The sequence below is a fragment of the Enterococcus gilvus ATCC BAA-350 genome (genome assembly GCF_000407545.1).
GTDB lineage: Bacteria > Bacillota > Bacilli > Lactobacillales > Enterococcaceae > Enterococcus_A > Enterococcus_A gilvus.
This window is the reverse complement of the sequence record NZ_ASWH01000001.1, coordinates 2502585-2560255: the sequence shown is the minus strand read 5'-3', so window position 1 is coordinate 2560255 and position 57671 is coordinate 2502585. Positions and strand designations below refer to the sequence as shown.

Sequence of the window (57671 nt, the reverse complement as noted above, 5' to 3'; positions counted from 1 at the left end):
GAAAAAGGATGGGGATGAGCAAAAGATCGTCCCAGCCGATACCTATACGATCGATAATCACAGCTCCTTCCCAGTGACGATCCAGGCGACAGACCTGACAGAGCTGAACAATCCAGGAAATATCCAACTGCTGACAGGTCCTGAGGAAGGAAATAAAAAAGACCTGCTGCTCCATTTGACTGAAGGAAATACCTCGTTGGGCGTATTGACGAAAAAACTGCAGGACGCGCCGCTGACCTTTAAAGAGCTGGCTGGACAGTCATCCACAAGCTTTGGCTTTTCCGGCAGTTATTACGGGGATCGTCACCAAGCGCAGCAGGTCCAATACCGTCTGACATTAACAGCGGAACGAAAGGAATAAACATGGAAGAAAAAAAACGCAAAAGAAAAGGACTGCTGATCCTGCTTTTACTTATTTTGATAGCGGCAGGAATCGGTGCCTATTTCTATACACGACAAACAGCCAGACCCGTCTCGATAGTGAGTGGAGAGTTTTTACCAGAGGGCAAAGATGCCGCGAAGATCAGTGAAAAAGAACTGAAAAAAATGGCGCAGCAAAAGGTAGATCGCAGCAAGTTCAACATGGTGATCGCCCCAGACGCGACCTTTGAGAAAAGTGACCAGCCGGGGGAATTGATCATCCAAAACCCTGCCCACAATGCCTATCCTGTAAATGTCGAAATCACACGAACAGACAATGGGGAGCTGATCTATACTTCGGGGGCGATCAAGCCAGGCTATGAGGTCAAAGAAGCGCAGCTTGAAAAGCCGCTTGCTAAAGGGGATTATCCGGCGACAGCGAAGTTTTCGTTATACGACGACAAAACCAAAGAAAAAAAAGGGGAAGTCGCTGCCAAGATCACGATTCACGTCAAGAATTAACCAAGACTGCCTTGCTGGATCGATGAGAAAGACACCAAAAAAGTAGAATTAATTTTTTTCACAGCGAAAAAATTTAATGAAATAGATAAGAAGAGGAGAATAAAGATGAAAAAAATTTTAAGCGGGTTACTATTGAGCGGTTTGTTATTCGGAGGAATTGCTGTACATGCAGCGGATGTCAATGGCGATGATTCTGCATCGATCACAGTAAACGGTTCGTTAGGTCAAGACAATACCGATGAAAATTCACCAAATACCGATGAAGGATCAAAGGATTGGATCAACGTGACCCTTGATACAGCCAATATTTTCTATACGACGAAAGCTTCTGAGCACAAGACCATCACTTCCCCAAGCTATACGATCACCAACAATTCTGGGCGTGCAGTAAAAGTCTCAGCAAGCAGCTTTACCGTGGACAGCGGAAATCTTACGAACGTAGATGCCTTGAAAATTAGCGGGAATGATTACGCAGGCGCGGAACAATCCGTGAATTTGAAAAGTTTTGCGGCAGGAGATTTCTTAACGCTTGCCAACACGAATGGAAAATTAAACGTGACGAATGACGCGGCGGATACCTATGCAAAATCAACGACGTATACTTACTCAGGGACGACAAAGGATGCGTACTACAAAACAAAAGCAGAACAAACCAAGCATACTTTGACACTTGCATTTGAAGCCCTAGGAAAAGATGGTCAAGCCGTTCAGCCTGCGCGTTAATTCAAGTAAGGAGACGGTCTCATGGAAAACGAGATTCACATTGAAGGCTATCTAGGCTCTGCGGAACAGCAGCCTTCTGAGTCAGCAGGAAAAGAGTCCGAACATAAAACTGCGCAGGTCACGAATGTTCAGGTCACACGGGCGTATCCGCAAACGGGAGAAAGTCAGAACCATTATTTGATGTTCTCCGGTCTTTGCTTGTTGCTGCTGTTGTTAGTGGTCAAACCGAAGAGAACGACAAAAAGTTAACTGATAGAGACAGGGGATACGCAGTGATCCCCTGTCTATTTTTGGTTTCTTTGGCCGTGCTTGATGATCCATTCCTGCGGGCTGCTTGAAGGCGTCTTTTTCCATTTGCGGATAAGTGCGTCTGCTTTTTCCGGTGCTTCTTTGTACAAGTCATTCAAATTATTGCCGACACTTTTTTGAACAAACTTCTCGGGATCGTCCTTCAAGTTAGTCAAAATCGTACTATAGCGGTCAAAGTCTTCGAGGGCGACCGTCAATTTTTGCGACCAGGGGAGGCGAATCCGAACCCCTTCACTAGCAAGACGGCGGACGTGTACATTCGGATCGCGGCTCCACAAAATCAGTTCCTCCATCACCTCTTGCGGGTGTGCCTTTAGTAACGACCGGATCGCATACTCTCCCGTAAACCGCTTCGTTAATTCCTTTAAAAAAGCCAATGAGGCCTCCCACGCGTCATTTCCATGACGTTCGACGTAGCGCCCGATCGGCCACAGCCACCAGCCAAAGCTGAACATCCCTGTCGATTGCTCTAATTCCGGTCCGAGGAGCGGATAAAAGGCTTGGATCGTTTCGGCATAGTCTCGCTTTAGGGCAATTTCTAACCCGTCAACGATACAATCGAAACGAGCAAAGAGTTCTTTATCCTCCAAATGACCCATAACGGCTGTCAGAAAAGCCTCCTTATCAAAGTCCGGCATGACGCTGTACAGTTTTTCCGAAAGGGTCAATACATAGGAATCATCGTAATAATCTTTATGCTTCACGTGTATACGCCTCCAATCTATGAGTTTATTTGATGATACCATAAACGAGCTGAAGGCTTCAGGACAGCATAAAGAATGATTCTGGTAAAGAGGGGACAAGTGAAACAAAAATCATTCGTGCATTTTCATGCTTTTTTCAGCAAAAAGTGGTATTTTAGACAGGATGATTTTTTTAGGAGGCAAAAAAGGAAATGAGTATTGAAATTGTATCGAAAGTTCTTTCGATCATCCTGTTGAATTTGGTATTAAGTGGCGACAATGCAGTCGTGATCGCATTGGCAACTAGAAAGCTGCCTGCAAGTGCACAAAATAAAGCCATCGTGATCGGAACTGCGGGTGCGATCGTATTGCGTATCCTGTTGATGTTGATCGCGGTTGAATTATTATTGGTCCCTTACGTCAAGATCGTTGGCGCGGGGTTGTTGTTTTATATCGCCTATGACTTATTGAAATCGAACGGAGAAGAGGCCGATGTCAAAAGTGAAACGACACTGCCCTCTGCGGTTCGTACCATCATCATTGCAGACCTCGTGATGAGTCTCGACAATGTACTGGCGATCGCTGGCGTGGCTGACGGGCACTTTGGCTTGGCTGTGCTTGGGTTGATCATTAGTATTCCCATCGTTATTTTCGGGAGTCAGGTCATATTGAAGCTGATGGATCGGTTCCCTTGGCTGATCTGGATCGGCGCACTCCTGATCGCTTACACAGCGGGATCGATGCTGGTGGAAGATACTTTTATTCATCACCTGCTGCGGGGGGTAAGTAATGGACATCTCGTCTCACTCGCTTCGTGCGTGTTATTGATCGGGATGTATGTTCTATTTAATCGCAAGAAATCGGAATAGAAGTAGTGAAGTCGCAGCAGAAAAGGCTGCGGCTTTTTTTCAGCAAATTTTTTATTAAAAATAAAAATGGGGTGACAGGCGCGAGGGGAAACGACTCCTTGAGAACTGAGAACGATTCTCTTTTGAAAGCCTTGCGACGGTATTTTGCCTTCGTTATACTGTAGCTAGTGATTGTAACTGCTTACACAAAGTTTACGGCTATGATCAAGAGATCCACGAGAAAATTGGACAACGAGTGTAATCGGAGGTGGAACAATGTTTAGACGATGACTATGAGTGAACCAAAACTTAGAGGTTCTAAGCACGTCAGCTGAATATTTTTCCTCCTCGGATAAACAGAATAGATAAGTATCCAGGAGCAGGCCTTTTTTTGGTGTGCTCTTTTCTATTGGAGGAAAACAGATGAATGGCACAGTATTGCATGCTTCAATGTGAGGGTATGAGCAACAAGCGATTCGTAAAAAGATTTCTAAAAATGGGAAGGAATGGATTAAAAAATGGAATTAAAAACGAGTTTACCAGAGATTTTTGATGAGTTTGGCGAAGCGAGAAGACAAGGCTTTTTAGCTGTCAAGGAGATCAAAGAACAGGGCAAGCCCGTCGTTGGGGTCTATTGTACCTTTATGCCGGAGGAATTAGTGCTTGCAGGCGGAGCGATCCAGATCAGTCTGTGTTCGACTTCGGATGAGACGATCCCTGATGCCGAGGAAGATCTGCCGCGGAATCTTTGCCCGCTGATCAAATCCAGCTACGGCTTCGGAAAAACCGATAAATGCCCGTATTTCTACTTTTCTGATCTAGTGGTGGGGGAAACGACCTGTGATGGGAAGAAAAAAATGTATGAATATATGGAAGAATTCAAGGACACGTATTTGATGCAGCTTCCGCATATGAGAGACACCGAGGAAAGTAAAAAATTGTGGTACAGCGAAATGGTTCGCTTCAAAGAAAAATTGGAAGATTTCTTAGGTGTGGAGATCACCGATGAGAAGATTCGCGAAGCCATCCTATTAAAAAACCGCGAACGAAAAGCAAAACAAAATTTCTATCGTCTAGGTCAGCTGAATCCGCCTGCGATCACCGGTCAGGAAATTTTCAAGGTCATGTATGGCTCGCAATACAAATTTGATAAAGAAGAAGTCATCGAGATGCTGGAGGAAACCACGGCTAAGGTGAAGGCAGAGTATGAAGCCGGCAAGCGTTTGGAGAAGAAACCAAGAATCTTAGTGACAGGTTCTCCGATGGGCGGCGTGACAGAAAAAGTCATTCGCGCGATCGAAGAAAACGGCGGCTTGGTGGTTGCGTATGAAAACTGTACCGTGGCGAAGGCCGTGGAACGGCTGGTGGATGAGAAGGAGGAAGACGTGTACCAAGCATTGACCGATAAATACATCAATATCGGCTGTGCCTGTATGTCCAACAATCAGCCGCGGAAAGAGCTGTTAGGCCAGATGATCGACGACTATCAAGTGGATGGGGTGATCGACATGGTCCTGCAAAATTGTATTCCATTCTCTGTCGAATCGCTGAAGATCAAACGCTTCTTGAATGAAGAAAAACAAACACCGTATATGTATTTAGAAACCGACTATTCCACATCAGATATCGAGCAGATCAATACCCGCGTGACTGCGTTTATCGAAATGTTAGAGGAAGAGGCTGTATGTACACAATAGGATTAGATTCGGGCTCCACCACTACAAAAGGGGTGCTCTTCTGCGACGAAGAAATGATCGACAAATACTTGATCCCAACCGCTGGGAACCCCAAAGGCGCCATGACGGCGGTGGTTGATTATTTCAAGAAGAGCTATGTGCTGCATGAGTTGAAGCTGGTTACGACGGGGTATGGAAGAAAGCTGTTGCCGGCGGACTTAGTGATCACAGAGATCACTTGCCACGGGAAAGGGGCGGATTACTTATCTCCGGGGGTCAAGCAGGTCATCGACATCGGCGGACAGGACTGTAAGACGATTCAGCTCAATGGAAAAGGCAACGTGATCGAATTCAGTATGAACGATCGCTGCGCCGCAGGGACAGGGCGCTTCGTTGAGGTCATGATGCGAACACTGGGAGAAGACATCGCAGACCTGGACCGCTTTGTTCAAGAGGCCGAACCAGTCACTATCAATAGTATGTGTACGGTCTTCGCGGAATCAGAGGTCATCAGCTTAATTTCAAAAGGCGAAGCCCGTGAAGATATTGCGCTAGGGGTACTGCATTCCATCGCACAGAGGATCAGCAGCCAATACTCGAAATTACGGCCGACTCGTGGGGAGGAGGTCCTCTTCACAGGCGGTCTATCAAAAAGCGCGACCTTTGTGACGGTCTTAGAGCAGTATGTGGCGGCACCGGTGAAAAGAGACCCATTGTCTCAATTTGCCGGAGCGATCGGCGCGGCACAGATCGGGATAAAAAAATTAAGATAGCAAAAAGAATGCTGCTAATGCGGCATCCTTTTTAATTGTCTAAAGGCGATACTGAGTGCTGGAAGATAGAGGAAAAACAGCGACAGGCGCTGCCAAAAGCCGCGAGTGGTGGCGAGCAGGCTGCCGATCAGTGGCAAATAGTAGGCGGCGAACAAGATCAGCGCCACGATCGAGCCAATCAGACACACGGAATAAAAGAGAGAAACGGCCCTTTGACGCTTCACACTTGCTTGATAGGCCAACAACAACGGCACAAACATCATGGCCACCATCGCTAAGCCGGAAAAGGCGGCATGGAGAAAATAGGCAGGGCTGAAGAAGCTGGCGGATTCACTGATATGCACCAGGCCAGTCAAGAGGCAATCACCAAAGCCGTAAAAGGCGATGGCACCAGCTAATATCTGTGCCAATTGCTTCGATTCAGAACGAAAGAAGGCATAGACGCCAACGCTCGACAATATGAACAGTGTCCCTGTGACCACTGACCCATGATCAAAATACGATTGCACGGGGCTGATCGGCTCTCCCAGTTGGCTGATGATCATGGTCATCTGGTCAAATCCCGGATAGAATCTGCCTAAATAATAAGGCAGCGAAAAATCCCCGACGACCGCAAGGATCAAAAACAAAGGGGAAAGTTTCTTTAGAATAGTCATTAGCGACTCCTTACGAAAGTTTTCTCTATGATACTTTATTTTGATTGAAAATTCGAGAAATAAGGGAACGGAGGGGGAGTGAGTGGTTTCTTTCTGGATTGACTGCATAGTCATTGACTCGCGAGTCAAAAGAGCGTATTCTCTCGGTATAAGGTATGATGCACTGTCAAACAGAAGAAATAGGAGTGAGCAGGATGGGCGAACCAGTCGTAGTATTAACAAAGGTAGAAAAGCGTTTCGGCAAATTTCAGGCATTAAAGGACGTGACTTTTACGGTGAACAAAGGAGAGGTCGTTGGCTTCATCGGACCTAATGGTGCCGGCAAATCGACGACGATCCGAATCCTGTTAGGCATGTTGAAGCGAACGGGCGGGGAAGCAACGATCTTCGGAAAAGATGTGTGGAAAGAGGATACACAGATCCATAAAGATATTTCCTATGTCCCAGGGGATGTTTTTCTATGGCCGAATTTAACAGGCGGCGAGATCATTGATCTGCTGTTGCGTCTGAATAATCAAACCCGCACCGAAAAAACAGAGGCGCTGATCGAGAAGTTTCAACTCGACCCGAAGAAAAAAGCCCGTACCTATTCAAAGGGAAACCGGCAAAAGATCGCGTTGGTGGCGGCATTGTCACAGGAGGCGTCCCTGTACATCTTTGACGAACCCACGTCTGGATTAGATCCCTTGAATGAGAAAACATTTCAAGAAGAAGTGCTGGCATTGAAAGAAGCAGGAAAGAGCATCTTACTTTCCAGTCATATTTTATCGGAAGTCGAGAAGATGTGTGATCGGATCGCAATCATTCGTGAAGGGACGATCATCGAGACAGGCGATTTAGCGTCGATGCGCCATTTGACCCGTATGGAACTCAAGGTCGAGACGGCATCTGCTCTCGACGGGATCGAGCATGTCGCCGGTGTCCACAAAAGCCATTTTTCAGATACGGAACATAAAGAAGCGACCTTGTCGGTGGATCGGGAGCAGCTGACCGCGATCATGGCTTTCTTGGCGGAAAAGCAGATCCTTAATCTAACGGCCACGCCGCCAACGTTGGAGGACCTGTTCATGCGCTACTATGAAAAACAAGGGGCTGATTCTCATGCATAACGGTGTTAAAACTATGACCTTGCTGCGGGCGAATATGAAGCAAAACCGCCTCAAGCATCTGATCTGGCTCGTGATCCTCGTCGGCTTGTTCGCCTCGGCAGCATTGAAGTTCAACGTCTTGTTCGGTACCCAGACAGACATTGATGCGATCGTCAATACATTGAAAACACCGGCGATGGTCTCCCTCTTTGGTGAATTTTCCGCAACGAAGCCTTATACGACGGCCAATGTGTTCGCCTCAGAGATGCTGGTCTTTATGGGAATGTTCATGGTGTTTATGACGATTTCACTGGCAATCTCCAACACTCGGGCGGAGGAGGACTCAGGACTATTGGAAATGGTCCGCTCCCGTACCGTTGGACGCTTGGCACCGATCTATGCAACTGTCTGGGAGATTTTGCTGATCAATGGGCTGATGGGAATCTTATATACGGGGAGCTTGATCGCTGCTGATTTGAATGGCGCGACGCTGGAGGGGGATCTCCTGATGGGGGCTAGTCTCGCCAGTATTGGGATCATGTTTGGCTTCATCAGTCTTCTGATGGCCCAGCTAGCGAATGATTCCCGCAGTGCCAGCTTCATGAGTTATGGCTTGTACGGCTTCTTCTATCTCCTCCGTATGATGACAGATGTGACGAATCCTGATTGGACCTGGCTGTCACCTGTCGGTTGGATTCAAAAAACAGCGATCTATAGCGAGAATCATTGGCTGCCGGTCATCCTGACATTGGCCTTTGGCGTGATCTGCTTGGCGCTGGCGATCAAACTCGTCGAAAGCCGTGATATTGGCAGCGGGATCTTGGCCGCCCGCGATGGCAAAGCAACAGCAGGCCGCTTATTATCTTCTCCTCTTGGGCTGATTTTAGCTGTCGAGCGCAACAGTATTTTGGGCTGGATCTTTGGCGGCTTCGTTTTGGGGGCAGCGTATGGCTCGATCTTTCGTACGATCGGTGACATCATCGGCAGCAACCCCACTTATCGAAAAATTCTTGGAGTGACGCAGATCAATGAAGCCAACCGAGAGCTGATCTTGAACTATTTGAATATGCTGGGGCTGTTCTTTGTCGCGATCGCCGCGATCAGCGGTCTTTTGATCGTGTTTCGGTTGAAGTCAGATGAAAAAAAGGGCTATTTAGACATTCTCCATTCAAAGAGCGTGTCAAAAACTCGTTTGGCCTTGAGCTATTTTGGCGTGGGAACGGTGGTAAGCATATTGGTATTTACTGGAACACTGGCTGGCGCCTTCTTCATCGGCAATAGTACCCTCGATGATCCGCTTGCGACCGCTTATTTTTGGCAGACGATGCTGGGGTTCTTGCCGGCTACGTTGTTCTTTGTCGGGATCGGGAGCTTCTTCGCGGGCGCATTGCCTAAATGGACCAGTGTGCTCTGGCTCTATTTAGGTGCTAGTGTACTGGTAAAAATGTTTGGTCCGCTGCTGAATCTGTCAGAAGACACCGGCAATCTCTCGCCTCTTGGCTGGGTCGGAAAAGTCCCGGCAGAGAAGGCCGACCTGAAAATCATGGTCTTTTTGCTGGCAGCCTTTCTAGTTTTGACGATTCTTGGCACCATCGGCTACAATAAGCGAGACTTGGAGTGATAAGATGAAGGAAGTAGTAAAAGATCCCAAGAAGGAAAAAAAGATCCTTGAAACAAGTACGAAATTATTTGGGCAGTATGGCTATCGTGAGACAAAGACGGATCAAATCGCGGAGGAAGCGGGGGTATCAAAGGGGCTTTTGTTTCATTATTATGGCAATAAAGGTGCGCTGTACCAAGCGACTTACGTGTACGCCTCCGAATTTTTCTATCAACGCATCGACTATTCGGTTTGGACACAAGCCTCGGACCTGTTGGAGATGGTCGTCGATGCGACAAAATATAAGATCGAGCTTCAGCTAACGTATCCTCATGAGTTTGATTTTTTGATGAAGGCTTACGCGGAAATGCCTCTGCTGCCGGAGTCACTCAAAGAAGCCATGACCGCACGACTCAATGCAGATGTCCATCATAACTTGACCTTGACCGACGAAGTCATCAGCAAGCTGCCTTTGCGTCCAGATGTTCAAGAAAGTGATGTCTTAGAAACGATCTACGCAGTTTTAACGAGTGAGACCACCAAGATTCAGCAAGAGCTGGCGCAGCATCCCGAATGGAAAACCATCGAAGATCTGATGCCGGTGATCGATCGCATGAAACGAAAACTAAAAATCCTCGAATATGGGTTTATTGAGCATTAAAAAAACTGCGGCCTCTTACGAAGTCGCAGTTTTTTGCTTCAAAAATCGGAAAAAATGGTCATCAGGAACATTCCTTCTTCCGCCAGCGCCCCGAAGAAAAGAATCAGACTGTCCACAAACAAAACACTCATATTGGTACCGAACATCACGGCCAATCGTTCTAATTTATCATCGATTTTTTTCTCTTTAAAATACACCAGAAAAAGATAAACATTGGCTAATGCAAGAACAATAGTTGAAAGAATGATGGCGATCTTCATACGTGTACCCCTTCACTTGATTAAACGTAATCGTTTTTATACACCTATTATACGATTAAAATTGGAGAATAAAAGCAAAGAATAAAGAAATAAGTCTTTTCTTCAAATTTAAAGATAGTTTTAATGTTCGCGGAAGTTTTTTGCGTATAATTTATATGAACTGACTTTCAAGGTTGGCTCAGCTATACTAAATTTAAGCGTTTATAAAAGGAGATGAGGTCAATGAACTTCGCGACATCTGATTTTGCGTACTACGAACGAACGATCAAGATCATGTACCAAAATTACTATTGGAAACGGCTGACGATGAGCGGCGTGGCGCTAGCAATCATTCTGGCGTACAGTGCTATTTTTCAAGATAATTTGTTGTTGAACGTATTCCTGATGGCGCTGATTGCAGGGATAGGGGTGTATCTATTCTTAGAAAAGCAAAAATTCTCAGAGGTGTACCAAGCTTTTCTTGAAGAAAATCAGCCAGAAGTAACGGTCCACAAGATTCAAGAAGAAGAGTACAGCTACAATGTGATGGACGATGACGAAAAGGTGCGGATCAATAAAAAAGGGGTACGCAACCTGCCCTCCAATAACAAGCAGTATACGATGATGGTGGGGTTCTCAAAGACCTTTTTCTCTCGAGAACCCTTGCAGATCGTGTACTATGATATGCTTGATCTTACATATGAAGAAAAATTCCGGTTGAAGCGTAACGGGTACAGCTCGATGCCGCGCTTTTTACGTCGTTTTTCTTTCGGAAATTTGAAAGCCAGTGTGGGAAATGCGGTCAGCTTTATTTTTGGGAACCTGTTTCTTCTCTTTATCTTGTTTCGACTGCTGCGCTATGTCTGGTCGTTTTTACGAATGTTTTTCTAAGTGAATCAGCAGAAAAAACACGCGGGAAATCTCCTGCGTGTTTTTTGTTATTTAAAAATTTGGCAGCAACTACTCATTTGATTTAAAAATTTGACTAATTTTGAATATAATTCTTTGTTGAAGGGGTAGTGTTTCCTCCAGTTGTAAAGTATCCTATTTCTATAGAAACAGATCGGGTAATTAAAAATGAGAGCGTTTCCTACAATCGGGAGGTAGAGGACTATGACAACCAAGCCATTAAATCAGCGCCAGCTATTTCAAATGAAAAGTGACAATCTAACAAAACGAGTACGGAGCTTTTACGAGGAGACGCGGGACAGCTCCGTCGTTTTTGAGTACATGCTGGCAATAGTGGTTCGTGACTCATTGGTTGTCGGGAACTTTCATGAGTTATTTAAAGAGCTGATCGCCGAGTTGCTGATGGAGGTGGAACCGACGGCAATGGTGCGCCGCTGGTGTTCTTTATTTGAAGTGTTTTGTCAGCCAGAGGAATGGAAACAAATCGTTGCGCGACTTTTTAAAAATCATTCAGAGTACGAAGCGCATTGTCAGAAGATCCGATTGTATAAAACCTATGTAGAGACTAAAACGACTCCTGACGAGGAGATGGCGGGGCAGCAATTTAAGCTTGTCTCGATTTTTGAAGACATTCAAGGCAAGGAGCACACCTGGAGCTTGAGCGATGCCGATCCAACTATTTCTGATGAGAAAGCGGAGGCGATGCTGGGCTTATTGACGCATTTGACGATTTTTGAGAAGGATGGCGTCCGTCGTTTTGCTAAATTAGAGAAGTCAGACGTTGTGAATTGTACCCGCCGTGAGCTTGTTAAAAAAGAAAAAAAGCAGAAAAAACAAGAGGAACCGTCGACGAAGGCTGAGGAACAAAAGGTACAAGCAGATAGAGATAGGAAGAAGGAAGAACCGGCCGGGAAGGATCAAAAAGAGGGCTCTTCACCGGAAACGAAAGAGATGATTTCAGCAACTAGCGATGCTTCTAGTGCGCATGGTGAGGTGGAGCGAACCTCGAAATCACAAGCAGCACAACCGAAGCAGAAGGTGGGGAAAAGTGAGCGGGAACAGAAAAAAAAGAAAACACTATTGAGGAATCTTGGGTGGGGAAAGAAAAAGGAGCGTAAGAAGGACCGGCGAAAGTAGCAGCGGCTAAAAAGGCGGAAGCCAGCGAATACACATAAACAGGCAATGATTTTTCTTCTGTAAACATGGTAAACTAGCTGTGAAAGCGATTTACTAAATGGACAAGGAGGGAAAATAGTGATCAAAACAATTATTGTCGGTCCGCGGGGGAAGATGGGACGATTGATCACGGAGATCGCCGCGTCAGAGGAAGAGGTGTGCTTGATTGCAGGCGTCGGGCCAAAGAATCGAGACTACATCGGAAAAGATTTAGGACAAGCAGCGATGCTGGGTCGGGATCTCGGTGTGCCCGTTGTGGATAATTTAGCGGCTGTCATTGAGGACTGTGACGTGATCATCGACTTTTCCACAAAAGAAATGGGACTAGAGACACTGAGCTTGGCGAAAACGTACAAGAAAGCGCTGGTTTGTGGAACAACCGGATTTTCGCCAGAGGAAAAAGAAGTGTTTTACCAAGCAAGTAAGGAAATTCCAGTGCTTTATGCGGCAAACACCTCCAAGCTGATGAACGTTATGAATAAGCTGCTGCAGCTTGCCACAATGGCGATCGGCAAAGAAACAGATATCGAAATTTTAGAGATGCACGACCGTTGGAAGAAGGATGCCCCCAGCGGCACTTCAAAGGAAATGGGGGAATTGATCGCCCATGAATTAGGCGTTGATTTTTCTGAGCTGGCCGTGTATGGTCGCGAAGGAACAGGCGAACGGCAGCCGGGTTCGATCGGGTATCATTCTATCCGAATGGGGGATACGCCCAGCAGCCATACTGTTTTTTTCGGAGGCTTAGGCGAACGATTGGAGATCAGCCACCATTCGACGGATTGGCGCGGGTTTGCGAAAGGCGCCTGTGATTGCGCGATCTTCTTGGCAAAACAGCCGCCGGGGTATTATGCAGTTTCAGATGTGTTGGAATTATAGAAAATAAACGTTATTTTTTGCGAGCCTTTTTCTTAGAAAAAGGCTTTTTCGACGTATCTTCTTTTCAAACTTTGAATTATCCTTAAATAGTTATTTTACTTCTTTTCTATAAGTTTATTAATTGACTTCTCATTTTCTAAATGCTAAATTGAGAACAATTCTTAAAGGAGGTCAGGACTCATGACAAACAACATCGCGCAAAAAAACAATCCCACAGTTCAATCAGCATGTTGTTGTATGGTGCAAAAAAGCAGCATACTCATTTGTCATGTCTATTAACTGTTCTGAACTCGTTTAAAAAAGTGGGAAACCAATAACTTTTAACGATCTCAAGAGGTGCAGCTTTAATAGCTTGCACCTCTTTTTTGCGATTCCGACTTTTACCAGATTATGTAGTTCGAGTAATAGTTTATTGATTGAAGGAACCAGTATTACGAGCTGTTTAGTCGGATCGTATGCGAAGCGACAATAAAAATCTTTTTCCGTTCTTTGGAAAAAGATGTTCATTTAGTTGAGCTAGCTGTCAGTTCCGCTTTTCGCAGTGATAATAAATTGAAATCTATTTTTATGAATAGAAAACCAACGGATCGCACTGTTTAGCGGAATGATAGGCGTACGAAAATAGAGTTATTTTTCAGGTCTTTTGAAAAATGACCTCCTTAAATCTAAGCTAGCGGCGATTCCGACTTTTACCAGATTATGTAGTTCGAGTAATAGTTTATTGATTGAAGGAACCAGTATTACGAGCTGTTTAGTCGGATCGTATGCGAAGCGACAATAAAATCTTTTTCCGTTCTTTGGAAAAAGCTGTTCATTTAGTTGAGCTAGCTGTCAGTTCCGCTTTTCGCAGTAGAAAAGAAATCTAAATTAACTAAAAATAAATTCAACGTCTCAAAGACACCACCAGAAAAATAGACAGGGGGAACCAACATGTGTTGTTGCTTAACAGATGAGGGCCAAAAACTTACAAAACACAGGAGGAAATAATATGCATTTATCAACCAAATTGATTCATGGCGGTATCAGCGAAGATCCATTGACAGGGGCGGTCAGTGTCCCGATTTATCAGACGTCGACGTATCGGCAAAAAAAATTGGGACAGCCGGGAGAGTTTGAGTATTCTCGTTCTGGAAACCCAACGCGGATGGCTTTGGAAGAATTGATCGCGGAACTTGAAGGTGGCGTGAAGGGATTTGCCTTTGGGTCAGGTCTTGCTGCGATCCATGCGACATTGTCACTTTTCCAGCCGGGAGACCATTTGATTTTAGGCGACGATGTATATGGCGGGACATTCCGTTTATTGGAGAAGGTGTTCAAACCGTTAGGATTAACCTATACGATGGTGGACAGCCGTGATTTGACGCAACTAGAAGCGGCGTTGACAGCAGAGACCAAAGCTCTGCTGCTAGAAACACCTAGTAACCCGCTCTTGAAAATCATCGATTTGGAAAAAAGTGCAAAGTGGGCAAAGAGCCATGACTTATTAACAATTGTGGATAATACCTTCGCAACCCCGTATTTACAGCAGCCATTGGCATTAGGCGCAGACATTGTTTTGCACAGCGGGACAAAATATCTAGGGGGGCACAGTGATCTGGTCGCTGGTTTGGCAACAACGAACGATGCCGCACTTGCTGAAAAAATTGGCTTCTACCAGAACGCGATCGGTGGTGTCTTAGGGCCGCAGGACAGTTGGCTGTTGCAGCGGGGGATCAAAACGTTAGGCGTTCGGATGGAGGCGCATCAAAAAAATGCGGCGATCATCGCTGAAGAATTGGTCAAGCATCCTGCTGTAGCGACTGTTTATTATCCAGGTCTTTCTGAGCATCCGGGTCATGAGATCGCCGCGAAACAAATGCGCGGGTTTGGCGGGATGGTCGCGTTTGAGCTAGTGGATGAAAGCAGCGTTGCCGCATTTGTCGAATCACTGGAAGTGATCACCTTGGCAGAAAGTTTGGGCGGAGTAGAGAGCTTGATCGAAGTTCCTGCCGTTATGACCCATGCCTCGATTCCAAAAGAACAACGGGAAGCTTCTGGGATCAAGGATGGATTGATCCGCCTATCTGTGGGGATCGAAGACATAGAAGATTTAAAAAATGATATATACCAAGCCTTAGAAGGGAACGAATAACATGAAAAAATCAATGATCGCACTCATTAGTGTATTAGCTGTAGGTATCCTTTTCTTAGCGGGATGCCAACAAAAAGAGGACAGCAATGCAAGTTCAGAAAAAGTATTGCGTGTTGGGACGGAAGGTACGTATTCACCGTTTTCTTACCGTGATGATAACGACAAGCTGACTGGATATGACGTGGATGTCGCCAAAGCTGTAGCAAAGAAAATCGGGTACAAAGTAACATTTGTGGAAGCACCATGGGACTCCATGCTGGCTGCATTTGATGCGAAAAAATCAGATGTGATCTTCAACCAAGTGTCCATCACGCCAGAACGGGAAGAAAAATACTTGTTCAGCACGCCGTATTCTGTTTCTCATCCGGCGCTGATCGTGAACAAGGACAACAACGAGATCAAAGATTTCTCTGATTTGAAGGGCAAAACCTCCGCGCAATCCTTAACGAGCAACTATGCGCAAATGGCAGAAGATCTGGGTGCGGATATCTCCAGCGTCGATGGCTTCAGTAAAGCAGTCGAGTTGGTAGGGGACAAACGTGCAGATGCAACATTGAACGATGACGTGACCTATTACGATTACCTAAATCAAAAACCGGATGCACCGATCAAGATCGTGAAAACGTCTGATGAATCCACAAAGGTTGCAGCGATGTTCCATAAAGGGGACGAAAAGCTGGCAGAGAAAGTGGACAAAGCCATCAAGGAGTTGGAAGCGGACGGCACGTTGACGAAGTTGTCAGAACAGTATTTCAAGAAAGATATTTCTAAGTAAGGGGCCTATAAAATGGAACGAACGATAGATATTATTCAAAGCTCAGCGCTGCCGCTTTTTTGGGCACTGCTAAAAATGACGATTCCTCTGACCTTGATTTCTTTTGCATTAGGGATGGTCTTGGCGCTGGTCACTGCCTTAGCCCGAATTTCAAAAAGTCGGATTCTAAACGGGATCTTCTTTCTCTATGTTTGGATCTTCCGCGGGACACCGCTTTTGGTCCAACTGTTTATCGTCTTTTTTGGACTTCCGTCAGTGGGGATTCAAATGGATGCATGGACAGCCGCAATCTTGACTTTTTCACTAAATACCGGCGCGTATGCTTCTGAAAACATTCGTTCCGCTTTATTAGCGATTCCCCAAGGTCAGTACGAATCTGCTGCTTCACTAGGGATGAGCCGATGGCAGATTCTGTACCGCATCATTGCGCCGCAAGCCTTTAAAATCGCGTTGCCGCCATTGTCCAATAACTTTGTCAGTTTGGTGAAGGACACGTCGCTGGCCGCAAGTATCACGATCGTTGAGATCTTCATGACGGCGCAGCGGATCGCGGCGCGAACGTATGAACCGTTGTTGCTCTACAGCATGGTCGCAGTCTATTACTTGATCTTTTGTACCTTCTTGAATTATCTGCAATCCGTGCTTGAAAAACGGATGGTCTATTAGGAGGAAATCGCATGTTAACCATTGAAAAATTAAACAAAAGCTTTGAGGAGACACACGTCCTAAAAGAGATCGACCTGACGTTTCAACCTGGCGAGACGACCGTCATTTTAGGTCCCTCTGGTTCAGGAAAAAGCACGCTGCTGCGTTCGATCGATCTCCTAGAGACACCAGACAGCGGCAGGATCACGATCAATCAAGATGACCTTTCGTTTCCTCGGAATCTATCCTTCCGCCAGCTAAAGGAATACCGCGGACATTTCAGTATTGTTTTTCAAGCCTACAATCTTTTTCCTCATTTAACGGTGATTCAAAACGTTATGGAGGGACCGACGCAGGTCAAGAAGATCCCAAAAACGCAGGCACGAGAACAAGCAGAGCAGCTTTTGACAAAAGTAGGTTTACTGGATAAAGCGGCAGAGCGCCCGAACCAATTATCCGGTGGACAAATGCAGCGGGTAGCCATTGCACGGGCACTGGCGATGGAGCCTGAGTTTATGCTGTATGATGAACCTACTAGCGCTCTAGATCCAGAATTGGCACAGGAAGTACTGCAGGTGATCAAAGATTTGGCCGAATCAGGCAATGGGCAGATCGTTGTGACCCACCACCTGGAATTCGCCCGTAAAGTCGCCGACCGGATCGTTTTCCTTGAAGACGGACGAGTGACCTTCGACGGCCCTACACAAGCCTTTTTTGAGAGTGAGAATCCGCGAATACAACGCTATCTGCAACAGTTTTTGTAGAAAAAATTAGGACTAACCAATCGTCTTTTACGTGACAATTGGTTAGTCTTTTTTTGTTTTGAGGAATGAAACACTCAAATAAATTAAATACTTCATCAAAATTGAATAAATTAAATTTCATTAAATTCATTTATTTTGTTGAAATTAAATTTCTTTAGTGATAAGCTATTTTTGAAAAAGGAAGGATGGAGGTTTAAACGTAAAAAAAATCAAAATTCTAAATTTCTATTGGAGGGAAAGAAATGAGAAGCGTAATACTGGTTGGGCATGGTGATGGTTGCTTAGGTATGAAGCAATCTGCAGAATCTATTTTAGGTGAACAATCAAATTTAACAGCCATCTCTTTAGGCATGAGTGAAGGTATGGAGAGTTATGTGAGCAGACTGGAAAAAACTATTTCTGAACAAGAACAATTTGGCTTTAATGAATGGCTGATACTGAGTGACATAAAGGGAGGAACCCCTAGTAATGTTGCTACGTTGGTTGCTAAAAATTCTTCAATTATTCATGTAGTTTCTGGTTATCATTTGGCGATGATCTTAACTGCATGTACAAATGAAACGATTTTACCTGATGATTTGATTCAAGAAACAACTCAAATGATTCAGAAAATTATTTAACATAGGAGGAATAACAAATGAGTATTGCTTTAACTAGAATTGATGAACGGTTGATCCATGGACAGGTAGCTTATTCTTGGTCCGTTGCGTATCAAGTGGACGAGATTGTTGTGGTAGATGATCAAATCGTCAATGATGAGATGCAGAAAATGTTATTAGAAATGGCGGTACCAGAAGGAAGGGCGTTTAAGCTTCTATCAATAATGGAAGCGGTTGATTACTTGAAAGAAAATAACTCTACCAAAACCTTTTTGGTTGTTAAAACACCACAAGTAATCTTAGATTTAGTCAAATCTGGTGTCGCATTGGAGAGTATCAATGTCGGAGGTATGTATTTTAAAGCTGAAAAAGAAGAAATTACAAAGACGGTATATGTAAGTGAAGACGAAAAAATCATTTTCCGTGAATTGGGTACAAAGGGTGTCCAATTGGATTTGAGGACAGCTCCAGGGGACAAATCAATTGATTTATTGACAAAAATTTAATGACGGATAGATTGGGAGGGGTAAAAAATGAGTTTGATGGAAACTCTGTTATTAAGTATATTTGTAGCGATACTCATTACAGAAAATTATGGGTACGGCTATTGGATGATTAGTCGTCCTATTTTCGCAGGACCGCTAATTGGATTGATTTTAGGTGACTTATCCACTGGATTAACAGTAGGTGCTAGCGTTGAATTGATGTTTATGGGCGTGTTACCAATCGGCGGATCAGTACCACCTAATGCTCAGATTGCTGGGATTATCGGAACGATTTATGCGATTCAATCGAATTCTCCAGCTCTTGGTATTTCTTTGGCATTACCGATCGGTATTTTGGCACAGTTCTTGATTATGCTCGCATGGAATTTTAACATTTATCTCGTGCATAAATCAGATAAGGTCATCAAAGCAGGAAATACAAAAAAATTAGAACGATTGCATTTAACTGGAATTTTAGTGTTCTTCTTGGTATTTTTCCTTGCATCTTTTCTAGCCATTCAGTTTGGCAGCGGGTTTGTTAAAAATATTAATGACGCCTTACCAACTTGGGTATCTGGTGGTCTTCAGATTGCTTCTGGATTGCTACCTGCGATCGGGATGGCAATGTTGCTAAAAATGATGGATTTTAAAAAATTTTGGCCGTTCTTTTTGATTGGATTTATTTTATCAGTGTATCTTGAACTAAATGTGTTAGCTGTTTCTTTATTAGGATTAGGAATTGCTGCTGGTATTTCAACGATTGCCCGCAATAAAACGACATCTGATACTTTGACTTCTCAACAGTCAAATGAACAAGAGGGAAGCTTGATTGATAAAAAAGATCTTCATCGCGTATTTCTTCGCTCCTTTTTCTCGATGGCAACTATCAACTATGAACGTTATATTAGTTTGGGATTTGGGTACTCAATGATACCCGCACTAAAGAAACTCTATACAAATGAGGCAGAGTATATTTCAGCACTAGAGCGCCACAATGAGTTCTTTAACTGTCATCCTTATACAACGAATATCGTATTGGGCGTCTCTGTAGCGTTGGAAGAGCAACGGGCGTTAGGAAAAAGTATTACTGATGAAACTATCGCCTCAACGAAAACCGCTTTGATGGGACCATTATCCGGTATCGGCGATTCGGTTTTCAAGGCGACGTTTATGACGATTTTTGCAGCTATCGGAGCTGGACTAGCGCTTAATGGAAATATTTTAGGCCCTATCGTATTTATCGTACCTAATGTGTTGCTAAATATCGCGACGCGCTATTTTGGTGTTGTGTGGGGTTATAAATTAGGCGTCAAATTGATTGCAAAAATGAAAAATTCCGACTTGATCCAGAAATTTGTTCAAGGGGCTACAATCGTTGGTATGATGGTAACAGGATCAATGGTCGTGAATTTTGTCAAAATTCAATTAACAGCACAATGGATGAGTGCTGGAAAACAGATTAAATTACAAGAATTAATGGATCAAATATTTCCGAGTCTTCTTCCATTAATCATTACATTGGTCTTTTATACAGCCTTGATCAAGAAAAAGAAAGCTATTTACTACTTGATGATTGCTTGTTTCGTGATTGGGCTGTGCGGAAAATTTTTAGGAATCTTGTAATGGGGGAAAATATCTTGAGAAAATCAGAAGTATTGGCATCGATCAAGGGCGGTTTAGTAGTTTCATGTCAAGCTAGAAAAGGTTGGCCAATGTATGGCGAAGATATTATGGCTGCTTTTGCTAAAGCTGCCGAACAAGGCGGTGCGGTGGCAATTCGTGCAACTGAACCAGAAAATATTAGGGCTATCAAGAAAGTTATTGACTTACCAATCATGGGTATTTATAAACAATGGTACGAAGGCTATGAGGTTTATATTACACCGACTTTTGAAAGTGCTGCGGCTGTTGCAGAGGCTGGGGCATCAATCATTGCAATAGATGGAACAAAAAGGACGCGGCCTAACGGTGAGAAGCTAGATGAGATCTGTGCAAGAATACATGAATCGTATCCCGAGGTATTGATCATGGCTGATTGTGATACTCTCGAAAACGGAAAGTACGCTGAAATGTGTGGTGCAGATATTGTTTCTACTACTTTAGCGGGGTATACTGAGGAAACGAAGACAGAAAATGAGTTTAATCCAAATTTGATCAGTGAAATGAAAAAAGAGCTGAAGGTGCCTATTGTTGCAGAGGGACATATTGCAACAATAAATGAATTGATTGCTGCTTATGAACATGGAGCGTATTCTGTAGTTGTAGGAACGGCTATCACAAGACCAGAAATAATTACAGAGCGTTTTGTTGAAGGGTTGAGCGTTTTTCATCAGACAACATCGGTTTAGAGGCAGAGTTGATTTGAAAAGGCTGCTTTGTACAGATGTAAATTTGCTACACTCATAAGGAAAGCGAAGGGTTAATATACATTAGGAGGAACTACCAGTGAGCTTGATTCAACAATTAAAGTCACAAGACAATTTTACGGAAACTGAAAGAAAGATTGCAGACTATACACTTGATAATTTAAAAAAAATCTCTCGTATGAATATCAAGGAGTATGCTTTGGCGGCTAAAGCCAGCGAAGCGAGCGTTGTTCGTTTTTGTAAGCAGCTAGGAATCAAAGGTTTTCGCGATTTCAAATTAGAATTGAATCAAGAACTCACTTTAAGTGAAAAATCAGATAAATTCAACATTGTTCGAAAAGAACACGTAGGGGAGTTATCTGTTCAAGATATATTTTTTAATACGTTGGAATTGGATAGATTGGCTGTAGAGCAATTGGTCAATACGTTAGATTTGAAACAAGTAGAGCTTCTTGTAGAAAAAATTCAGTTAAGTGAACGAGTCGTTACTTACGGAGCGGGCGCTTCCTCGATGGTAGCTGAAGACTTGACACATAAATTTACAAAGCTTGGAATCAACACTTTTTTTAATCGCGATTTTCACTATATGTTGTCACTTATTTTAAATATGACTAAAGGAGATATTTTCATAGCTATTTCCACCACGGGTGAGACAAAAGAAGTGCTTGAATTAACCAAAATAGCAAAAGAACGAGGCGCGTATGCCGTCGCGATTACGACTTTACAAAAGTCTTCTTTATCTAAAATGGCAGATGCGTCATTATACACACCCGTACTTGAAGAATATTTTCGTGTAGCGAATATGGCGACCCGGATCTCGCAATTAGCGGTGATTGATGTCCTTTATATGAGTCTTTATGAACAAATGGGGGATCAAATTGTCGATAAGTATTATGAATTGCGTGATTACGTTAAGCGATTTCGTAAATAATAAACATTAAAACAAGAGGGGACGTACCAGCAAGCGCTGATACGTCCCCTCTATTTTATCGTAACCTATTTATTATTTTCACCGTATGCACTCTTTATTGCTATTTACTGCTTATGCACCTGTGCTTCGCCTTTTGGTTCTTGTACCTTCACTAGAATCAATTTCGTGATTTCCATCAAGAGGACCGCAGAAGCGGCTAGCGCTAAGGCAATTCCGATTTCCTTTAGCGCAAAGGCTGTAGGGATCGCAAAGACTTCACGCAGACCAGGCAATAAGGTCAGACTGAACAATGCGGCACAGACGACGATGGCAAGTAAGACCATCTTGTTTGAGAGAAATCCAACTTGAAAGGCCGTTTGTGTATTCGACCGAGCCGCAAAGGTTTGCAGCGTACGGCTGAGAATCAATGTCGAGAAGGCCATTGCGACACCCATTTCAGGAGACTGTTGATTTCCTAACCATTGCGCGATGATCACTGCTAGAGCGATCAAAATTCCACGGTAGGTAACGGAGATCAGGGTCTTGCCGGTAAAGATACCGCTGTCTGGATCTCGTGGCTGACGTTTCATGATGGTCGGCTCGGCTTTTTCCATGCCTAAAGCGATCGCAGGCAGTGAGTCGTTCACAAGGTTGATAAAGAGCAATTGCAGAGCCGTGAAGGGGTTCGCCCAACCAATCACCAGCGCAAAGATGATGGCGATGATGGCACCCAAGTTTCCGGCAAACAAGTAAGCAACGGCTTTTTTGATATTATCAAACACATTCCGTCCTACTTCGACGGCTTTGATGATGGAAGCGAAGTTGTCGTCGGTCAAGACCATGGCCGCGGCGTCTTTGGCGACATCGGTCCCGGTTCCCATCGCGATCCCAATATCCGCCTGCTTCAGAGCGGGGGCATCATTGACCCCGTCACCGGTCATAGCAGAAATTTTTCCTTTGTCTTGCCACGCGCGTACGATCCGAATTTTATTTTCGGGGGAGACGCGGGCGTAAACGGTGACTTGTTCCAAGCGTTCTGTTAGTTCGGCTTCAGATAACTGATCCAATTCGGCACCAGTCAGCGCAAGATCGCCTTGCTGGAAGATCCCGATTTCCTTGGCGATCGCCACAGCAGTCGTCTTGTGGTCGCCGGTGATCATGACCGTTTGGATACCCGCAGAGTTTGCGTCTGCTACTGCTTGGAAGACTTCTTCCCGCGGAGGATCGATCATTGCTAATAAGCCGACGAGGACAAGCTCTTCTTCGTCCTCTAATGACAGGTCGTCTGTTGCAAGTTCTTTATAGGCAAAGGCTAAAACACGCAGTGCCCGTTCAGAAAAGGCTTCGTTTTGTTTTTGGAAACGAGCTTTGACCTCTGGTGTGAAAGCCACGACTTGTCCATCTAGCAGAACCTTTGAACTGCGTTCGAAGACGATGTCTGGTCCACCTTTTGTGACCATGGTTTTTTTCTGGTCAATGGTGTGGAGCGTCGACATCAGCTTGCGGTCAGAATCAAATGGCAGCTCGGCTTCTCGTGGGTATTTTTTCCGCAGTTCCCGATAAGATTGGTTTTGTTTTTCACTGTAATCAATCAAAGCAATCTCAGTCGGGTCGCCTAATTTTGTGCCGTCTTCACTGATGGTCGCATCGTTTGCCAGTACGCTGATCTCGATCAGCCGCTGTTCATCCGCTTCCCATTGTTTTGGATCCTTCGAAAACTCGCCGCTTTGTCCATCAGCCAAGAAATGGTCCACGACCGTCATTTTGTTTTGGGTCAGGGTACCTGTTTTGTCGGTACAAATAATACTGGTCGATCCCAAAGTTTCCACAGCAGGTAGCTTCCGAATGATGGCGTGCTGCTTCGCCATTTTTTTCGTTCCTAGAGAAAGAACGATCGTGACGATCGACTGCAGGGCTTCTGGAATGGCGGCAACCGCGACGGCAACCGCGAACATAAAGGCATTGACGATGTCTTGCGTCATATCCGTTGAACCATCTAGGAAAACCCGCATTAGCTGAACGCCTAAGATCACTACGGATAGAACCAAAATCGCGAGACTTAATTTTTTACTGAAGCGATCCAACCCACGCTGAAGGGGTGTTTTTTGTTCGGTCGTGGATTCCAATAGGCCCGCTACTTGACCGATCTCCGTGTCGCCGCCAGTCGCGGTGACTAGGAACTTTCCTCGACCGTAAGTAACGATCGTGCCGCTGAAGACCATATTGATCCGATCACCAATAGGAACATCGCTGGTTAACAGCGTAAGCTCCTTTTCAGCCGGTGTCGATTCTCCCGTCAACATTCCTTCATCTACTTTCAAGGAACCCTCTTCCAGCAAACGCCCATCCGCCGGCACATAGTCGCCAGCTTCTAAGATCACGATATCGCCGGTGACGATGTCTTTTGCTGGGATGCTCTGTTCCTGTCCGCCGCGAAGAACGCTGGCATCTGGCGCAGAAAGTTTTTTCAACGCGTCCAATGAGCCCTCCGCCTTCTTCGTCTGGATGACACTTACGAACGAGTTCAGCAGCAGGACGGCGAAGATCACGATGGATTCCACATGGGCGCCCATGATCATTTGAACGACTGCTACGATCAGCAAGACGATCACCATGGCGTCCTTAAAGGTTTCTAAAAAGAGTGTTAGAGATGATTTTTTCTTTGCTTCTTTTAACTGGTTAGGGCCGTTTTCTTGCAGCCGCTGTTGTGCTTCGGCTGGGCTCAATCCCTCGGTCGACGAGTGGAAATCCGTCAGCAGTTCCTCTGTTTCTTGTTGATACGCGTGTTTTGTCAATGTAGGTCCTCCAATAATTTTTATTTGCCTTGATTAGGTGTATTTGGCAGTTGATAAGTAATAGGTGCGTAGGGTTAATCCACTTAATAGCGGCTAGCTCATCCTTTTTCTAGAACCGTGAAAAATGAATCTATCTTCGCTGCGCATACGATTCCACTAACGTACTGAAGTACGAAGTGGAACTCACAGCTAGCTCTCAGGGCTAAGAATTCATTTTTTCAAAGAGCGAAAAAATGACCTTATTTTCGTACGCCTATCATTTTTCTAATCACGCGAATCTTCTCTAAAATTATGTTGATAAATTCTTAAAAGAATTTATCGGGACTTTCGAAGATATATCATTCTACTAACCTGCTGAAGCAGGAAGTAGAACTGACAAAGCGTGAAGAAAAACTGACAGCTAGCTCTGACTAAGGGGATCCTTTTTCTAGAACCGTGAAAAATGAATCTATCTTCGCTGCGCATACGATTCCACTAACGTACTGAAGTACGAAGTGGAACTCGCAAAAAAAGAGACCCAAGGCAAGTGTTTAAACTTGTCTTAGGTCTCACCATTTCATACGATACCAGAAAACCATCGCTGGTTAACTTACTGTTGATATCACAACAACAACGTTGCCGGTTACTCCCCTAAGGAGTTATTAATATGTTTAAATCCTAACGGAAATCAATTTCAATTGCAAGATTTATGCTGTCTTGTCTGGATCGCGCATGGAGCGAAGCAGAGGCTGGCCTTGGTGTAGGCACTTTTCCATAGATATTTATTTTTTATTAAGCGGTTAGTTGCCAGCGACGATCGTTTTGATCGTGCTTTCGTCCAAGCCTTTTAAAACGTGGATCAGCATTTCTCGAGCGGCATCAAAATCAGCGATGCTGAACATTGTTTGGTGGGTATGGATATAGCGTCCGCAAACACCGATCACGGTACTTGGAATGCCTTCATTCGCAGTATGCGCAGCACCGGCATCAGTTCCGCCTTTAGAAACAAAGTATTGGTAAGGGATGTTGTGAGTTTCGGCGGTATCCAATAAATATTCCCGTAAGCGTGGCAGCAGGATCATGCCGGGATCTTGGATACGCAAGAGCGTGCCTTCCCCTAAATGTCCGAAGGTGCCATTGGATGTCACTAAATCATCCGCCGCAGAGCAGTCCACCGCGAAGAATAGATCGGGTTGGAATTTTGTCACAGCAGGTTTTGCCCCGCGCAAGCCAACTTCTTCTTGGACGTTGGCGCCAGCGATCAAGGTATAATCCAATGTTTCTTTTTGTAGAGCTTCCAAAGCTTCCAGCACAACAGTACAGCCATAACGGTTGTCCCAAGCTTTACTGATAATATTTTTGCCATTTGCAGTCTTGACTGTTTCGGTTTGCGGAACGATCGTATCGCCTGGCAAAACACCGTAAGCCAAGGCTTCGTCTTTTGATTCAAAGCCGGCATCAAATAAAATATCTTCGACTTTGACTTGACCTTGTCCGCTGGTTCCCCGTAATAAATGCGGCGGCACAGAAGAAGAGATACATGGATAATTGCCTTTAGCAGTTTTTAAGGTAAAGCGTTGAGCAGAAACCACATAAGGATTCCAGCCGCCTAATGGCACGACTTTAAATAATCCCCGAGGCGTGATCTCTGTCAGCATGAAGCCGACTTCGTCCATATGCGCTGCCACCATTACACGTGGTTTGCTTTCATCCGCTTGGCGCAGACCGAAAATACCGCCCAAACCATCTTGCTGCACATCATCCACCAAGGGTGTGATAGCGTCACGCATGTAACTGCGAATATCTTCCTCAAAGCCGCTGGTTCCCTGCAGCTCGGTTAATTCTTTGATTCGTTGAAATGTTTTTTCTTCCATCAATGGTCCTCCTCAAAAGTTAAAATCCGTTCTCATTATAAGCCTTTGGTACCTGAAAATAAATCAATTCAAAATCCAAGAATTGCTGATTTACACGTTCGTTCTCGTCGCCAAAGGTCTTTTGCGTGATTTCCGCCAAGGCTTCTGTAGAGAAATCATCCGCAAAATAGTCTTGGAAAAATTCACGGCTGACGGTTTCGCGACTAGTATAGGAAAAGCGTTTTGTTCGGTAGGAAAGGTTGCGCGCGGACAAAAAGTCCTTATAGCGTTCGTTTAACAACAGGTCTGGATTCGACTCCTCATAAGGTGAGAAAAGCAGGTCCTCGTCCTTTACTACTCGCAATAGCAAACACCAGCCTCGGCTGAGTTGGCAAAAGGCGAGCAGCTCTTCCTTTGTTTGCAGTGCTGGATTCATGGCAGAAAAGGCCACGTCGTAACGCTGTTTATTGGTCGCGAGAAAAGCCTCTTGCGTTTGCTTGATCAAGCGAACGTTCGCGTCGGCTTTTGCCTTGGCGATCTTCAGCATTTCCCTAGAAAGGTCTACGAGGTCATAGTGCGCCGCGTATTTTTGCAGGGAAGGCAGATAACGACCTGATCCACCAGCAAGATCCAAAAAGCTCTGGCAGGGAAGGATGTTTTCCTCTAGTAAAAAATCCCGCAGCTCTTCGGCGATCGGAAATATGGATTCTTGTTGAATTACTTCATACTCTTCGGCAAATTCATCCCAAAATACTTCGAGCTCGTTTAAATAATCAGACATAAGAACCTTCTTTCTAAGAAACGATTGTATCCAGTATACACTGTTAAAAAATGAATGAACATTTGAACGAACCAAAAACATCTCCAGCCGCTTCTTCAGCAGAAAACGGCGGAGATGTCAGGCGTGCAGATTTACAACACTTTCTGTTGCTCGCGTTTGGCGATCATTGGTAAGATCATCCCTAGCAGGATCAAGACGATCGGTGTCACGATATTGGAGACGAGCTGGAACATCCAAGAACTAGGATCGGCTGCATAATCGACTTTCGGCAGCATCCCTAAGATACAGGCGAGGATGGTAAAGCCAAAGCACCAGAAACCAACGGCGAAACCAAGCTTCGGATTTTTGATAAATTTGTATTCCGAATGAAATTTTTTGTATTGCGCGTTCAGCATCATGTAGGCGAAGAAGACCCAGATGTAACGCATCGGCATCACGATGGAATTGAGATTGGTCAACCACTGTACCAAGATACTCATACTCTTGATCCCGAAGATCGGTAGGATAATGATGATGCTCACCAGAATCCCCGTCAGCAAGTAGCCGTTGACCAACGTTCCTTTCTGATTGCGTTTGCGAAGCCATTGTGGAACATACTCAGGGTCAGCATCTGAAAGGAGGATCTTCAACGGCGCGTCGATCGAGAAGGCCAAGGCGGAGGATTGCACCGCGGTTTGAGCCAAGCCATAAATGATCATCAGAAGATTGCCGACGCCTAGATGATTTCCTAAAATTTGGAAGGCGCTGTAAGCACCATTGGCCATCAAATCATCTGGAATGTTGTTGCTGTCAAAAAGCATCCCCATCGCGACGGAGCCAAGGACAGCACTCAGGCCGATCATAGTGGCCATAAAAATCATCGCTTTTGGAAAGTTTTTTGTCGGACGGTCAATGGAATTGACATACGGCGAGATCTTTTCCGCACCGCCGACCGCGAAGACCAGCATGGAGATCGTCGCGAAATAATTCAAGTTGAAGTTTGGGATGTAGGTCTGAACATCCCCCATATTTGGCGTGGCGACTTTGAACGCCGGATCGATAAAAGGAACGACCATCGCCAACAGGATGAACAAAATAGACATGATCAGCATCCCGGAGCCGGCGACACTTCCAATGACCTTCAGCGTCGTCAAGCCTTTGGTAGAAAGAAAGAGGAAGATCAGAAAAATGATCAATGAAATAATGGCGACGACTTGCACACTCATATTCGTGGCAACATCCCCATTTCGTTTGAAGACCCAGCCAAGAGCGATCAGTACCGATTGCGGCTTTTGAGCCAAATAGGTGATATGCACGACCCAATAGGTCCAGGCAGCATAATAGGCCACCTTCCGTTTGCCGGTGGTTTCCTTGACCCAGGAGCTGACCCCGCCGGAGCTGGTTTTAAAGGTAGAGCCCAATTGTCCAACGATCAAGGCGTACGGAACAAAATAGAGCAGCATGATCAATATCCAAGAAACCACGACAGAGATGCCCTGCTGCGCGTAATTATTGACCACATTCCCAAAGCCCCAAACCATACTGAAAGCGATCATGGAAACAGTGAACCATCGAATTTTCTTATCAGCCATTATTTTTCTTCCCTTCCCATAAAAAGTAACAATTAACAATACAATATGTAAAGCGCTTTCATCTATGTTATTAAGTATAAAGAAAGATCACTTAAAAATAGCTGATTTTATAGAATTCTAATGACGAATTTTTTTCTTCCTCATTTTCATGTCATTTTTGTCTTTTTGCAGAAAAATGATAGAATAGCTTTTGATAGAAAGACGATTTGAAAAGGGAGTGAATAGATTGGAGATCAAACAAAGTGACAGGGACACCTTGCTCCCGCTATTGGATCGAGTTTTTGAGCAGCAGCACGAAGGCGTATTTGCCGATCGATTGCCAGAGGACAAGGAGCAGGAAATCGCCTTTGGTGCATGGGCGGCAGGCAGGCTGACGGGCGGGATCGTCGGGAAACGGCAATACGACACCCTGCATATTTCGTTGTTGGGTGTTGAAGAAGGCCAGCAGAAATCAGGTATGGGGTCAAAATTGATCCAAGCGATGGAAGCGTGGGCGGTGGAGGAAGACGTGAAGACCCTCACGCTGACCACCAAAGCCTATCAAGCACTGGGCTTCTATTTGAAGCACGGCTATGAGGTCTTTGGAGAGTTGGCAGATGTACCGATGATGGGAACGACAAAATATTATTTGGCCAAAAAAATAAACAGGTGAGGGCGGAGACCCTCATCTGTTTATTGTTAAAAGTAATAATATTGAACTACTAAGATAGCGATCAAGACTAAAATTCCCGGTAAATAATTAGAGACACGGATTTTTGTCAGCTTCATGACATTCAAGCCGATCGCTAGGATCATCAATCCGCCGATCGCGCTGATCTCGTTCATCAAGCTGTCTAATAATTCCTTCGGCAAGTAGCGAACGATCACACTGGCAAAAATCGTGATCGCCCCTTGATAGAGCAGCACGGGAAAAGCGGAGAATAGGACGCCGATCCCCAAAGAAGCCGTGAGCATGATCGACATGAAGCCATCCATCACCGCTTTTGTGAAGAGGGTCTGGTGGCTGCCGGTAACACCGCTCTCAATCGCCCCGATGATCCCCATCGATCCGATCACGTAGATCAACGTCGCAGTAACGAAGCCCTCCGCGAAATTACTGTTGCCGCGAGCAAAGCGATTTTCCAAAAATAACCCTAAACGAGTCATGGAGTCTTCGATTTTTAAAAATTCTCCGATCATTCCTCCGAGACAAATACTGATAATGATCACGATAAAGGAACTCGCTTGCATCGACATTTGGATCGCCAAAGCGACGACGCCCAAGGAAATCCCCTTTGTGACAGTATCTTTCGTCTGTTCAGTGATATTTCGCAGGACGATGCCCGAAAAACTTCCTGCGATGATAGCGAGACAATTCACTATTGACCCCAACAACATAGTATTCACCCATTTCTATGATTTCGATTAAAAAAATATGAAAGCATGTTTAGAAATCATCTTACCACGAGCGCGCTTCTTTTTGAATAGGCAGAAAAAAAGACTGTGTCTTCGTTGGAGACACAGTCTTGAAGCGAATAAGGATCTAATTAAACCGCTTTTTCTCGTTCCCGTTTTGCCAAGGCAGGCATAATGAAGCCTAGACCGATCAGCACGGCGATCCCGACAATGTTGATGATCAGTTCATGCCAAAAGAGGCGTGAACCGTAAGGCGCATCCTGGGGCAAAACACCAAATAAGGTGGCGATGATCGTGACCACTAAGCACCAGCCGCCGACGAAGACGGCCATTCGATCGTTTTTAATGAAGACATACTCCGATTGGAACTTGCGGCTGTCTAAGCGAATCCGAATGAAGGCATAGAAGATCCAGCAAGTCACACCTGGGGAGATGATCCCGTTAAGATTCAACAGCCAGTTGAAGATGTCATTCATCTCAGGCAAGAAGACGCCTAATAACAAAATGAAGGCACTCAAGGCAGTCGTTAAAATGTAGCCATTGATCGGCAGGCCTTCATCGTTTAATTTCGTCAGTTTTTTCGGCATGAATTGTTTTCCCGTATCCGAGATGAGCATCCGAGTCATGGCGTCCAATAAGACAGCCAGCAAGGCGCACATATAAATGATTTGTGTCACCGCAAAGACGTACATCAGCGTATTTCCTAAATGAAAGAATTCACCCAAGCGCTGAAACGCATAATAGGAACCGTTCATCTTCAGATTTCCCGGTAAATGATGGGCATTGAAGAAAACACCCAAGGAGAAGGACCCGAAGACGGTCAAGAAGATCGTCATGACCGTCAGCATGATCATGGCCTTCGGAAATTCCTTTTGCGGCTTTTTCATGCGTGTGACAAAGGGGGCCACCAGCTCAGCGCCGTTGATGGCATAGATCAGTAGGCCGATCGTCGTCAAATAATGAAGATCAAATTTAGGGATGAGTGCCCCTAGATTCATCGGCTGTGTTTCAATGTGACCGTTCGGCATAAATAGAGACGCAAAGGTCATAAAGACGAACAAGAGCGCCATGATGAACATCGCACCACCACCTAATGTACTCAATACTTCCAATGATTTTTTGAAGTGGCGCTGCAAGAAAATAAAGGCTAAAAAGACACAGAAGGTCAGTAGCGCAAACATGGAATTGGACATTTTGTCCTCCATGGAATCATTGCCGTTGACCAGCCAGCCAAAGCCGACCACGACCGCATTGGCCGTATCGACGACATAGGGGATCGACGCTGCCCAATACGTCCAAGCCGTGAAATATCCCAAACGATCGCCGCTGGTTCCCCGTACCCACGAGGTCAGCCCGCCGCCTTCATGATTGAAGACCGATCCTAATTGACCTACCATCAATGAGTAAGGAATGACATATAATAGCAATAAAATAATCCAAGAGGTGATGACTCCCAGCCCTTGATTGGCAAAGTTATAAATAATATCATCAAATCCGATGACAGTAACAAACGACATCATGGCAAGCACTGGCCATGAGATAAAGCTTTTCTTTTCCTCGATCATGTAACATGCTCTCCTTTAGATAAAATTATTTCAGCAGAGCAGTCCATGACGGCGGCTTGTTTCGATAGGTCACGATGATCCCCTTTCTGTTCGCAAAATACGATCTATCATCCCACAAAAGAGGGAAATAAGCGAGTAAAAACTGCTTTTTTAGTAGTTTAGCACAGATTCGTTTCTAGGATAGAAGTTGTCTGATCAAAGGCTCTTTCTGTTCAATCCTGATCATATTGGCTATACTGGACCTAGAAGAAAAGGAGGGCGTTTCAATGAATGAATTTTTAGCCGAAGAAGAAATGGAAAAATCGGAAGAAAAAAATCCGATGATGTTAAAATTATTGAAGCAACGTACGATTTTGATTTATGGTGAGATCACCCAAGACTTGGCAAAAGCCGTGACAGAACAGTTGCTGTATCTGTCTGCGATCAATGATGAGCCCATCACGATGTTCATCAACAGCCAAGGAGGACATGTAGAATCTGGCGACACGATTCATGATGTGATCCGTTTCATCAAACCAAAAGTAAAAATGATCGGGACCGGCTGGGTAGCCAGTGCAGGAATCACGATTTATTTGGCTGCGGATAAAAAAGACCGCTACAGCTTGCCGAATACACGCTACATGATCCATCAGCCAGCAGGCGGCGTCCAAGGGCAATCGACAGAGATCCAAATCGAAGCCAAAGAGATCTTGCGTATGCGCAAACGCGTAAACAAACTGATCGCCAAAGCGACAGGCCAAACATTGGAAAAGATCGAAAAGGACACCGATCGTAATTTCTGGCTTTCTGCGGAAGAAGCAAAGGACTACGGCATCGTTGGAAAAATCGTCGAATCCGATTCAGCTGTAAAATAATCAATGAGTAAACAGAGATGGGAAAACCCCGTCTCTTTTTTTGCTTTTAAATAGAGAAAATCGGTTATTTTTGAAGAAAAATGGATAGACAAGAAAAAGTGAATCTGATAAGGTTAGAAGAAAAATAAAATTTGATGTGAAAATTTTAAGGAGGAAGAGGTTTTGGGAGCAAAATTAAAAGAGTTACTAGGATTGCCTTCATTGCGCGATGCTCAATTAATGAGTGGGCAAAATTGTTTGAACCAAACAGTCACATCGCTGTCTTTTTTAGATATTTCAGATATGGACGACTACCTGCCAGTATTTGAGACCAACGAGTACCACTCAGGCGAGCTGGCCCTGACTTCTTTTTTCAACATCAAAGACGACGTGGCGAAGCAATGTGAGACGATCCAACAGCTGCACAAAATGGGCGGCTTAGGGATCATTCTCTATTATGTGGGGATCGTGATCCCAAGACTGTCCTCTGAGGTCATCAACAGGGCGGAGGACTTGGACTTCGTCATTATCCAAATGCCTAAAAATCAAAACCAGATTCGTTACAGTGAAGTGATCGTAGAGGCGACAGCCGCGATACTGAAGGAACGAACGACCGAGAATATCGTGAATGAAGTGCTGGAAAAGGCCTCGCTGCTGCCAGAGCATCTGCGCAATGTAGAAGTAACGCTGAAGCTGCTCTCTGATTTTTTGCGGATCAACATTTTATTGATGAATCCTGATAACGAAAGGATTCATCAGGTCAAATGGCCGCGGAACTCTTCAACAGATCTGGAGCGGCTGGTGAGGCGCGTTGCCCTAGAGGACGGCGATCAAGTCTCAAAAGATGAATTCTCGATTTTTTACAAGGAGCTCTACCACAAGGAAAATGGATTGCTGCGTTTTTATTTGTTGAAGGAGCACGAGCTGTTAACAGAATTTGAGTGCGGTCAATCTGTCGAGCTGTTGCAGGTCGCGATGAACTTATGGGGGAAAAAACACGGAGAGATCAGTGAATATGCCTTGATACGGGCGATTTTGAATGATGAAAGCGAAAAAATGTATCGCTTGGCGAATCATTTGAAGATCGACGTCAAGGGGATCGGATTGATGTGGCTGCTGCAACTGAATGATCTGAGGGAAGAGAAGGCCTTGAAGCAGGACATCCTGTCCTATGCATCTAAATTTTATGGAACGTGCGTCGCCCAATTGATAGACGATCAATTGATCGTGCTGCTGGGAGATTACTGCCACAATGATTCTGAGTTGGAATTGGGCGGCGTGTATGTCGAGAACAGCCCGTACCAAGAGATGATCGACAGCATCGTTTTGTGCCCGCGACTGCGGAATACAGCAGATGTTCGTGCCACCTACCAGCTAGTCAATCGAGTGGGGCTGCAACTGCCGAAGCTGTTTCACGGGAAAAAGAGCTTTTCAATCAGTGAGATCCGGCAAGTTGCTTATGCGAGTAAGCTGATCCAGGCAGGCGAAGCTGAGATCGAAGAAACCTTGAATGTGCTTGGTCCGATCATGGACAGCAAAGAACAGCTAACGACCCTGTGCAGCTTTTTACTGGATGCAGGAGCAGACTTCCAAGTGTGCAGTGAGCAATTGTTTATCCACAAGAATACGGTGAAATACCGAATCAAAAAAATCAGTGAAGCGTTAGGCTATAACGTCATGCGCTTTTCCGAGAGCTACGAATGTTATGTCGCTTGTCTGACACTGCGGCTGATTGGTTTATAAAAAAGAAGCGGCTCGATCGTTGATCGAAACGCTTCTTTTTTTATAGTAAAGCTACTAGCGCACGGACATCGGCTTCTTCGGTCGCCCAGCTCGTTGCGAAACGAATCACGGTGTGGCTGTCGTCGTAGGCTTCCCAGAAACTGAAAGCGACAGACTTCTTCAGCTCTTCCATTTGCTTGTTTTCCAAAATGATGAATTGTTGATTCGTAGGAGAGTCCAAGTAGAAGCGGTACTGCTTTTCAGCCAATCCTTGTTTCAGCAGCATCGCCATGGCGATCGCGTGTTCACTGATCTTGAAATACAATTGATCCGTGAAGAGCGTATCGAATTGCAGCCCCAGCAGGCGTCCTTTGGCCAACAGCGCACCTTGCTGTTTCATGTGGGCGACAAAGTATTCCGGCAAATTATTTTTCGTGAAGACGATGGCCTCGCCTAAAAGAGCACCGACTTTGGTTCCGCCGATATAGAAGACGTCGCAGTATTCTGCGATCAGCGGCAAGGTCAAATCAGACGCCGGACTAGCAAGTCCGTAGCCTAAACGAGCGCCGTCTAAAAAGAGCGGGATGTTGTATTCACGGCAAACCCCAGAGATAGCTGCCAATTCGTCCTTTGAGTACAACGTGCCATACTCGGTTGGGTGGGAGAGATAGACCATGCCAGGGAAAACCATGAATTCCCGATTGTCATCTCTCCAAAAGTTTTCAAGCAAGGTGCGGATTTGCGCTGCGGATATTTTCCCGTCAGTCTGGGGAAGACTCAGCACCTTGTGGCCTGTAAATTCGATCGCGCCTGTCTCATGTGTCGTGATATGACCGGTCTCTGCCGCGATGACGCCTTCAATTTTTTTCAGTAAAGAGGCGATGACTAAGGCATTGGTCATCGTTCCACCAGCGATAAATTGGACATCGGCTTCAGGGCAAAGACAGGCCTGTCGGATTTTCTCCACCGCAGAGGCAGAGTATTTGTCCCGCCCATACCCGCTTAATTTTTCATTGTTCGTCTCGATCATTCGCTGCAAGATCTGTTCATGGGCACCCTCTAGATAATCACTTTCAAAATTTAACATAAAAACTCCTTTCGGCTTCTCGTAGTCTCTTTCATTGTATCAGAATCTTTGGCTGCGAAAACAAAAAAACGTATGGACGTCGCTCGTCCATACGCGTTAGGAGCCCGTCGCTTAAAGCTCGAGAGTCTCACCGACTGCCATGACTTTACCGACATTCTCCGGCAATAGCTTGACGAAGGCTTCGGGGGCTTGTTTGATGACTGGGAATGTATTGTAGTGGATCGGTACGACTTGCTTGGCTTTCAATCGTTTCGCTGCACTCGCCGCTTCGTGAGGGCCCATCGTGAAATTATCGCCGATCGGCAAGAAGGCCACGTCGATATCAAAGGCGTCACCAAATAGTGCCATGTCGCCAAAATTCGAGGTGTCGCCGGCATGATAGATCGTTTTTCCTTCTGCCTGTACAATAAATCCCGCGGGTTCCCCCATGTAGAGGGTCTGACCGTCCACCTCATAGCCTGAGCTATGTTGGGCGTGGACCATCTTGACGCGGCCAAAGGGAAAATCAAATTTCCCGCCAATATTCATTCCGTGGGTCTTTTTCACCCCGTTCTTTTCAGCAAACGTACAGATCTCCACGATACTGATGATGGTGGCCTCGTTGCGCTTTGCGATCGGCACCATGTCGCCGATGTGATCGCTGTGTCCGTGGGTAACCAAGATCCAATCGGCTGTTACATCCTCTGCGTCTAAGTCGGTCAATGAATTTCCTGTGATAAACGGATCAAACAATAATTTTTGTCCATCCTCCATAACGATGGATAAGACAGAGTGACCATGATACGTGAGTTTCATTCTGCTTCCTCCTCTTTATACCTCTCCATTATAACGAAGTCCCTCTATTATAAGTAAGCTTTTGCTTTCCAATGAAATCGTTTAAACTAGAAGAAAAGCGACTATGGAGGGAAACGTATGAAGCTGACAATGGATTCGAAGGTACAGGCGCAGGGCGTATCACTGGCCTATAGTGTGATCACATTTAAAAACGAGGCCTATAATGAACAGGTGTGGCAGGAATTGCTCACGCCGTTGATCCAGACGATCGAAGCCGAGGATTCGACGGATACGATCAAGGAAGATCCGCAGATCATTGCTGCAAAGAAGGTCTATCGACAGTTAGGAAAAGACCCCGCCCGCTCCAGACCGTCCTCTGACAGCTTGTGGCGACGAGTCGTTCAGCAAAAGGGCTTGTATCAAATCAACGGATTGGTAGATGTAAACAATTATTTTTCTTTAAAATGGAAGGTGCCCTTTGGTTCGTACGATCTTGATAAGGTCACAGAGCCGATCTGCTTAACAGTAGGACCCGCGGAGGCACGCTATGCAGGGATCGGAAATAAATCCGTGAATATCGAAAATTTACTGGTACTGACGGATGAAGAAGGCCCCTTTGGCAGTCCGACAGCAGACGCGACCCGAGGAATGATCCGTGAGGAGACGACACGGGCGTTGGTGGTAGGCTACCAGTTTGGCGGGGAAGCGGTCGTTGACCAAGCAGAGGTGAAAAAAGTTTTAGAAACGGTGTTGACGGATTGCCAAGTGCTGGAACAAGGGTGTATCTAAAAAAACGTCTGGAAGCAAAGAGTAACTGTATCCGAAGAAAAAGGCGCGTGACAAGCTGTTTGCCACGCGCCTTTTTCTTATTCCCAATTTTTGCAGACATCGACCCATTGCGTGAACTGTGTGTAGTTTTCCAGATCTGGGATCGTCAATTCAATGGCGTTGTTCGCACTGCCGCATGCGGGATAGACACTGTCGAAGCGCTTCAAGGATTCGTCCAGATACACGCGGATGCCTGGATTGATCCCGAAAGGACAAACACCGCCGACAGGATGCCCGATCGTTGCTTCTACTTCTTCCGCCTTCAGCATCAAGGCCCGTTCGCCGAACATCGCCTTGTACTTTGCATTGTCGATCTTCGCGTCGCCAGCCGTGACGATCAGAAGACTGTCTCCTGCCTTTTTCAATTTAAAAGACAAGGTTTTGGCGATACGTTCAGGGGCGCAGTCCAGCGCCTGTGCCGCCAGCTCGACGGTTGCGCTGGAGACTGGGAATTCTTGGATGCGATCAGCTATTCCATAATGAGAAAAATACGCTTTTACCGTTTCAACAGACATTCAGTTTCCTCCTTAAAAGCCAATTGATACTGTTTATTTTGTTAATTATTAATGATACACGCTTTACCGAACACAGTAAATCATATTTTGGTAGAATAAAAGAAGAGCTTTCACGGAGGAATGGATATGAAAGAAGATAAAAAGAAATTATTAGCTAAAATTGCTTATATGTATTATGAACAAGAATTAACACAAGCACAGATCGCTAAAGAGCTGGCGATCTACCGGACGACCGTCAGCCGCATGCTGAGTCAGGCAAAAGCAGAAGGCATCGTGGAGATCAAGATCAACCATTTTGACGCGAGCTTGTTCGAGCTTGAGGAGCAACTGAAGCAGACCTTTGGCTTAACTGCGGTGGAGCTGGTTCCGACAGATAACGATGCCAGTGAAGAAGCCAAAGAGGAAGCACTGGCGGAAGCCGCGGGTGCTTGGATTCGCCGGCAGCTAACGGATGAGCTGGTGGTCGGTCTGTCTTGGGGCGCTAGTGTCGGCAGAGCGGTCAATGCCATTGATCCCAAGCAGCTGTCCAATGTCTCGGTCGTTCCAGTGGTGGGCGGCCCCAGTCATATCAATTCACGCTACCATGTGAATACCCTTGTCTACGAATTGGCCCGAAAGTTAAACGGGCACAGTCTGTTTGTCAATGCGACAGTGATCCAAGAAACCAAGGAACTCGCGGAGGGGATCGTTCATTCAAAATACTTTCATGAGTTGCGAGACTACTGGAAACGTCTGGATCTGGTGATCGTCGGTGTCGGCGGTCCTCTGAGCTATCAAAAGAGTCAATGGCGAGATTTGCTGTCTGCTGAAGATTTTGAAGAGCTGAAATTAAGAGAAGCGGTGGGGGATTGCTGCTGCCGGTTTTATGATAGCGATGGGAAGCTTTTGAATGGTTCCTTGAATCAGCGAACCATCGGCATTTCCTTAGAGACATTGGCTGATGTGCCGCAGTCTGTCGGGATCGCCCGAGGGGTCACGAAGGCCCGCTCGATCGTGCCGCTGCTGAAAAAAGGGTCCCTTAAAACGCTGATCACCGATCAAGAGACGGCTCAGGAAATTTTACGACTAAATCAACGAAAGTAGTTTTTTTAAAAAAAGTGCACATTTGTGCGATCATTAAGGAATATTTTTCAGCGAAGGGCGTGGTAGAACGCTTTTCGCTTTTTTTGTCGAGAGAAGGCAGAAAAATCGTCAGCGAGATGCTATGCTTGTCCTATAGAAAAAACAAAGGAGCGTTCTCAACATGGAATTTATGCTAGATACAGCCAATCTTGCTGCAATAAAAGAATTTGCCGACTTTTTACCAATTGCGGGTGTGACGTCGAATCCCTCGATCGTCAAAAAAGAAGGGAAGATCGATTTCTTCCAGCATATGAAAGATATTCGGGGCATCATCGGGGATCATCGTTCACTGCACGTGCAGGTCGTCGCGACAGATTACGAGGGAATCATCAAGGATGCTGAAACGATTTTAGCGAATATCGATCAAAAGGTCTTCATCAAGGTCCCTGTAAATGAGCCTGGGTTGAAGGCGATCAAAGAGCTGAAACGGCGCGGAGTCAACGTCACCGCCACGGCTATCTATACGAAATTTCAAGCCTACTTGGCAATTGCGGCCGGTGCGGATTACATCGCCCCTTACTTCAATCGCATGGAAAATCTGAATATTGATCCTCGGGAAGCGATAGTCGAAATGGCGGAAGAGATCGCCCGGACAGATAGCGATACAAAAATTTTAGCAGCCAGCTTCAAAAATGTTGGGCAAGTCAACGCAGCTCTAGAAAATGGCAGTCAGGCAGCGACAATGGGAGTGGATATTATCCAGCAAGCCTTCGCAATGCCGTCTATCGCACAAGCGGTGACTGATTTTACAGGAGATTGGGAAGCCATCTTTGGTGAAGGAACCACGATCGCTGATTTATAATTCAATGATTTCGGACTGTAGACCCACAGGTGTCTGCAGTCTTTTTTTGGTGGGCGTGATCGGTGAAGGAAGGTCCAAGCCTTTTTCTTCAATAAGGGCCTCAGTGGGTGGTAAGCTAAAGAAGAGGTGAGAAAGATGCAGGAGATCCAAAAAGAATGGGCACAGTGGAAATATTTCGTTATGGCGCGTTCACAAAAAGAGTACCTTGCCTTGCGTCAGCTTTTTTCCGGTAATCACTGGTCAGAGGAAAAGACGGAAGAATTTTATCAGCATTTGGAACGGGTGAAAAAGATGCCTGTTGACTTGAAAGCACAAAGAAATGCGTATGAACACGTCTGGGGTTATTTCAAGAAGACCGCCACACCAGAGGAAAGAGCACAGTTTTTTCTTTTGCTGGAGCAGATGACCGAAACAGAAGACCACGCATTGCCCTACTTAAAAAAATTAGCTGAAACGTATCAATCAGCGTATCTTTTAGACGGGCACTTGTTCGACTAAGCAAATCGTTTCCGATTTTCTGACAGGATATTTATAATGAACCGATATGGAGGGATGTACGAATGGATACACGTGCAATTGTAATAGAAGAATATGGTCATGCAGACCAATTAAAAGAAAGCACCGTCACTTTGCCTGAATTGGGCGAGCATCAAGTATTGGTAAAGGTAAAAGCAACATCAGTCAATCCGATTGACTGGAAGCTGCGTGAAGGATACTTGGCGCAAATGATGCCTTGGGAATTCCCGATTATTTTAGGCTGGGATGTAGCCGGAGAAATCGCGGAAGTCGGTTCAGCAGTGAAGGACTGGCACGTAGGTCAAGAAGTTTTCGCGCGCCCAGAAACAACACGCTTTGGTACATATGCCGATTATGCGATCGTAGACGATCATCTATTGGCAAACAAACCGGCTGCCGTTTCTTTTGAAGATGCAGCAGCGGTGCCTTTAGCAGGATTAACGGCGTATCAAGCACTTTTCACCCACGGAAAACTAAAAGCAGGGGAAAAGGTCTTGATCCATGCAGGTGCTGGCGGTGTCGGGATCTACGCGATTCAGTTAGCTAAGAATGCTGGTGCAACAGTCATCACTACAGCGAGTGAAAAAAATCATGCCCTGCTGAAGGAATTAGGGGCCGATCAAACGATCGATTATCATACTACTGATTTTTCAGAAGTACTGGAAGACATCGATTTGGTCTTTGATACAATGGGCGGCGATGTTCAAGCGGACAGCTTCAACGTACTGAAGGAAAACGGTCGTCTGATCTCGATCGTGAGCCAACCCGATGAAGAATTAGCAAAAACGGTCGCAGTGGCAGAAAGCATCTGGTTGAAGCCAGATGGAGAACAGCTGCAAGAAATAGCTGATCTAATGGCTGAAGGAAAAGTGAAGAGTGTCGTTGGGCACACGTATCCTTTAACAGCAGCGGGTGTAAAAGATGCGCATGAATTAAGTGCGACGCATCATGCAAAAGGAAAAATCGTTTTAAAAAATGACTAATACGAAAGCTGCGCCATTATTTTGGTGCAGCTTTTTTGTGTCTTCTGATTAGTGCACGCTATGAAAACGAACAGACGGAGAGAAAACGAAACAGGATTTGACAGAGGTGCTGTTTATCGGTATCGTTAAAATACAATGAGAACGATAACGAGGAGGAATAGTATGAGCCAGATCACAGAGAGTATTGCCTTTTTAAAAGAGCAACGATGGGTCGACTTGAGCCACAGCATTTCTGGAGAGATCCCTTATTTTCAATCCTTCCAACCGATGCAGGAAAAAACATTGGTCACAGTGAAGGAAGATGGTTTTTTTGCGAAAGAGTACCAGCTTGTTACCCAATACGGGACGCACATCGATGCCCCTGTCCATTTTGTTGAACATCGACAATCTGTCGATCAGTTGGCGATCAAAGATTTCTTGCTGCCTCTAATCGTCATCAATAAAGAAAAAGAAGTCGAAGAAAATCCTGATTATTCTTTGACAGTTGAAGATATCCTTTCCTTTGAAGCCGCCTTTGGAAAGATTCCAGCAGAAAGCTTTGTCGCTTTTGCCAGCGGCTGGTCGAAGCGTTGGAAAAAGGTCGACGCCTTTTACAATCTAGATTCGGAGGGGCAGGCACATACGCCGGGCTGGTCATTGGACGCGCTGAAATTCTTGCATGAAGAACGGCAAGTAACGGCGATCGGGCATGAAACATTGGATACGGATTCCGCGATGGACTGCAAAAAGAATGGCGGCCTGATCGGCGAGCTTTATTGGCTGAAACAGGACAAGTTCCAAGTCGAAGTGTTGAACCGTCTGACAGAGCTTCCTCCAGTTGGCGGTGCGATCTCCATCGGTGTACCAAAAGTCAAAGACGCTCCCGGATTCAACGTTCGCGCACTTGCGATCCTTCCAGCAGAGTAAAAAACAAGGTTTCGTTTAAAAAACGAAGCCTTGTTTTTTTAGGAAGTCCATGGTATCCGCGCGTCTCGGGGAGCCGAAGTGTTGGCGTACTTTGTCTGACCAATTGCTTTCCTGCGTATTCGTCCGACGTGCTTGATAGTAAGCAGTCATCGTTTTATCATAGGCGTCGATCAACTCCGGTGTCATTGTACGATACGTGTTGGTTCCAAGCATCGCAGAAATCGGCATCCGGGGCTTGACCTCGTTTTTTGCAGCAGGGTAGCCAATGAACATCCCGAAGACGGGGTAGGTCAATTCAGGCAGCTCCAGCAATTCTTTGATATCGAACAAGGCGTTTCGGATGCCTCCTACATAGCAGATACCTAAACCAACGGATTCCGCATACACAGCCATCGACTGTGCCGCCAATGTTGCGTCAACAATCGCGACAACTAGCGATTCCATCGTTCGCAGGTGCTCCGTAGCGTCGTTGTGACGGGCTAAAACCTGGGCGTGTTTGTTCAAATCAGCGACAAAAATAGACAAGCTGCCGTTAGTTCCATTATCGACGGGGAAATTTGCGATTTCCTCGATCGCTTTTCTTTTCTCAGGGTCCGTGATCTCAATGATAGAGAAGGCCTGTAAAAAATTCGAGCTGCTGGCGCTTTGCGCGGCTAAGAGCAATTGTTCTTTCAACGGTTGCGACACTGTTTCTTCGGTAAATGATCGAACGGATGAATGATGGATCATCATTTCAAAAAGTTCCATTAAAAAGCCTCCTTTTTTTATCAGCATAATGCTGCCTCCGATAGAAGTAAAGGAGAAAAGCGGCGGGCGTATACATTGTATCGATCATTGACCAAGAGCGTCGAATCTCTGGGTCTTCCCACGCGTACGATCCTACCCTTTCGATAGGAAGTCCGAAGCGAATGTGTAAAACACGAACATTATGGTAAAAAAATCTGATTGTATTCATAATTTTCTAATCGTTTTGTCATCGCTGTGCTATAATGAGAAACAATTATCTGAAGGGAGTTATGCATATGCGTGGCGTAGTAACAGTTATTGGGAAAGACAAGGTGGGCATCATCGCGGGTGTCAGTCAAAAATTAGCGGAACAAAAGATCAATATCCTTGATGTATCTCAAACGATCATGGGTGATTTTTTTACAATGATGATGTTAGTCGATTTGACCAATGCTGAAAAAGATTTTGAAGGGGCGCGAGAGCAGCTTCATGAATTAGGGACAACATTAGGTGTGAAAATCAGTATTCAAAATCAAGAAATTTTTGACACGATGCATAAATTATAAGGAGGGCTCTTTGTGGAGACCAATCAAATACTGGAAACGATTCGAATGATCGAAGAAGAAAATCTGGACATACGGACGATCACTATGGGGATTTCTTTACTAGACTGTATCGATAGCGACAGCGATCGTGCCTGTGAAAGGATTTATCAAAAAATCACAACAAAAGCAAAGGATCTTGTGAAAGTCGGCGAGGCGATCGAAGCGGAGTACGGGATTCCCATCATCAACAAGCGGATCTCTGTGACACCGATCGGGATCATCGCTGCAGCGACTCCGGATACAGATTACGTGAAATTTGCGAAGACGCTGGATAAGGCGGCGAAGGCTGTAGGCGTGAACTTTTTGGGGGGCTTCTCTGCTTTAGTGGAAAAGGGCTATCAGCACGGAGATAAAATCTTGATAGACTCCATTCCTCAAGCATTAGCAGAGACAGACTTTGTGTGTGCTTCTGTCAATATCGGTTCTACCAGAGCGGGGATCAACATGGATGCCGTTGCTCATACAGGACGAATCGTCAAAGAAACAGCGGCAGCTTCTGACTTAGGCTGTGCCAAATTAGTGATCTTTGCCAATGCAGTAGAAGACAATCCTTTCATGGCGGGGGCTTTCCATGGCGTCGGTGAAGCAGATTGCGTCATCAACGTTGGGGTCAGCGGACCGGGTGTGGTGAAACGGGCATTGGAAAAAGTGAAAGGCGAATCCTTTGATGTGGTGGCTGAGACGGTGAAGCAGACAGCCTTCAAGATTACGCGTATGGGACAAATGGTTGGAAAAATCGCTTCTGAACGGTTAGATGTTCCGTTTGGAATCGTGGATCTATCTTTAGCACCGACACCGGCCGTGGGGGATTCAGTTGCTCACGTATTGGAAGAAATGGGCTTAGAAACAGTCGGTACCCACGGAACGACTGCGGCATTAGCGTTATTGAACGATGCGGTGAAAAAAGGCGGCGTCATGGCCTGCAATCACGTAGGTGGACTATCCGGCGCTTTCATCCCTGTTTCAGAGGATGCCGGAATGATCGATGCAGTCAACAACGGCTCATTGACGATCGAAAAGCTGGAAGCAATGACAGCTATTTGTTCGGTAGGCTTGGATATGATCGCAATTCCTGGAGAGACACCAGCGAGTACGATCGCAGCAATGATCGCTGATGAAGCAGCGATCGGTGTGATCAATCATAAGACCACGGCTGTTCGAATCATTCCAGCCAAAGGGAAGAACATTGGGGAAATGGTTGAATTTGGCGGACTGCTTGGACGAGCACCTGTTATGGCAGTAAACGAAGCAGGTTCGACAGATTTCATCGCTCGCGGCGGTCGTATCCCGGCACCGATCCACTCATTCAAAAACTAATCAATAAGCTACCTACGATAAAAAACGAAGCGTGTGTCGACGAGCGCTTCGTTTTTTATCGTGTTCCTTTAGAATTTTACGCACCAAAGATGAAAACGTTTTGTGTTAGAATGAGAGGGATGAAAAAACGGGAGTGCAGACATGAAAAATAAGACCTATTTAAAAGCAAGCTTACGCGAGATCCTTTATTCAAAGGGACGCTTCATTGCGATCGTTTTAATTATTTTATTAGGAACATTGTTATATGTAGGAATCAAAGCGACAGGACCGATCTTGAATCATTCGGCGAGTCGCTATGTCGATAAACAAGACTTATCAAATCTGCAAATTGTTTCTACGGGCGGTTTGACAGCAGAGGATATCAAGCTGGCAGAAAAGATCCCCGACGCCAAAGTTGAGAGTGGTCACCAGCTCTTTTATGCAGATAGTAAGAAAAATCAAGTGGTGAAATTGTATTCATATAATGAAGAAAACAAACAAAACCAGTTACAGGTAAAGTCCGGTCATTTGCCGAAAAAGGAAAATGAGATCGTTTTGGATGAAAAGGCCAAAGAAGAAGGCTACCGGTTGAACCAAACGTATCAGATCGACCAACCGGATCAATTAAAACGAAAAACGTTCAAAATCGTCGGCTTTGTCCAATCGCCCATTTATGTCAGTACCGAAGAACGGGGCCTTTCCAATGTCGGGAACGGAAGCGTGGATTTTTTTGCCTACGTGCCTGAGAAGAATTTTTCAAGTGCTATAAAATCGGTACTCTATGTCTCCTTTGCGAATGTCCAAGAAAAAGAGACCTACGGCAAAAGCTACGAAAACACGATGGATAAAAACATTGAAAAGGTAGAGAAGCTCTTTGCAGACCGTCCAGAAAAACGTGCTGCGGAAATAAAAGCAGCTGCCGAAAAGGAATTGCTTCCGCGCAAAGCAGAAGTGGCGGAGAATCTGGAAAGGCTCGACGCCGGTCAAAGGGAACTGGATCAAGCCAAAGGACAACTAGAGCAGCAACGGGCGATGATGCCCGGTGAGACACCTCAACTGGCTCAAGCACAAGCAGAACTCGAGACGCGTCAAAAGGAACTTAACGACAATCGCGGGCAATTACTTTCTGCACAGCAAAAAATTTCTGACAGTGAAAAAGAGCTGGCTGAACTGACGACACCGAGCTATTCCTACGAGCAGCGGTCAGATAATCCCGGATTTCAGGAATACGGCGACCTTTCTGAACGGATCGCAGCCATTGCCAATGTGTTCCCGGTATTTTTCTTCTTTATTGCTGCGTTGATCACCTTCACTACCATGACACGAATGGTAGAAGAAAATCGAAGAGAGATCGGGACATTGAAGGCGTTGGGGTATTCACGTTCGGAGATTTCCATCAAATACATTATTTACGCGCTGTCCGCCGCCACGATTGGGATCGCTTTAGGCAGTGTGGTCGGTATCCACACGTTGCCGCGTCTGGTTTTTGACCTTTCAAGTGATCGGTATAATTTCCCGGGCGTAGACGTTTTCTATCTGCCGCGCCCGATCATCCAAGCAACGATCGCCTTTTTGATCGCCAGTTTAGGAGCGGCACTGCTTGTTCTAATGAAAGAATTGCATGAAAAACCTGCGAAGCTATTACAGCCTAAAGCCCCGAAACCAGGGAAACGGATTTTCTTGGAACGGATCACGCCGATCTGGTCTCGAATGAGCTTTAACTCAAAAGTAAGCTATCGAAATCTTTTTCGCTATAAATCTCGAATGATCATGGCGGTGATCGGAATCGCCGGCTGCGCAGCATTGATGGTCGCGGGCGTTGGTCTGAAGGACTCCTTGAGCTCGGTGGGCGATAAGCAGTTTGGCCCCATCATTGATTACGATGCGATCGTTACCTTAAAAGAAGAGGCGCCTAAAGACGAAGTGAAACAGCTTCTATCAGACAACAAAAAAGTAAAAAGCGAACTAGCGACGCTGAACGAAACGATCGAATTGAAACGAAAAGGGCAAGCCACTCAAAAACTCACGATGATGGTGCCAGAAAATCGTGAAGCATTTAAAGACTACCTTCATCTGAAAGAGGCTGGAACTCCCTTCACCCTGCCGAAAGAGGGTGCGGTGATCACTCAAAAAATGGCAGAATCATTTGACTTGAAAAAAGGGGATAGCCTGACCGTGTATGATGACGATCAGCAGACCTTCAAGGTGAAGATCGCGGCTATTGCGGACAATTATTTAGGAAACTTTTTGTATGTTTCAAAAGAGTATTATCAACAGGCGCGAGGAAAAGCGTTTGCCGCCAATAGTTTTTTGTTGAAAAATGAACCGCTGACAAAGGCGGAAGAAAGAAGCTTGTCGGAAACCTTGCTGCGCTCAGACCAGGTGACCAATACCTCATTCATCTCTACGCAGATTGAGACACAGGAGCAATCAATGAGCAATCTTGACGGGATCGTATGGATCTTCGTCGTTCTATCCGGTCTACTAGCGTTCATCGTGTTATATAATTTAACCAATATCAATGTGTCTGAACGGGTCAGAGAACTGTCTACGATCAAGGTACTAGGCTTTTATGATCGTGAGGTCACATCGTATATTTTCCGTGAGAATTTTGTGTTTACGATTTTAGGAATTTTATTTGGCTATGGCCTCGGAATTGTTTTGACCAAATTTATTTTGGATCAGGCTTCGATGGAAACGATCACGTTCCCGCCGGTCATCGGTTATGGTGCGTACCTTCTTTCCGGCGGATTGACGATCCTCTTCTCCGTGATCGTCATGGTCGCGACCCATTTCCGTCTGCGTCATATCAATATGATCGATGCACTGAAATCAAATGAATGATTCTAAAAGAGAAAAGCGTTGACAAACTTTTTTTGTACGCCTATGCTTTAATCAATAGTAGAATGCAGTGAGAAGGACACGATCTTTTTTCAGAACATCCTCAGAGAAAGAAGCCATGGCTGGGAGCTTCTGATGGCGAAAACAAGATTACTCCCTTTGAGTGACCGTAACACGGTCCGGCAGATAGCCGTTATCTATCTCATGAGCCGGAGAGTCCATACTTTTCGGGAACTTGGGTGGTAACACGTTTATTCACGTCCCTATTTATAGGGACGTTTTTTTATTGAAAACCCTTCACGCCTTTTGTTAAAATTAGTAAGAAAAGGGACGCACTATAAATTGTTATTGAAAAAGCGGATCGGAGTTGAGTTGAATGTCAAAAGAAATCGAAATTGTTTTACCAAATGGAAGCAAACAAAAGGTGGCAAAAAACACCACATTGTTTGAGATAAAAAATCAATGGATGGAACGTGCAGTCATTGGCAGTATCGATGGCGAGCTTGTTGACTTATCAACTCCAGTGAAAGACAATGCGGAGATCGCTTTTTATGATTGCTCCTCTCCAGAAGGAACTACGGCAATATGCCAGTTAGTCAGTCTGCTGCTGCAAGAAGCAATCAAGGCGCACTATCCCGAAGCCCTATTTGCAAAATCGCAACGGGAGGATCAGACGATCTGGGTCGATCTGCGAGTGGATCAACCATTAAGTGCTCTGATCTTGAAGGATCTGGAGCACCATATCAAAAAGAAATTAAAAACGGATGCCAAGATCGAAAGTGCCATTCTACCTGTATCCGAAGCGAAAGAAGTCTTTAAAGACAACGAGTTAAAATTGTTTGCGTTGGCTGAAATGCCTGCTGACCAGCCTGTTTTTGTGTATTCCTTCGGCGATGTCACCGAGTTTTTCCTTGAACCGATGGCGCTGGAAGTAGCGACGGCTGAATACTTCTCATTGCTAAAGGTCTCTGGTGCCTACTGGCAAGGAGATCCGGAAAAAGAAATGCTGCAGCGGGTCATGGGGGTAGTCTTTGCTGAAAAAGCACAGCTCTTGGCGCATTTAGACTATTTAGAAGAATCGGAAAAACGCAGCCATCAGAAACTTGGAAAAGAACTCGATTTATTTATGTTCTCTGAAGAAGCACCTGGCATGCCTTTTTATTTGGAGAATGGCTTGACCATTCGGAATGAGCTGCAAAAATTCTTGCGAGAATTGCAAGCAAAATACGATTACAAGGAAGTCAAAACGCCTTTGATCTTGAATCAGCGCTTATGGGAGCGTTCCGGTCACTGGGATCATTATAAGAATAATATGTATTTCACGAAGGTAGCCAATGAGGATTACGCCTTAAAACCGATGAACTGTCCGGGACATTGCTTGATCTACAAGGACCGTAAGCGGTCTTACCGCGACCTGCCGATGCGCATGGCGGAATTTGGTCAAGTCCACCGTCACGAATTCAGCGGGGCATTGAATGGCCTGTTGCGTGTCCGAACCTTCTGTCAGGATGACGCACATATTTTTGTCAGACGTGATCAAATCGAGCAGGAGATCGCTTTGGCGTTAAAAATCATTGATGAAGTTTATAAGATTTTCGGCTTTGAGTACGGAGTCGAGCTGTCGACGCGGCCAGATGACTTTATGGGTGAGATCGAACTGTGGGATGAAGCCGAAGCGTCCCTTGGAAAAGTGTTGACGGATCTTGGGTATAAATACAATATCAATGAAGGCGATGGGGCCTTTTACGGACCGAAGATCGACATCCACATCAAGGATGCGTTGAATCGCAGCCATCAATGTGCCACGGTTCAATTGGATTTCCAGATGCCAGAGAAATTTGACCTGACGTATGTGGATGAAACGAACCAAGAAGCACAACCCGTGATGATCCATCGGGCAGTCTTCGGTTCATTGGATCGCTTCCTTGGGATTTTGATCGAACATTATGCAGGCGCGTTCCCATTTTGGTTAGCACCGAAACAAGTAGCGCTGATCAATGTTGCACAGCCGCATGAGGCCGGCGTTGAAGCCTTGTTCCAAGAATTTCATGCCGCAGGAATTCGTGTCGAAAAGGATCTGCGAAATGTAAAACTAGGCAAGAAGATCCGTGAGGCAGAATTGCGAAAAATTCCTTACAGCTTAGTGATCGGAGACAAAGAATTGTCAGAGGGGACCTTCGCCGTTCGCAAGCATGGCAGCGACACGATCAAGCAAATGGCTAAAGCGGAGTTTATGGAATTACTCAAGCAGCAGCAACAAGAAAAAAATCATCAGTATTACTAAAACAAAGACGCTGAAGTTCGCTTCAGCGTCTTTTTATGCCCTTCGTCAACCAATGTGTTTTATAACGGAAATCTTGCAGTAATTCTTCTCTTCCCCAATGGTTCGCCAACATATCCGTCAAAGAATCGATCACTAGCTTCATGGAAAAATAGAGAAAACTTACTTGCTCCTCCAATGTCGGCATCGCGAAATCATTTTGTTCTAGAAGCTCTTTCCACGCGTCTATTCCGTGGTCTGTTTCTGGCCGATAGGAAAACAGATAGCTGTTTTGTGCCAAGAGAACCAATTGACGGTAACGTGCAGAAGCGTGATCCAGCTCCACGTAAAGCACTAAAAAATTTTCGATCCCTTGAAAGAAATCGCCCTCTTGCTGGGTCATGTGATCAATGATCTCCCCGTGGATCTGTCCTGCGTAATAATGAATCAAATAATCGTAAGCATCGTTTAAATCCTCAAAGTATTTATAAAAAATCCCTCGCGACATTTGCAATGCCTCCACGATGTCACTTACTTTCACCTGACTGACAGGTTTCTCGTAAAAAATCGTCACCAATAGATCGCGGATTTCTGCTTGCCGCACCTCTGATAAATTTAGAAAAGTTTTTTTCGGCATGCGCTCACCTCATCTCGGAAAAAGTCGTGTCTTTTTAATTAGTATAGCACAGAAGCAAAATCGGTGACATTTTGTCACTTTGGGCGTATTCTTTCATCAGAAAGGGTGAGTGAGATGTTTTTAGCTTGGAAAGAAATTCGTTATGCGAAATTAAGATATGGCCTGATCGTCGGTATTATGATCCTAGTTGCATATGTGGTGTTCATGCTGTCAGGTTTGGCAAATGGCTTAGCAGACGGCAATCGGACAGCGATCGATGATTGGGGGGCGTCGGCAATTATCTTATCAGAAGACAGCAATAAAATCGCCAACGCGTCACAACTGCAAGCAAAAGATACGGAGCGTGTGACAGCGAAAGAAAAGGCAGGAATAGGGATCTATTCTACGGCTGTAGAGAAAAAGAGCGGCGGGGATAAAACCAATGTATCGATCTTCGGCACAGATAGTGACGCATTTGTAGTCCCAAAAGTTTTAGATGGGCGCTTGTACAAAAATACAAATGAAGCCATCGTATCAGAAAATCTTTTGTCCGAAGGCTACAAATTACATCAGGAGATAAAGGTGAATGATCAGACGGTGAAAATCGTTGGTGTGACAAAGGAGACGACCTACACCTTGGCGCCTGTGATCTACCTTAGTCCGTCCATGTTCAAAACGTTGAAGTATGGTTCTCAACCAATGGAGAGCGAGCCGATCAGTTTGATCGCAACGAAGGGGACGACCTCGATCGATACCAAAGAAGGCCAAACGAAATTGGATAAAATGACTCCGGAAACATTTATTGAAAATATTCCCGGCTATACCCCAGAAAAATTAACGTTGAATACGATGATCTATTTTTTATTTGTCGTAGTTGCAGCGATCATTGGTATTTTTATGTACGTCATTACATTGCAAAAGACCGCGATCTTCGGTGTTATGAAGGCGCAAGGAGTGGAAACAAGCTATTTGGTTCGCTCGCTTTTAGCACAGGCCTTTTTAGTCGGAGTACTCGGGGTGGCAGCGGCAGTTGGTCTGAGTGTGCTGACGAGTTTGGTCTTGCCAAGCGCGATGCCCTTTGCCGTTCATTGGGAAGAATGGGCACTCTATAGCGGGATTCTAGTCGCAGTCGCAATGGTTGGAGGATTATTCTCTATGCGTACAGTCACAAAAGTCGATCCAGTAACAGCGATTGGAGGAGAATAAAATGAGCGATGTATTGACGATGGAAAAAATCGTGAAAAAATTTGGTGAAGGTCATACAGAAGTGACCGCTTTGAAAAAAATTGATTTTCATGTGGAAGAAGGAGAATTTGTCAGTGTGATCGGCCCGTCAGGATCTGGGAAAAGTACTTTTTTGACGATTGCCGGCGGATTGCAGACACCGACAGAAGGGACGATCCGGATCAATGGCACAGATTTTGGGAAAATGAAGGAGAAAGAACGCTCCAAGGCCCGGTTCAAAGAAACCGGCTTTATTTTGCAAAGTGCCAATCTGATCCCTTTTCTAAAGGTCAAAGAACAGTTTCAATTAGTAGAAAAAATTGAAAAAGAAAAGAACGCTGCAAAAATCGAAGAATTACTAAAATCACTGGATATTTGGGAATTACGAGAAAAGTACCCCAAAGCCTTGTCTGGTGGTGAGCGCCAACGGGTCGCCATCGCCCGTTCCTTGTTCAATGATCCGCAGCTGATCTTAGCAGATGAGCCCACTGCAAGCCTGGACTCGGATCATGCCTATGATGTCGTGAAGCTTTTAGCCAAAGAAGCGCATGAGCGGAACAAAGCGATCGTCATGGTGACCCACGATGAACGAATGACGACATGGAGCGACAAGATCTATCAAATGAAGGATGGCGAACTTTTAGAAAAAGAATAGTTGCTAAATTCCCTGTTTCCTGTGTATGATGGTTTGGTCGATAATTTTAGAAAGCAGGGAATCCATGGATATTTATTTAAAAAAAGCAGCACTTCATATCGTCGATCGCGAATCCGGTGATCCGATATACAGCCAGAGTGAATTAGACTTAACGAAAGAATATATACGAGACTATCTGACGAAGAAGATTCAAAAACTCTCCTCCGCTCAGACAAAAACAGGCACATTGGCAGAAGACTCGACCTTCGCATTTTTGAGTCAGCAGTCGGAACACGACTTTTTGTCCGCGAGTGAAAAAATCGTGACTCGTTGGTATGAAGCGTACAAGGAAAGCGAAGAGGCTCCCAGTGCAGATGCCTTTGTTGTGTTATATGAAGAGGACACACAATTATACCTCGCCTTTTTAAAGGTGAATTATCATGAAGGGTATACACATCTCGTCGATTCAGATGAGGCAGGGTTGAAGAATGAGCTGATCATTCACCGGGCATTATTATCCAGCAAATCGCAGAAAGCAGATGAAGGCATCGTCGTTCATTTGAGTAATTTGAGTTATGAATTGATTGAAAAAAAATACCCGTTTTCTGGTGAAAAGCGTCTCTATTTTTCTACGCAGGTCATCGAGAGCCGACCAGCACCTTCGCTGGAGGAAAATGTACGTGTGATCAAAAAAGCAGCCGAAAAAATCGGTGAAAAATTTGAAAATCAAAAGCACGACGTGATCGCGGATGTAAAGGAAGCTGTCTACGATATTGTAGAAGAAAGCGGCCAGATCGATGCAAAGGTCGTTGCACAGAAAGTATTCAAAGACAATGTTTCCGCACAAATGGCCTTCCAAGAAGAAGTGGTGGAAAAAGGATATGTAGATCAGGCCCCGCTTTTAAGAGAAGTACGCGAAATCACAGAAAAAAAATACGGCAAACAAAAGTTGAAGCTCTCCAATGGCATTGAATTGATCGTACCGTTAGACGTATACCGCAACCCTGAGCTGATTGAATTTATCAACAATCCAGATGGAACGATCTCTGTGACGATCAAAAATGTGGACGAAGTGATCAATCGTTTGTAATAAAAGCTGTTATGAAAAGTCATTTTTTAAATGGCTTTTTTTATTTAAAGACGAACTGGAATTGAGCTGCCCCTAAGAATACGCTACACTAGAGAAAATAAGTGGAGGAATCAGATGGAAGCATATCAAGAGTTTTTTCGGATTGGACAATATACTGATACGGAAGCGATGACCGGCTGTACCGTGATTCTGTGCGAAGATGGGGTAACTGGGGGCGTTTCTGTTCGTGGCGGTTCGCCAAATACACGAGATACAGATGCACTAAAGTCTGAAAACAATCGGAAGTTCGTTCATGGTGTCACCTTATCTGGCGGCAGTGCTTTTGGGTTGGCAGCAAATGCGGGCGTCGTGGATTTTTTAGAAGAAAATAAAATCGGACGAGACATGGGGATCACCTATGTTCCCAATGTTGTTGGCGCGAGTCTTTTTGATCTTCGGATCGGTCGTTCGGATGTTCGCCCAGATTATCAAGCGGGACGTAAAGCCTGTGAGGAAGCATTTAACGGTCAGCTCTTTCAAGCAGGCAACCATGGTGCGGGCACCGGCTGCAGTGTCGGAACGGTCAATGGCGTACAAAACGCCATGAAGGGCGGTATCGGAATTCATACGATGCGTCACGACAAGTTATGGGTAACCGCTGTGATCGCAGTCAATGCGGTAGGAGACGTGTTCGATGAAGAGGTCGGCAAGATAATCGCTGGGGCAAGAAAACCTGGTGAGAGTAAAATTGGCTTTTCGGAAGAATTATTTCTCGACTATTATCAAAAGGAAGAGGCCTTATTTGATGGAAATACGGTCATCGGCTGTGTGATGACGAATGCGACGTTCCCTAAAGCGAAAATGAATAAATTGGCTGACCTCAGCCATAATGGGATCGCTCGGGCCATTCGCCCCTCCCATACTACTTATGATGGCGATACATTGTTTGTGCTAGGCGCAAATCAAATACAGGCAAGCTTCGAAGCAGTCTCGATTTTAGCCGTTGAAGCAGTTCGTCAAGCCATCATCAAAGGCACGAAAGCAGCAGAGACCTACGGCGACTTTTTAAGCTATCAAGAAATATAAACAACCCCCCGCAAAGGCACTTTTTGTCTTGGCGGGGGGTTTGTTTATGAAGAGGAAAGGTAACGGATTGTCTAGCGCGATTAGGACTAAAATCTGATAAATCACGCCGCCTACGATTCTACTAACCTGCTAAAGCAGGAAGAAGAACGCGCAGCTAGTTCCAAATAAGGAACCCATTTTTCAAGAAGCGAAAAATGGCAAGCAGGTCACGCCGCCTACGATTCTACTAACCTGCTAAAGCAGGAAGAAGAACGCGCAGCTAGTTCCAAATAAGGAAACCATTTTTCAAGAAGCGAAAAATGGTAAGCAGGTCCCCACGCCTACGATTCTACTAACCTGCTAAAGCAGGAAGTAGAACTCGCAAAAAAGACTAGCCAGGTTCGGCTAGTCGATGGGGAAGAGTAGTTTATTGGACGCGTGGTTCAGATTCTAAGTTGTCGCTGATTTTGTCTGTTTGGTTGCCAATGGCACTTTTCGCACGGTTAGTTTGTTTCGATGCGAATTTACCAGTTGTTTGAGCAGCGCTTGTTACTTTATCTTGAACTGTTTCGCTGTCTTCTTCATACTCTTCACGAGTTTTGATGTCTACAACGTTCACGTTTACTTCGATGACGTCTAAATGAGTCATTTTGTCGACTTGTTCAGAAATCAATGTTTTCATTTGTTCGTAAATGTCGTCAATGTCCTTGCCGTATTCAGCAACGATATCCATGTCAACAGCAACTTGTTTTTTACCAACTTCAGTACTGATACCAGAAGTAACATCGTCGCTGTTTACTAATTTGTCTTTGATGTTAGAGAAGAAGCCGCCGTCTACGGTCAATAGTCCGTCTACGTTTTCCAAAGCAATACCAATGATTTTTTGAATTACTTTGTCTTCATAAGTTAATTCACCTTTGACCTCTTTTTTTGGTTCTGTTGATTTGATTGTTGTGTTTTCCATTGTTTTCTCCTCCTAGGTTTAGTAATGTATGAACTTTTTCAAAAAGAAAAAGCTTATCCAATTTTGATTGTGTGGTGCGCCCCTATTTCTTTAAATAGTCGTCTAAAACATGATTGTTCTTTAAATACGTACCGAGAGCTACACCGATGACTGTGATCACAATAAGTAAGATCGTTTTAAAAAAGCCGATGGTAAAGAAGAGCACCGCTAAGATAAAACCGAGGATACCAAAGATCACAGGCAATTTGTCTCGTGTCAAAAATTCTTGCATGGCTGTTCCTCCTATTCTACTCGCGGCCGAGTCACTGTTGTTTCAACGGGTGTTGGTTCAAGCGCTTGAATTTTAACTTTAATTGAAACCTTTTCTTCAGGGCCTAATAACCCATGAAGCATTGTTTCAACATTCTGAGCCCAGAGATCTGTTTTACCTACTAAGCCAGACGTTTTCTTCAACTGCCCACGAACGTGCACTCTGATCTTATTTTTTGTTGCTGATACGTTGACTTTGGGACTGTCCATAAAGTCTTCCTGTTTGATACTTGTCCGAACATATCCCTCAATTGCCCGCTTATCCAAAGCCAATTGTCCACGATCTTCTTTTAAGTTGAACTTGGTGACTCTCTTTGGATAGAAAAGAATGACAAAAATACCGATGACCGTCACAATGGCTAAAGCTGCTGCTACCCAGAATAAATAGATCTGAGCGTACTGATTCGTTAAAACGAATTGTTGCAATGAGCTGAAGTCTAACGGATTTGAAGCGATAAAGTAATAAATTGCTGCAACGGATAGAAAAACAGAAAGTAAAACCAGAGAGATAATAATTAAGATGGTTTTGAGAACCTTACTCATACCGCACCTCCTCACTTCAATATTTTTAAATTGTTTACACTAAAATAATAAAATGATAACCCTTTTAAGTAAAAAGATTTGCTCACGGCAGCGGTAAAAGATTCTTTTTCCAGTAGAATAAACCAATATAAATGAATGAATAATAACAAATTACACAATTTTTCATTTTTTTTATCGGTTAAGAAAAAAATGATGGAGCGTTCCTTTTGTGTAAAAAAAAGAAGTGTGACAAGAATTCTGCCCACTTCTTAAAGGATTTATTTAGCGTTCTTTCCATTTTCGATAACGGCGATACAAACTTTCAATAACTAAAAACAGGATCGACAGGGCCGCCACAGAGTACCCAAAAATCCCCAGATCGGAAATCAGCGTGTCGCCTCCAGAAGAGGTCTGAACAAGAATGGATGAACCGATGACCAATGCAGAAAGGATCAAACCGATCACGAGGCGATTGACCATCGCTTCGGCTCGTTCTAATAGGTTACGCTGATTTTTTAGCTCAAGATTCAGCTTTCCTTTTCCTTTGGCCAACGTATCAATCGCAGTCAACGCATGACTAGGAAGCTTGGGCAAGGCTTTTAATGAGGACAAATAATCTAGAACCGTTTCTTGCAGTTCATCTTTCAGGTCCAATTGTTGAATGAAATATTTTTGGGCGAAAGGAGCGACGACTTCAAATAGAGATAAATCAGGGTTGAGGTCTTCGATCACGCCTTCGAGGGTACCGAAGGCTTTGATCAACATCGTCACGGAATCATCGATTTGAAGGTTGTTGTCGTGACAAATGATGACGACTTGCGAGAAGACTTTTTGCAGATCGATCTCTTTCACAGGCAAATTCAGGTAGCGGTTCAGAAAGTCATCCAGCTCATAGGTGAACTTTTCCTCATCAAAAGGCCCGACTTGTTTGCAGATCGCATGGACAGCATTTGTGATTCGCTGATTGTCCTTGCTGTAGATGGCGATGATCGTATTGCTCATCTTCGCTTGCATCTCGCGATTGATCGTTCCCATCATCCCAAAATCGATCACATTCAAGCGGAAGGGCCGAAGTTTTTCATTTCTTGTAAATTGGATCTCATAGGGGGTGCGACCGACCGTTCCTTGATGCTTTCTCGTCTTTAGCTGCTGGTCCTTTTGATTTTCTTCCTTGCTCATCACCTGCAACAAAAGGTTGCCTGGATGAGGGTCGGCATGGAAGAACCCATCCTCAAAGACTTCTTTCATAAAGTGTTCGATCAATAATTCACTGACAGTCTTTTTTAATTCCTTATAGGTCAGTTCCTCTTGTACGATTTTTTCGTCTTCCGCATTGATCAGTTCTCGTAAATTCGTGCCGGGCATCATTTCCATTACGATGATTTTTTTTGTGGAATAAGCAGGTTCCATTTTTGGCACTCGAATTTCTTTCCAGCCATTATTCAACTGATAGAATTCTTCCGCCAACTTTCGTTCCTTTTGAAAGTCCAGTTCATTTTGCAGGGAGCCGCGAATTTCCCTTAAAATACTTTTCAAGTCGATCACTTTGCTTTCGGGGACCCAGTTAGCGATCGGTATGGCTTTTTCAAAGAGGGACAGATCCAATTCGATCTCAGAAGCGATTCCAGGATGCTGGACCTTTACAACGACTTTTTGTCCGTTTTTCAAAGAAGCATGATGGGCTTGGGCAATAGAAGCAGAAGCGAAGGGGCGTTCATCAAACTGTTCAAAGATTT

Annotated in this window: 57 protein-coding genes (2 of these 57 cut by a window edge); 39 read left to right on the top strand and 18 right to left on the bottom strand. The window is 45.0% G+C overall.

What is annotated here, in order from left to right:
• From I592_RS12755 to I592_RS12740, 4 genes are all read left to right on the top strand, one after another.
• Positions 1–361, top strand: partial view of a pectate lyase-like adhesive domain-containing protein gene (locus I592_RS12755; protein WP_244265177.1) — the 3' portion only. 1766 nt of this gene lie to the left of the window's left edge; 361 of the gene's 2127 nt are visible here — the last part of the coding sequence; its start codon lies off the left edge, out of view; it ends in the stop codon at positions 359–361.
• Positions 362–363: 2 nt separating this feature from the next.
• Entirely contained in the window at positions 364–882 is a 519-nt protein-coding gene (locus tag I592_RS12750; protein WP_010779788.1) for a hypothetical protein, read from the top strand.
• A 105-nt stretch (positions 883–987) separates the two neighbouring features.
• On the top strand, positions 988–1605 hold the full coding sequence (locus I592_RS12745) for a hypothetical protein (RefSeq protein ID WP_010779789.1): 618 nt from the start codon (positions 988–990) through the stop codon (positions 1603–1605).
• Positions 1606–1626: 21 nt separating this feature from the next.
• Positions 1627–1854, top strand: a complete 228-nt coding sequence (locus tag I592_RS12740; RefSeq protein WP_010779790.1) for an LPXTG cell wall anchor domain-containing protein — start codon at positions 1627–1629, stop codon at positions 1852–1854.
• A 35-nt stretch (positions 1855–1889) separates the two neighbouring features.
• Here the strand turns inward: I592_RS12740 and I592_RS12735 are convergent, their stop codons facing one another.
• Complete coding sequence (locus tag I592_RS12735; RefSeq protein WP_010779791.1) at positions 1890–2618, bottom strand: DNA alkylation repair protein; 729 nt, start codon at positions 2616–2618, stop codon at positions 1890–1892.
• A 191-nt stretch (positions 2619–2809) separates the two neighbouring features.
• Between I592_RS12735 and I592_RS12730 the strand changes: the two genes are divergently transcribed.
• The 3 genes from I592_RS12730 (at position 2810) to I592_RS12720 (ending at position 5894) form a co-directional block, all read left to right on the top strand.
• Positions 2810–3466: a TerC family protein gene (locus I592_RS12730; RefSeq protein ID WP_010779792.1), complete on the top strand. Its 657-nt coding sequence runs from the start codon at positions 2810–2812 to the stop codon at positions 3464–3466.
• A 497-nt stretch (positions 3467–3963) separates the two neighbouring features.
• Positions 3964–5142 carry a double-cubane-cluster-containing anaerobic reductase gene (locus I592_RS12725; RefSeq protein WP_010779793.1) on the top strand — a complete coding sequence of 393 codons (1179 nt, stop codon included), beginning with the start codon at positions 3964–3966 and terminating at the stop codon, positions 5140–5142.
• Positions 5130–5894 carry an acyl-CoA dehydratase activase gene (locus I592_RS12720; protein ID WP_010779794.1) on the top strand — a complete coding sequence of 255 codons (765 nt, stop codon included), beginning with the start codon at positions 5130–5132 and terminating at the stop codon, positions 5892–5894. The genes I592_RS12725 and I592_RS12720 overlap by 13 nt, the downstream gene beginning before the upstream one ends.
• A 14-nt stretch (positions 5895–5908) precedes the next feature.
• Here the strand turns inward: I592_RS12720 and I592_RS12715 are convergent, their stop codons facing one another.
• Positions 5909–6550, bottom strand: a complete 642-nt coding sequence (locus I592_RS12715; RefSeq protein ID WP_010779795.1) for a DUF998 domain-containing protein — start codon at positions 6548–6550, stop codon at positions 5909–5911.
• A 194-nt stretch (positions 6551–6744) separates the two neighbouring features.
• Between I592_RS12715 and I592_RS12710 the strand changes: the two genes are divergently transcribed.
• The 3 genes from I592_RS12710 to I592_RS12700 are packed head-to-tail and all read left to right on the top strand — an operon-like array spanning position 6745 to position 9899.
• Complete coding sequence (locus tag I592_RS12710) at positions 6745–7659, top strand: ABC transporter ATP-binding protein (protein WP_010779796.1); 915 nt, start codon at positions 6745–6747, stop codon at positions 7657–7659.
• Positions 7652–9259 (top strand): ABC transporter permease, encoded by a 1608-nt coding sequence (locus I592_RS12705; protein WP_010779797.1) that lies wholly within the window; start codon positions 7652–7654, stop codon positions 9257–9259. Before I592_RS12710 ends, I592_RS12705 begins: the two co-directional genes overlap by 8 nt.
• A gap of 4 nt (positions 9260–9263) precedes the next feature.
• Complete coding sequence (locus I592_RS12700; RefSeq protein WP_010779798.1) at positions 9264–9899, top strand: TetR/AcrR family transcriptional regulator; 636 nt, start codon at positions 9264–9266, stop codon at positions 9897–9899.
• Between the two features lie 38 nt (positions 9900–9937).
• On the opposite strand, the gene I592_RS12695 is transcribed toward I592_RS12700, so the two are convergent.
• Positions 9938–10159: a hypothetical protein gene (locus tag I592_RS12695; RefSeq protein ID WP_010779799.1), complete on the bottom strand. Its 222-nt coding sequence runs from the start codon at positions 10157–10159 to the stop codon at positions 9938–9940.
• A 222-nt stretch (positions 10160–10381) separates the two neighbouring features.
• On the opposite strand from I592_RS12695, the gene I592_RS12690 reads away from it, so the two are divergent.
• From I592_RS12690 to I592_RS12635, 12 genes are all read left to right on the top strand, one after another.
• Positions 10382–11029: a hypothetical protein gene (locus I592_RS12690; protein WP_010779800.1), complete on the top strand. Its 648-nt coding sequence runs from the start codon at positions 10382–10384 to the stop codon at positions 11027–11029.
• 222 nt (positions 11030–11251) lie between these two features.
• Positions 11252–12184: a hypothetical protein gene (locus I592_RS12685; protein WP_010779801.1), complete on the top strand. Its 933-nt coding sequence runs from the start codon at positions 11252–11254 to the stop codon at positions 12182–12184.
• Between the two features lie 117 nt (positions 12185–12301).
• Positions 12302–13102 carry a 4-hydroxy-tetrahydrodipicolinate reductase gene (dapB, locus tag I592_RS12680; RefSeq protein WP_010779802.1) on the top strand — a complete coding sequence of 267 codons (801 nt, stop codon included), beginning with the start codon at positions 12302–12304 and terminating at the stop codon, positions 13100–13102.
• A gap of 988 nt (positions 13103–14090) precedes the next feature.
• The gene (locus I592_RS12675) at positions 14091–15233 is read left to right on the top strand and encodes a cystathionine gamma-synthase (protein ID WP_010779803.1); all 1143 of its coding nucleotides are present in this window, start codon (positions 14091–14093) and stop codon (positions 15231–15233) included.
• Between the two features lies 1 nt (position 15234).
• Positions 15235–16008, top strand: a complete 774-nt coding sequence (locus I592_RS12670; RefSeq protein WP_010779804.1) for an amino acid ABC transporter substrate-binding protein — start codon at positions 15235–15237, stop codon at positions 16006–16008.
• Positions 16009–16020: 12 nt separating this feature from the next.
• Positions 16021–16674 carry an amino acid ABC transporter permease gene (locus I592_RS12665; RefSeq protein ID WP_010779805.1) on the top strand — a complete coding sequence of 218 codons (654 nt, stop codon included), beginning with the start codon at positions 16021–16023 and terminating at the stop codon, positions 16672–16674.
• An 11-nt stretch (positions 16675–16685) separates the two neighbouring features.
• Positions 16686–17417, top strand: coding sequence for an amino acid ABC transporter ATP-binding protein (locus I592_RS12660; RefSeq protein ID WP_010779806.1), 732 nt, complete (start codon positions 16686–16688; stop codon positions 17415–17417).
• Positions 17418–17659: 242 nt separating this feature from the next.
• Positions 17660–18037 (top strand): PTS sugar transporter subunit IIA, encoded by a 378-nt coding sequence (locus I592_RS20745; protein WP_010779807.1) that lies wholly within the window; start codon positions 17660–17662, stop codon positions 18035–18037.
• 17 nt (positions 18038–18054) lie between these two features.
• Positions 18055–18522, top strand: coding sequence for a PTS sugar transporter subunit IIB (locus I592_RS12650; protein WP_010779808.1), 468 nt, complete (start codon positions 18055–18057; stop codon positions 18520–18522).
• Positions 18523–18549: 27 nt separating this feature from the next.
• The gene (locus tag I592_RS12645; RefSeq protein ID WP_010779809.1) at positions 18550–20124 is read left to right on the top strand and encodes a PTS system mannose/fructose/sorbose family transporter subunit IID; all 1575 of its coding nucleotides are present in this window, start codon (positions 18550–18552) and stop codon (positions 20122–20124) included.
• Between the two features lie 14 nt (positions 20125–20138).
• A complete protein-coding gene (locus I592_RS12640; RefSeq protein WP_211272730.1) occupies positions 20139–20849 on the top strand; it encodes an N-acetylmannosamine-6-phosphate 2-epimerase in 711 nt (236 codons plus the stop codon).
• Positions 20850–20946: 97 nt separating this feature from the next.
• Positions 20947–21798: a MurR/RpiR family transcriptional regulator gene (locus tag I592_RS12635; RefSeq protein ID WP_010779811.1), complete on the top strand. Its 852-nt coding sequence runs from the start codon at positions 20947–20949 to the stop codon at positions 21796–21798.
• 104 nt (positions 21799–21902) lie between these two features.
• Here the strand turns inward: I592_RS12635 and I592_RS12630 are convergent, their stop codons facing one another.
• The 4 genes from I592_RS12630 to I592_RS12615 form a co-directional block, all read right to left on the bottom strand.
• Positions 21903–24572: a cation-translocating P-type ATPase gene (locus tag I592_RS12630; RefSeq protein ID WP_010779812.1), complete on the bottom strand. Its 2670-nt coding sequence runs from the start codon at positions 24570–24572 to the stop codon at positions 21903–21905.
• Between the two features lie 779 nt (positions 24573–25351).
• Entirely contained in the window at positions 25352–26425 is a 1074-nt protein-coding gene (gene pepA, locus I592_RS12625; RefSeq protein ID WP_010779813.1) for a glutamyl aminopeptidase, read from the bottom strand.
• 19 nt (positions 26426–26444) lie between these two features.
• Positions 26445–27185 (bottom strand): class I SAM-dependent methyltransferase, encoded by a 741-nt coding sequence (locus I592_RS12620; RefSeq protein WP_010779814.1) that lies wholly within the window; start codon positions 27183–27185, stop codon positions 26445–26447.
• A 131-nt stretch (positions 27186–27316) separates the two neighbouring features.
• On the bottom strand, positions 27317–28756 hold the full coding sequence (locus I592_RS12615) for an amino acid permease (RefSeq protein WP_010779815.1): 1440 nt from the start codon (positions 28754–28756) through the stop codon (positions 27317–27319).
• Positions 28757–28982: 226 nt separating this feature from the next.
• Here I592_RS12615 and I592_RS12610 point away from each other — a divergent pair, with 226 nt between their 5' ends.
• The gene (locus I592_RS12610; RefSeq protein WP_010779816.1) at positions 28983–29408 is read left to right on the top strand and encodes a GNAT family N-acetyltransferase; all 426 of its coding nucleotides are present in this window, start codon (positions 28983–28985) and stop codon (positions 29406–29408) included.
• A 26-nt stretch (positions 29409–29434) separates the two neighbouring features.
• Here the strand turns inward: I592_RS12610 and I592_RS12605 are convergent, their stop codons facing one another.
• Positions 29435–30133 (bottom strand): DUF554 domain-containing protein, encoded by a 699-nt coding sequence (locus I592_RS12605; protein ID WP_010779817.1) that lies wholly within the window; start codon positions 30131–30133, stop codon positions 29435–29437.
• A gap of 149 nt (positions 30134–30282) precedes the next feature.
• Positions 30283–31716 (bottom strand): amino acid permease, encoded by a 1434-nt coding sequence (locus I592_RS12600; RefSeq protein ID WP_010779818.1) that lies wholly within the window; start codon positions 31714–31716, stop codon positions 30283–30285.
• Between the two features lie 266 nt (positions 31717–31982).
• Here I592_RS12600 and I592_RS12595 point away from each other — a divergent pair, with 266 nt between their 5' ends.
• Together I592_RS12595 and I592_RS12590 are read left to right on the top strand one after the other, a co-directional pair.
• Entirely contained in the window at positions 31983–32570 is a 588-nt protein-coding gene (locus I592_RS12595; RefSeq protein WP_010779819.1) for an ATP-dependent Clp protease proteolytic subunit, read from the top strand.
• A 162-nt stretch (positions 32571–32732) separates the two neighbouring features.
• A complete protein-coding gene (locus I592_RS12590) occupies positions 32733–34292 on the top strand; it encodes a PucR family transcriptional regulator (protein WP_010779820.1) in 1560 nt (519 codons plus the stop codon).
• Positions 34293–34332: 40 nt separating this feature from the next.
• Here the strand turns inward: I592_RS12590 and I592_RS12585 are convergent, their stop codons facing one another.
• Complete coding sequence (locus I592_RS12585; protein WP_010779821.1) at positions 34333–35358, bottom strand: threonine aldolase family protein; 1026 nt, start codon at positions 35356–35358, stop codon at positions 34333–34335.
• Positions 35359–35469: 111 nt separating this feature from the next.
• Positions 35470–36153, bottom strand: coding sequence for a metal-dependent hydrolase (locus I592_RS12580; protein WP_010779822.1), 684 nt, complete (start codon positions 36151–36153; stop codon positions 35470–35472).
• A 117-nt stretch (positions 36154–36270) separates the two neighbouring features.
• Between I592_RS12580 and I592_RS12575 the strand changes: the two genes are divergently transcribed.
• Positions 36271–36921 carry a B3/B4 domain-containing protein gene (locus I592_RS12575; RefSeq protein WP_010779823.1) on the top strand — a complete coding sequence of 217 codons (651 nt, stop codon included), beginning with the start codon at positions 36271–36273 and terminating at the stop codon, positions 36919–36921.
• A gap of 77 nt (positions 36922–36998) precedes the next feature.
• Here the strand turns inward: I592_RS12575 and I592_RS12570 are convergent, their stop codons facing one another.
• A complete protein-coding gene (locus tag I592_RS12570) occupies positions 36999–37475 on the bottom strand; it encodes a YbaK/EbsC family protein (protein ID WP_010779824.1) in 477 nt (158 codons plus the stop codon).
• A 126-nt stretch (positions 37476–37601) separates the two neighbouring features.
• On the opposite strand from I592_RS12570, the gene I592_RS12565 reads away from it, so the two are divergent.
• From I592_RS12565 to I592_RS12545, 5 genes are all read left to right on the top strand, one after another.
• The gene (locus I592_RS12565) at positions 37602–38558 is read left to right on the top strand and encodes a sugar-binding transcriptional regulator (RefSeq protein ID WP_010779825.1); all 957 of its coding nucleotides are present in this window, start codon (positions 37602–37604) and stop codon (positions 38556–38558) included.
• Between the two features lie 160 nt (positions 38559–38718).
• Positions 38719–39399 (top strand): fructose-6-phosphate aldolase, encoded by a 681-nt coding sequence (locus tag I592_RS12560; RefSeq protein WP_010779826.1) that lies wholly within the window; start codon positions 38719–38721, stop codon positions 39397–39399.
• Positions 39400–39534: 135 nt separating this feature from the next.
• Positions 39535–39897, top strand: coding sequence for a YbgA family protein (locus I592_RS12555; RefSeq protein WP_010779827.1), 363 nt, complete (start codon positions 39535–39537; stop codon positions 39895–39897).
• 62 nt (positions 39898–39959) lie between these two features.
• A complete protein-coding gene (locus tag I592_RS12550) occupies positions 39960–40898 on the top strand; it encodes an NADP-dependent oxidoreductase (RefSeq protein ID WP_010779828.1) in 939 nt (312 codons plus the stop codon).
• 162 nt (positions 40899–41060) lie between these two features.
• Positions 41061–41804: a cyclase family protein gene (locus I592_RS12545; RefSeq protein ID WP_010779829.1), complete on the top strand. Its 744-nt coding sequence runs from the start codon at positions 41061–41063 to the stop codon at positions 41802–41804.
• A gap of 15 nt (positions 41805–41819) precedes the next feature.
• On the opposite strand, the gene I592_RS12540 is transcribed toward I592_RS12545, so the two are convergent.
• Entirely contained in the window at positions 41820–42551 is a 732-nt protein-coding gene (locus tag I592_RS12540) for an NADPH-dependent oxidoreductase (RefSeq protein WP_010779830.1), read from the bottom strand.
• 275 nt (positions 42552–42826) lie between these two features.
• Here I592_RS12540 and I592_RS12535 point away from each other — a divergent pair, with 275 nt between their 5' ends.
• From I592_RS12535 to thrS, 4 genes are all read left to right on the top strand, one after another.
• Positions 42827–43096: an ACT domain-containing protein gene (locus tag I592_RS12535; RefSeq protein ID WP_010779831.1), complete on the top strand. Its 270-nt coding sequence runs from the start codon at positions 42827–42829 to the stop codon at positions 43094–43096.
• A gap of 12 nt (positions 43097–43108) precedes the next feature.
• Positions 43109–44452 (top strand): PFL family protein, encoded by a 1344-nt coding sequence (locus tag I592_RS12530; RefSeq protein ID WP_010779832.1) that lies wholly within the window; start codon positions 43109–43111, stop codon positions 44450–44452.
• A 141-nt stretch (positions 44453–44593) separates the two neighbouring features.
• On the top strand, positions 44594–47275 hold the full coding sequence (locus tag I592_RS12525; RefSeq protein ID WP_010779833.1) for an ABC transporter permease: 2682 nt from the start codon (positions 44594–44596) through the stop codon (positions 47273–47275).
• A gap of 373 nt (positions 47276–47648) precedes the next feature.
• Positions 47649–49556, top strand: a complete 1908-nt coding sequence (thrS, locus tag I592_RS12520; RefSeq protein ID WP_010779834.1) for a threonine--tRNA ligase — start codon at positions 47649–47651, stop codon at positions 49554–49556.
• Between the two features lie 22 nt (positions 49557–49578).
• Here thrS and I592_RS12515 read toward each other — a convergent pair whose 3' ends face one another.
• Positions 49579–50169, bottom strand: a complete 591-nt coding sequence (locus I592_RS12515; protein WP_010779835.1) for a TetR/AcrR family transcriptional regulator — start codon at positions 50167–50169, stop codon at positions 49579–49581.
• 114 nt (positions 50170–50283) lie between these two features.
• Between I592_RS12515 and I592_RS12510 the strand changes: the two genes are divergently transcribed.
• From I592_RS12510 to I592_RS12495, 4 genes are all read left to right on the top strand, one after another.
• Entirely contained in the window at positions 50284–51354 is a 1071-nt protein-coding gene (locus tag I592_RS12510) for an ABC transporter permease (RefSeq protein WP_010779836.1), read from the top strand.
• A gap of 1 nt (position 51355) precedes the next feature.
• A complete protein-coding gene (locus I592_RS12505) occupies positions 51356–52027 on the top strand; it encodes an ABC transporter ATP-binding protein (RefSeq protein ID WP_010779837.1) in 672 nt (223 codons plus the stop codon).
• A 64-nt stretch (positions 52028–52091) separates the two neighbouring features.
• Positions 52092–53096 (top strand): nucleoid-associated protein, encoded by a 1005-nt coding sequence (locus I592_RS12500; RefSeq protein ID WP_010779838.1) that lies wholly within the window; start codon positions 52092–52094, stop codon positions 53094–53096.
• Positions 53097–53210: 114 nt separating this feature from the next.
• The gene (locus I592_RS12495) at positions 53211–54161 is read left to right on the top strand and encodes a P1 family peptidase (RefSeq protein ID WP_010779839.1); all 951 of its coding nucleotides are present in this window, start codon (positions 53211–53213) and stop codon (positions 54159–54161) included.
• A gap of 406 nt (positions 54162–54567) precedes the next feature.
• On the opposite strand, the gene I592_RS12490 is transcribed toward I592_RS12495, so the two are convergent.
• The 4 genes from I592_RS12490 to I592_RS12475 form a co-directional block, all read right to left on the bottom strand.
• Positions 54568–55104 carry an Asp23/Gls24 family envelope stress response protein gene (locus tag I592_RS12490; protein WP_010779840.1) on the bottom strand — a complete coding sequence of 179 codons (537 nt, stop codon included), beginning with the start codon at positions 55102–55104 and terminating at the stop codon, positions 54568–54570.
• An 82-nt stretch (positions 55105–55186) separates the two neighbouring features.
• Positions 55187–55375: a DUF2273 domain-containing protein gene (locus I592_RS12485; RefSeq protein ID WP_010779841.1), complete on the bottom strand. Its 189-nt coding sequence runs from the start codon at positions 55373–55375 to the stop codon at positions 55187–55189.
• 11 nt (positions 55376–55386) lie between these two features.
• On the bottom strand, positions 55387–55956 hold the full coding sequence (gene amaP, locus I592_RS12480) for an alkaline shock response membrane anchor protein AmaP (RefSeq protein ID WP_010779842.1): 570 nt from the start codon (positions 55954–55956) through the stop codon (positions 55387–55389).
• A 261-nt stretch (positions 55957–56217) separates the two neighbouring features.
• A protein-coding gene (locus I592_RS12475) for an ABC1 kinase family protein (RefSeq protein ID WP_010779843.1) crosses the window boundary here: on the bottom strand, positions 56218–57671 show its 3' portion. The gene runs 289 nt beyond the window's last position; 1454 of the gene's 1743 nt are visible here — the last part of the coding sequence; its start codon lies off the right edge, out of view; the stop codon is at positions 56218–56220.

Bases quoted from the DNA above. Each gene is read 5' to 3' on its own strand.
- I592_RS12510 (WP_010779836.1), top strand. From the start codon at position 50,284: ATGTTTTTAGCTTGGAAAGAAATTCGTTATGCGAAATTAAGATATGGC.
- I592_RS12645 (WP_010779809.1), top strand. From the start codon at position 18,550: ATGAGTTTGATGGAAACTCTGTTATTAAGTATATTTGTAGCGATACTC.
- I592_RS12490 (WP_010779840.1), bottom strand. From the start codon at position 55,104: ATGGAAAACACAACAATCAAATCAACAGAACCAAAAAAAGAGGTCAAA.
- I592_RS12575 (WP_010779823.1), top strand. From the start codon at position 36,271: ATGAAGCTGACAATGGATTCGAAGGTACAGGCGCAGGGCGTATCACTG.
- I592_RS12665 (WP_010779805.1), top strand. From the start codon at position 16,021: ATGGAACGAACGATAGATATTATTCAAAGCTCAGCGCTGCCGCTTTTT.
- I592_RS12525 (WP_010779833.1), top strand. From the start codon at position 44,594: ATGAAAAATAAGACCTATTTAAAAGCAAGCTTACGCGAGATCCTTTAT.
- thrS (WP_010779834.1), top strand. From the start codon at position 47,649: ATGTCAAAAGAAATCGAAATTGTTTTACCAAATGGAAGCAAACAAAAG.
- I592_RS12710 (WP_010779796.1), top strand. From the start codon at position 6,745: ATGGGCGAACCAGTCGTAGTATTAACAAAGGTAGAAAAGCGTTTCGGC.
- I592_RS12585 (WP_010779821.1), bottom strand. From the start codon at position 35,358: ATGTTAAATTTTGAAAGTGATTATCTAGAGGGTGCCCATGAACAGATC.
- I592_RS12720 (WP_010779794.1), top strand. From the start codon at position 5,130: ATGTACACAATAGGATTAGATTCGGGCTCCACCACTACAAAAGGGGTG.
- I592_RS12745 (WP_010779789.1), top strand. From the start codon at position 988: ATGAAAAAAATTTTAAGCGGGTTACTATTGAGCGGTTTGTTATTCGGA.
- I592_RS12580 (WP_010779822.1), bottom strand. From the start codon at position 36,153: ATGAAACTCACGTATCATGGTCACTCTGTCTTATCCATCGTTATGGAG.
- I592_RS12715 (WP_010779795.1), bottom strand. From the start codon at position 6,550: ATGACTATTCTAAAGAAACTTTCCCCTTTGTTTTTGATCCTTGCGGTC.
- I592_RS12595 (WP_010779819.1), top strand. From the start codon at position 31,983: ATGAATGAATTTTTAGCCGAAGAAGAAATGGAAAAATCGGAAGAAAAA.
- I592_RS12495 (WP_010779839.1), top strand. From the start codon at position 53,211: ATGGAAGCATATCAAGAGTTTTTTCGGATTGGACAATATACTGATACG.
- I592_RS12695 (WP_010779799.1), bottom strand. From the start codon at position 10,159: ATGAAGATCGCCATCATTCTTTCAACTATTGTTCTTGCATTAGCCAAT.
- I592_RS12705 (WP_010779797.1), top strand. From the start codon at position 7,652: ATGCATAACGGTGTTAAAACTATGACCTTGCTGCGGGCGAATATGAAG.
- I592_RS12555 (WP_010779827.1), top strand. From the start codon at position 39,535: ATGCAGGAGATCCAAAAAGAATGGGCACAGTGGAAATATTTCGTTATG.
- I592_RS12600 (WP_010779818.1), bottom strand. From the start codon at position 31,716: ATGATCGAGGAAAAGAAAAGCTTTATCTCATGGCCAGTGCTTGCCATG.
- I592_RS12700 (WP_010779798.1), top strand. From the start codon at position 9,264: ATGAAGGAAGTAGTAAAAGATCCCAAGAAGGAAAAAAAGATCCTTGAA.
- I592_RS12545 (WP_010779829.1), top strand. From the start codon at position 41,061: ATGAGCCAGATCACAGAGAGTATTGCCTTTTTAAAAGAGCAACGATGG.
- I592_RS12540 (WP_010779830.1), bottom strand. From the start codon at position 42,551: ATGGAACTTTTTGAAATGATGATCCATCATTCATCCGTTCGATCATTT.
- I592_RS12505 (WP_010779837.1), top strand. From the start codon at position 51,356: ATGAGCGATGTATTGACGATGGAAAAAATCGTGAAAAAATTTGGTGAA.
- I592_RS12620 (WP_010779814.1), bottom strand. From the start codon at position 27,185: ATGTCTGATTATTTAAACGAGCTCGAAGTATTTTGGGATGAATTTGCC.
- I592_RS12750 (WP_010779788.1), top strand. From the start codon at position 364: ATGGAAGAAAAAAAACGCAAAAGAAAAGGACTGCTGATCCTGCTTTTA.
- I592_RS12685 (WP_010779801.1), top strand. From the start codon at position 11,252: ATGACAACCAAGCCATTAAATCAGCGCCAGCTATTTCAAATGAAAAGT.
- I592_RS12605 (WP_010779817.1), bottom strand. From the start codon at position 30,133: ATGTTGTTGGGGTCAATAGTGAATTGTCTCGCTATCATCGCAGGAAGT.
- amaP (WP_010779842.1), bottom strand. From the start codon at position 55,956: ATGAGTAAGGTTCTCAAAACCATCTTAATTATTATCTCTCTGGTTTTA.
- I592_RS12690 (WP_010779800.1), top strand. From the start codon at position 10,382: ATGAACTTCGCGACATCTGATTTTGCGTACTACGAACGAACGATCAAG.
- I592_RS12565 (WP_010779825.1), top strand. From the start codon at position 37,602: ATGAAAGAAGATAAAAAGAAATTATTAGCTAAAATTGCTTATATGTAT.
- I592_RS12725 (WP_010779793.1), top strand. From the start codon at position 3,964: ATGGAATTAAAAACGAGTTTACCAGAGATTTTTGATGAGTTTGGCGAA.
- I592_RS12485 (WP_010779841.1), bottom strand. From the start codon at position 55,375: ATGCAAGAATTTTTGACACGAGACAAATTGCCTGTGATCTTTGGTATC.
- pepA (WP_010779813.1), bottom strand. From the start codon at position 26,425: ATGGAAGAAAAAACATTTCAACGAATCAAAGAATTAACCGAGCTGCAG.
- I592_RS12560 (WP_010779826.1), top strand. From the start codon at position 38,719: ATGGAATTTATGCTAGATACAGCCAATCTTGCTGCAATAAAAGAATTT.
- I592_RS12550 (WP_010779828.1), top strand. From the start codon at position 39,960: ATGGATACACGTGCAATTGTAATAGAAGAATATGGTCATGCAGACCAA.
- I592_RS12500 (WP_010779838.1), top strand. From the start codon at position 52,092: ATGGATATTTATTTAAAAAAAGCAGCACTTCATATCGTCGATCGCGAA.
- I592_RS12615 (WP_010779815.1), bottom strand. From the start codon at position 28,756: ATGGCTGATAAGAAAATTCGATGGTTCACTGTTTCCATGATCGCTTTC.
- I592_RS12730 (WP_010779792.1), top strand. From the start codon at position 2,810: ATGAGTATTGAAATTGTATCGAAAGTTCTTTCGATCATCCTGTTGAAT.
- I592_RS12535 (WP_010779831.1), top strand. From the start codon at position 42,827: ATGCGTGGCGTAGTAACAGTTATTGGGAAAGACAAGGTGGGCATCATC.
- I592_RS12570 (WP_010779824.1), bottom strand. From the start codon at position 37,475: ATGTCTGTTGAAACGGTAAAAGCGTATTTTTCTCATTATGGAATAGCT.
- I592_RS12675 (WP_010779803.1), top strand. From the start codon at position 14,091: ATGCATTTATCAACCAAATTGATTCATGGCGGTATCAGCGAAGATCCA.
- I592_RS12740 (WP_010779790.1), top strand. From the start codon at position 1,627: ATGGAAAACGAGATTCACATTGAAGGCTATCTAGGCTCTGCGGAACAG.
- I592_RS12670 (WP_010779804.1), top strand. From the start codon at position 15,235: ATGAAAAAATCAATGATCGCACTCATTAGTGTATTAGCTGTAGGTATC.
- I592_RS12650 (WP_010779808.1), top strand. From the start codon at position 18,055: ATGAGTATTGCTTTAACTAGAATTGATGAACGGTTGATCCATGGACAG.
- I592_RS12660 (WP_010779806.1), top strand. From the start codon at position 16,686: ATGTTAACCATTGAAAAATTAAACAAAAGCTTTGAGGAGACACACGTC.
- I592_RS20745 (WP_010779807.1), top strand. From the start codon at position 17,660: ATGAGAAGCGTAATACTGGTTGGGCATGGTGATGGTTGCTTAGGTATG.
- I592_RS12515 (WP_010779835.1), bottom strand. From the start codon at position 50,169: ATGCCGAAAAAAACTTTTCTAAATTTATCAGAGGTGCGGCAAGCAGAA.